This is a genomic window from Pseudomonas sp. SDO5215_S409 (assembly GCF_054071325.1).
On the sequence record NZ_JBSVWN010000049.1, the window covers coordinates 1 to 48369 of the forward strand.

The window sequence follows — 48369 nt, forward strand, 5'->3', positions numbered from 1 at the left end:
ATAGCACCAACCCGCTGGAGAGGCTGAATGCCGAGATCAAGCGCCGCACCGAGGTTGTGGGGATTTTCCCAAACGCCCCGGCAATCACCCGGCTGGTAGGAGCAATGCTGTTGGAGCAGAACGACGAGGTCGAGGTACACGACAGACTATCGTAAGATTCCTGACTTTCTCAGCACAAAAAGTAAGACCAACACGGCCAAAAGCATGATTGCACTCCACTTTATGGCTACCAGCTTTTGTTTCAGTGGTGCCGGAAAGTTGTTCAAATCTTCGATGTTAGCGCTGCCGTTTTTTAGATAACCCCTCGGAAACGTAACAACCCCGGCTATCCACCCCACCAGCAAAAGCTTTCCCCAAGGGCCACCATTTCTAAGCGGAATATGTACCCTCACAGCAGAGCAATTCTTCAGATGCTCCAACATTAAATCAATTTTGGTGTAGGCCATATGCAGCGCGACCCCAAGACAGATAAATATCCCGCTAAAACTTAATAATCCGACAGTAAGAAATATGCTGTCAGAGACGCTGATGGTCATTTAATGGCCTCATAAAGAATTTCGCCTATATCAGAAGGACTAGATAAGTCCGAGTTTAATTGCTGCTCCGAAGCTGCACATTACGAAAAAAAGACCTATTCCAACCCACTGTATTATCAATAATTTACGTTTGAGAGGAGCGGGGAGGTTTTCTAAATCTTCGACGCTCATGCCACCTCTTTTGAGGTAAAAACCGGGAAAAGTGACGATCCCTGAAATACCACCAATCAGCAACAGCTTGCCCCAAGGTCCACCGTGTCGCAGAGGCGCTCTAGACATGATCGCAGAGCAGTTTTTCAGGTGCGCAAGCATCAGATCCATCTGTGTATAAGCCAAATGCAAACAGACTCCGATCCAAATAAAAATGCCTGCGAAATCGACCAATACGATAGATAAAAATACTTTGTCGGCGATGTTTAAACTCATTTGGACGCCTCATGGAATTTTTCACCCGCTCATTGATTGCTCGCGCCGGACGCTCTCAATGACTACATAAGCCTGTATCTGCTCGCGAAAATGAGCAAGGTCGGCTGTTAGGGCATGTTCAGGCGTGCACAAAGCCAAGCTTGGCCACCGCTGCAAGTCCGACCATTGCTAATAAAAGGCCTAGCCCGATCCACTGCAATATCACCAGTTTGCGCTTAAGCAACACAGGGAAGTGATGCAGATCCTCCGCACTAACCAGGCCACGCTTTAGATAAAAACCGGAGAATGTGAGGACGCTGGCAATGCTGCCAACCAATACTAATTTTCCCCATGGGCCTCCATGCCTGAGCGGCGCCAGTGTGCTAAGCATCGAGCTATTCTTCAGGTGCCCCAACATCAGTTCCATCTTTGTGTAGGCCAAGCGTAAGCAAACTCCGATACAAACAAGCATGCCAACGATCACCGCGACGCATAACCAGCCGATAACGAACTCGGCGGTCGTCATTTAGCAACCTCGTAAACAACTTCACCCTCTAGCTCGCCCATTCATCCACCAATAACATTTCTGGCAACAGATCCAGTTCCAATTTATGTCAGGCGGCAGGATAACCGCACTGCAATCAAGAACCGATGGCGAAAGGTGTAGGAGTTGCCTGAAATAAGCGCAGGAAATGCCCCGAATAGCCGCAAATCGTTTCTGCCTGTAGGAAGGCGACGTCAATCCCGGTCACTGACCCCCCCTCACTCCCGAGCAAATATCTCCACCACCTGACGCCTCAGCCACACATGCCGCGGATCCTTCTGGTTACGCGCATGCCAGTGGTGTTTGAGGCTATAGGGCGGTATCTCCACCGGCGGTTCGATCATTCTCACCGCCGAGTCTTTCTCGTAGATGCGCGCCACCGAGCGTGGCATCACGGCGATCAGTTCCGAGCGTTCGATAATCGCCGACAGGCTCATGTAGTGAGACATCTGCACCACGATTTTCCGCTCGATCCCCTGGCCTGTCAGAAAGCTTTCGTACATCTCCTGGCTGCGGCTTCCGTCCCGCACCTGTACGTGTTCCAGGGTGCAGAACTCGTCCATCGTCAGCCGCTCGGCCTTGACCCGGTGGTGGCGGCCGATCAGGCACACCAGGTCGTGTGAAAACAGCCTTTGTTGGTAAATATTGGGCGCGTCCAGGTCGGGAAAATAGCCCAGTGCCGAATCCACCCGGCCTTCGCGCAATGCCTCCAAAAGGTCCTTGGGGCCCAGGCTCAGGCAGCGGATGTTGGCGTGGGGTGCGGCGCTGCGCAGGCGGTCGAAGAGGGCGGGCAGGAACACCACTTCGCCAATTTCACTCAGGCAAAAGGTAAACGTCTCACGGCTCTCGGTGGGTTCAAAGGTGGGGTTCGGCAAGATCTCCTGGTCGATGGTGGCGATCACTTCCCGGGTGCGCTCCACGATGCTGCGCGCCCGGGGCGTGGGCTCCATCGCGGTGCCGCTGCGCACAAACAGCGGGTCGCCCAGGGAATGGCGCAGGCGCGATAACGCAGCGCTGGCGGCCGGTTGGCTCATGCCCAGGCGCTTGGCCGCCGCCGTGACGTTGCCGCAATCGTGAATGGCCAATAAAACGCGGAGCAAGTTCAAATCGGTGCGCATGACTATAACCAGATCAAATAGTTTGAATAACCATAATTTGCTTCTGCTATTTGTGCCCCACGGCGAGGATTGTGTCCAGACAAGAATAAAACCAAGAGGCACCTCAATGATCAATCTGCATGACATCCGCTACGTGCGCCTTGGCACCGCAGACCTTGCCCAGGCCAAGACGTACGCCACGCAGGTGCTCGGCCTGCAAGTGGCGCGCGAGGCCAATGGGGCGATCTACTTTCGCTCCGACAGCCGCGACCACACCTTGTGCTACTACGAAGGCGACCCCCGGGAAACCACCACCGCTTTTGAAGTGACCGACTGGAAAGAACTCGACCACGCCGCCCAATTGCTCGAAGACCACGGGTTTGCCGTGCGTCACGCCAGCCGGGAAGACGCCGAGGTGCGTCACGTCAAGGAACTGATCCAGTTCCGCGACCCCAGCGGCAACAACATCGAGTTGGTGCTGCGCCCCCATGCCAGCGGCAGCCGTTACTTCGCCAGCCGCGACGCAGGCATCACCGGCTTCAGCCACATCGGCCTGCGCACCACCGACGCCAAGCGCGACGAAGCCTTCTGGACCACCCTGGCCAACGCCCGGGTGAGTGATCGCATCGGCGAGGCCCCGTTGCTGCGCATCGACGAGGTGCACCACAAGATCGCCCTGTTCCCCTCCAGCCATGCCGGCGTGCAGCACATCAACCACCAGGTAGAAAGCATCGATGACGTGATGCGCGCCTGGTACTTCCTCAAGGAACGCGGGATCAAGATTTTGTTCGGCCCCGGGCGCCATCCCACCTCGGGGGCGATGTTTTTGTACTTTGAAGGCCCGGACGGCATGACCTACGAATACTCCACGGGCGTGAGCCACATCGCGCCGCAAGACGAGGCCACCCACCAACCCCGGCAGTTCCCGCTGGCCACCGCCTCGTACTGCATGTGGGGCTCCAAGCCCGACATTCCGGAGTTCAAGTCATGAGCACCGCCAGCCAACAAGCCCAGGTACGGATTGCCGCCCGCGCCCTGGCCTACGCAGGTTTTGTGCACGCCTACGGGCATTGCAGCCAGCGCCTGGACGCCGAACATTTTCTGGTGTGCGCCGCTAAACCCATGGGCCTGATCCAGCCCGGCGAGCCCGGCACCGTGGTGCCGGTGCAGGGCCCGTTGCCCGAAGGGGTGTTGGGCGAAGTGCGCATCCACCAACAGATTTACCAGCGCCGCAGCGACGTCAACGCCGTGATCCGCAGCATGCCGATGCAGGTCATGAGCCTGTCGTGCGCAGGCCTGACGCCCCGGTTGCGCCACGGCATGGGCGCCTATTTCAAGGACGGCATCGCGCTGTGGGACGACCCGCAATTGCTGCGCAGCGATGCCCAGGCCGCAGCGCTGGCCGAACAGCTCGGTCGGGCCCAGGCCCTGGTGATGCGCGGCAATGGCGCGATCGTGGTCGCAGGGTCGTTGGTAGAAGCCCTGACCCTCAATTTTTACCTGGAAGACGCCGCCCGCATCGAGCTGCAACTGCTCGCCGCCGGCCTTGCCGACCGCGCGCCGCTGCTCAGCCTTGATGAAGCCACCCAGCGCGCCACCTCCAGCGGCCGCATTTTCGAGCGCATGTGGGACTACCTCACCGCGGGCGATGCCGAACTGCACCTGATAACAAGACAAGAGGCCTGATCCATGACCCAGCACTTTCGCAACTTCATCGATAACCAGTGGGTGGACGGTGTCCGCACCTTCGACAACCGCAACCCTGCCGACAACAGCGTGATTGGTCACATCCACGAAGCCGGTCGCGAGCAGGTCGACGCCGCCGTGCAGGCAGCCCGCGCCGCGCTCAAGGGCCCGTGGGGCAAGATGACCATCGCCCAGCGCACCGCCTTGCTGCACAAAGTGGCCGATGGCATCGAGCAGCGCGCCGAAGAATTTGTGGCCGCCGAAGTGGCCGACAGCGGCAAGCCCCACAGCCTGGCCAGCCACCTGGACATCCCGCGCGGCGCCGCCAACTTCAAGGTGTTCGCTGACCTGATCCGCAACGTGCCCACCGAAAGCTTCACCATGGACACCCCCGACGGCGGCAAGGCCGTCAACTACGCGGTGCGCAACCCGCGTGGCGTGATCGGCGTGATCTGCCCGTGGAACCTGCCGCTGCTGCTGATGACCTGGAAAGTCGGCCCGGCCCTGGCCTGCGGCAACACCGTGGTGGTCAAACCGTCGGAAGAAACCCCGGCCACCGCCACCTTGCTTGGCGAAGTGATGCGCGACGCCGGTGTGCCCGCTGGCGTGTACAACGTGGTGCACGGTTTTGGCGAGAACTCCGCGGGTGCGTTCCTCACTGAACACCCGGGCGTCGACGGCATCACCTTTACCGGCGAAACCGGCACCGGCGAGGCCATCATGAAGGCTGCAGCCAAGGGCGTACGCCCGGTGTCGCTGGAGCTGGGCGGCAAGAACGCCGGGGTGATTTTCGCCGATGCCGACCTCGACAAAGCCGTGGCCGGTATCGCCCGCGCCGTGTTCGAAAACAGCGGCCAGGTGTGCCTGGGCACCGAGCGTGTCTATGTGCAACGCCCGTTGTTTGATGCGTTCGTTGCCGCCCTCAAGGTGCGCGCCGAAGCGATCAAGGTCGGCCCACCGAATGAACCGGGCGTGACCATGGGCCCGCTGGTGTCGGTCGGCCACCGGCAAAAAGTGCTGGGCTACTACCAGCAGGCGGTCAAGGACGGCGCCACGGTGGTGACCGGCGGCGGCATCCCGGACATGCCGGCCCACCTCGCTGAAGGTGCCTGGGTGCAACCCACCATTTGGACCGGCCTGTCGGAAGACTCCGGCGTGATCCGCGAAGAAATCTTCGGCCCGTGCTGCCACATCGCGCCGTTCGACGATGAAGACGAAGTGGTCGCCCTGGTCAACAACACCCCCTACGGTTTGGCCGCCAGCGTGTGGACCCGCGACCTGCAAGTCGCCCACCGCATGGGCGCCGCGCTGGACGTGGGCATCTGCTGGATCAACTCGTGGTTCCTGCGTGATTTGCGCACTGCGTTTGGCGGCGCCAAACACTCGGGCATCGGCCGTGAAGGCGGGGTGCATTCCCTGGAGTTCTACACCGAACTTCGCAACGTGTGCGTTCGCCTGTGAGCCAGCCCATGACAAACCTCAACCACCTCGGCGCGCAATTGCACCAGGCGCTCACCGAGCAAAAACCGGTGGCCCCGCTGACCGAGCAGCACCCCGGCCTGAGCATCGCCGACGCCTATCAGATCCAGCTCGCCATGCTGCAACCGCGCCTGGACGCCGGGCAAACCGTGATCGGCAAGAAAATCGGCGTCACCAGCCAAGTGGTGATGGACATGCTCGGCGTGGACCAACCCGACTTCGGCCACTTGCTCAGCGGCATGCGGGTCAACGACGGCGCAGCCCTGGTGTGCGCGGATTTCATCGCGCCCAAGGCCGAAGGCGAAATCGCCTTTGTGCTCAAGCAAGACCTGGTGGGTCCCGGCGTGACCGCCGCCGATGTGATCCGCGCCACGGCGTATGTGATGCCGTGCTTCGAGATCGTCGACTCACGCATCAAGGACTGGAAGATCCGCATCCAGGACACCGTGGCCGACAACGCCTCGGCCGCCGCTTTCGTGCTGGGTGACGGTGCGGTGTCGCCGCTGGACGTGGACCTGGCCTGCGTCGGCATGACCCTGGAAAAGAACGGCGAAATCGTCGCCACCGGCGCCGGTGCGGCCGCCCTTGGCCACCCGGTGAATGCCGTGGTGTGGCTGGCCAACACCTTGGGCGCGCTGGGCATCGCACTGAAAAAAGGCGAAGTGATTTTGTCCGGCTCCCTGGCCGCCATGGTCCCGGTGCAACCCGGTGATCTGTTGCGCATGAGCCTGGGCGGTATCGGCTCGGCTTCCATCCGTTTTGTTTGAAGGACACCCCCATGAATCTGTCAGCAGCCACCATCGCCGAACTGGCCACCCACCTGGAAAACGCCGAGCTTAACGTTGAGGCGGTGGCCAAGATCACCGACACCTACCCCGACATGGACTGGGAGGACGCCTACGCGATCCAGAACACGATTCGCGCCAACAAAGAGGCGCGTGGCGTGCGCATCGTCGGCCTGAAAATGGGCCTCACCTCTTTTGCCAAGATGAAGCAGATGGGCGTCACCGAGCCGATCCACGGCTTTATCACCGACTACGGCGCGTGCGCCGATGGCTCGGTAATCGACGTCGATTCACTGATTCACCCCAAGGTCGAGGCCGAGATCGCCTTTGTGCTCAAGCACCCGCTCAAGGGCCCGGGCGTGCACGTGGGGGACGTGTTGGCCGCCACCGATTTCATCTTGCCTGCGGTGGAAGTCATCGACTCGCGCTATGAACACTTCCGCTTCGACCTCAAGAGCGTGATCGCCGACAACACCTCTTCGGCCCGCTTCGTCACCGGCGGCCAGGCCCGCAGCCCCTTGGGCATCGACCTCAAGTGCCTGGGTGTGGTCATGGAAAAAAACGGTGAAGTGGTGGCCACCGCAGCCGGTGCCGCCGTGCTCGGCCACCCGGCGCAAAGCGTGGCGATGCTCGCCAATATGCTCGCCAGCCAAGGCAAGGCGCTGCCTGCCGGCACCTTCATCATGACCGGCGGCGTGACCGAAGCCATCCCGGTAGAGGCGGGTGACCAGATCACCGTGCGCTACCAGCACCTGGGCAGCGTTTCCATGCGCTTTGCCTCCTCGTCCAAGTGAGAGAACTGCCATGCCTATCATGCAGGTGTACCTGATCGAAGGCCGCGACGACGCGCAAAAGGCGCGGCTGATCGAGGCGCTGACAAACGCCGCTGTCGAATCCATCCAGGCGCCGGTCGAGTCGGTGCGGGTGATCATCACCGAGGTGCCCAAGACCCAATTCGGCATCGCCGGTAAAACCGCCAAAGCGCTGGGGCGTTGAGATGAGTGAATCCAAGAAAAACGTCGCGATCATCGGCTCGGGCAATATCGGCACCGACCTGATGATCAAGATCCTGCGCCACGCCAAGCATCTGCAAATGGCGGTGATGGTCGGCATCGACGCGGCCTCCGACGGCCTGGAACGCGCCCGTCGGCTGGGCGTGGCCACCACCCATGAGGGCGTCGAGGGCCTGGTGAAGATGGCGGAGTTTGCCGACATCGACTTTGTGTTCGACGCCACCTCGGCCACTGCCCATGTGCAAAACGATGCACTGCTGCGCCAGCACAAACCCGGTATCCGCGTGATCGACCTCACGCCTGCGGCCATCGGCCCGTACTGCGTGCCGGTGGTGAACCTGGACGCACACCTGGCGGCGCCCAACGTCAACATGGTGACCTGCGGCGGGCAGGCGACCATCCCGATGGTGGCGGCGGTGTCTCGTGTGGCCAAGGTGCATTACGCGGAAATCATCGCGTCCATCAGCAGCAAGTCTGCCGGGCCCGGCACCCGCGCCAACATCGACGAGTTCACCGAAACCACCGCCCAGGCCATCGAGGCCGTGGGCGGGGCAGGCAAGGGCAAGGCGATCATCGTGCTCAACCCGGCCGAGCCACCGTTGATGATGCGCGACACGGTGTACGTGCTGTCGGAGGCGGCAGACACGGCCGAGATCGAGGCGTCCATCCAAGACATGGCCAACGCCGTGACCGCCTATGTACCGGGCTATCGCCTCAAGCAAAAGGTGCAATTTGAAGTGATCAGCGCCGACGCGCCGCTGAACATCCCGGGCCTGGGCCGGTTCAGCGGCCTCAAGACCACGGTGTTTCTTGAGGTCGAAGGCGCCGCCCATTACCTGCCAGCCTACGCCGGCAATCTCGACATCATGACCTGTGCCGCGCTGGCGACTGCCGAGCGCCTAGCGCAGGCCCTGTGAGGTAGACCCCATGACCTTCAACCCCGGCAAGAAGCTCTACATCAGCGACGTGACCCTGCGCGACGGCAGCCACGCGATCCGTCACCAATACTCCATCGACAACGTGCAAACCATCGCCCGCGCGCTGGACAAGGCCCGCGTGGACTCCATCGAAGTGGCCCACGGCGACGGCCTGCAAGGCTCCAGTTTCAACTATGGCTTTGGCGCCCACACCGACCTTGAATGGATCGAAGCGGTCAGCGACGTGATCAGCCATGCCCAGGTCGCCACGTTGCTACTGCCCGGCATCGGCACGGTGCACGACCTCAAGGCCGCCTACAACGCCGGTGCCCGCATCGTGCGCGTGGCCACCCATTGCACCGAAGCCGACTGCGCCCGCCAGCACATCGAATACGCCCGCACCCTGGGCATGGACACGGTGGGCTTCTTGATGATGAGCCACCTCACCAGCCCGCAGAACCTGGCGCGGGAGGCAAAAAAAATGGAGAGCTACGGCGCCACCTGCATCTACGTAGTGGACTCCGGCGGCGCCATGAGCATGCAAGACATTCGCGAACGGTTCCGGGCGGTGAAAGCCGTGCTCAACCCGCAGACGCAAACCGGCATGCACGCCCACCACAACCTGTCGCTGGGCGTGGCCAACTCCATCGTGGCGGTGGAGGAGGGCTGCGACCGCATCGACGCAAGCCTGGCTGGCATGGGCGCTGGCGCCGGTAACGCGCCGCTGGAAGTGTTCATCGCCGCCGCCGACCGGATGGGCTGGAACCACGGCACGGATTTGTACGCGCTGATGGACGCCGCCGACGACATCGTGCGCCCGCTGCAGGACCGCCCGGTGCGCGTCGATCGCGAGACGTTGGCGCTGGGCTATGCCGGGGTGTATTCAAGCTTTTTGCGCCACGCCGAAGTCGCCGCCAAACGCTACGACCTCAAGGCCGTGGACATTCTGGTGGAACTGGGCAAACGCCGCATGGTGGGCGGCCAGGAAGACATGATCGTCGACGTGGCCCTGGACCTGCTCAACCGCTAACCGACCGCGCCCACGCCCGGCGTGGGACACCTTTACGCTTTTGCAGTGCACTTGATTCACCCCAACGACAACTCCAAAAACAGGGGAACATTGATGAACAGCAAGACTGCCCACATAGGCGCAACAATCGATAACAACAGGATTTCCGGTTACCAGATCATGGTGCTGTTCCTGTGCTTTCTGGTGGTGCTGGTGGATGGCTTCGACACCGCCATCATCGGCTACATCGCCCCGGCCCTGCGCCAGGAATGGGGCCTGCAACCTGCGCAACTGTCGCCCGCCTTCGGGGCCGGCCTTATGGGCCTGATGGTCGGCGCCTTCCTGTTCGGCCCGGTGGCCGATGCCTACGGGCGCAAAAAAGTGCTGCTGGTGTCGGTGCTGATCTTTGGCCTGGGCACGCTGGCGTCGACCCAGTCCACGTCCATCGAGATGCTCACCGCCTTGCGCTTTCTCACCGGCATCGGCCTGGGTGGGGCGATGCCCACCTGCATCACGTTGAGCTCGGAGTTTTCCCCGGCACGGCGGCGCATGATCCTGGTCACGTTGAGCTACAGCGGCTTCACCACCGGCCTTGCGTTGGGCGGGGCGGTGGCCAGCCATATCATCCCGGCCTATGGCTGGCGCGGGGTGCTGATGATCGGCGGGGTCGTGCCGTTGCTGTTGCTGCCGTTGCTGGCCTGGCTGCTGCCGGAGTCGGTGCGCTTCATGGCCACCCACCCGCGCTATGCCGACGCGCTGCGCAAGGTCATGGGCAAGATCACCGGCCGCACCGACCTGCACGACGTCACGTTTATCGAACCGCAAAGCCCGGTGGCCGCCCGTTCGCCCATCTCGCAGCTGTTTATCGAAGGCCGCGCCGTGCGCACGTTGCTGTTGTGGGGCACGTTCTTCTGCTCGCTGTTCGTGTTTTACCTGCTGACCAGCTGGCTGCCGAGCATCCTTAAAGACGCCGGTTACGACATCGCCAGCGCCGCCCGCATCGGCGCGATGGTGCCGCTGGGAGGCACCCTGGGCGCTATTTTGATGGCGTTGCTGATGGACCGCGTCAGCCCGTATCGCGTGCTGGGCCTGGCCTACCTGGGCTCGGCGCTGGTCATCGCGCTGGTGGGGTTTGCCCTGGCAAATGCGTTCTGGCTTGGGGTGACGGTATTCCTGGTCGGTTTTGGCGTGGCCGGGGCACAGACCTGCCTGAACCTGCTGTCGGCCAGCATTTACCCCACGGCCGCGCGCGCCACGGGGGTGAGCTGGGCCATGGCCAACGGGCGGATAGGCTCCATCATCGGCTCGGTGCTGGGCGCCTGGCTGATGACGCAACTGGGGCAGTCGTCGGTGTTTTTCGTGGTACTGGCGATTCCGGCGCTGTTTGGCTCCATTGCCGTCTTCTCGCTGCAGCGCATGAGCGCAACCAGAAAAGCCGCCGAGGTCACGGTACTTCCCACCTGACCCCACATTGCCCATGCGGGGTGAGCGGCGTGCCGGCTCACCTCCAACACAATGGCTGCACCCCACAACAATAAAAAACCAAGGGTAACCCCATGAACCTCTCCGTCTTTCCAGCGGCGCCTGTGTGCGCCCGCGTTTTGCCGCTGTCGCTTGCTCTCATCGCCGCCGCCCAGGCCCATGCCGAAGGATTTATCGACGACGCCCACGCCAAGCTTGAGGCGCGCAACGTGTACTTCAACCAGGACAACCGCAGCGGCGCCGCCCAGCCATCCAAGTTGGAAGAGTGGGGCCAGGGCTTCATCCTCAATGTCAACTCCGGCTACACCCAGGGCCCGATAGGGTTGGGTGTGGATGCGCTGGGCATGCTGGGCATCCGCCTGGATTCCGGGCGCGGCACCCACGGCAATCCCAACAGCGTCACCCAGGGCGGCTTTGTGTTCCCCACCGACAGCGATGGTCGTGCGGTCAGCGACTTTTCAAGCCTGGGCCTGACCGGCAAAGTGCGCATCGCCAAGACCGAATTGAAAGTGGGCACCCTCATGCCCAGGCTGCCCGTGGTGGTCTACAACGATGGCCGCCTGTTGCCCGAAACCTTCCAGGGCTGGCAGGCCACCTCTAAAGACTTCGACCACTTCACCCTCATTGGCGGGCGCTTGAGCGGCGTCAAGAGCCGCAACTCCTCCAACAACGAAGACCTCGCCATCAGCGGCGCGGGCGGCCCGACGGGCAAGCGCAGCAACCAGTTCTACTACGCCGGGGTCGATTACACCCCGCGCCCGGACCTGTTATTGCAGTACTACTACGCCAACCTGGAAGACTTTTACCAGCAGCACTTTGTGGGCCTGGTGCACACGCAGGCGTTGCCAGTGGGCAGCTTCAAAAGCGATCTACGCTTTTTCGACAGTACCTCCGAGGGGCGTAACGGCAATGCGGCGGGCAGGGCAGAGGGTTATCGCAGCACCGGCTACCACAACAACGGCGAGGTCGATAACCGGGTGCTGGCGGGCCTGTTCACTTACAGCCTGGGTGGCCATGCGCTCAGCCTGGGTTACCAGCACCTCAACGGCGCCAGCGATTTTCCGTTTCTCAACCAGGGTGACGGCTCGGCCACTTACCTGATCACCGACCGCCAGACCGGCGCGCGTTTTCAGCGCGCCGGGGAAAACACCTGGGTGGCCCAACATGCCTTCAACTTTGCCACTGTGGGCATACCGGGGCTGACCTCCCAAGTGGTGTACCAGCGCGGCGGGGGCATCAAGTCGGACCAGGGCGACCAGCATGAGTGGGAGCGCGACCTGATGCTGACCTACGCCTTCCAGAGCCCGACCCTCTCGGGGTTTTCGGTGCAGTGGCGTAATGCGATGTTGCGCAGCAGTGTGGCCACACAGCGTGACCTGGATGAGAACCGGCTGTACTTGACTTACACCCGCGCGTTGTTTTGAGGTGTAGCGCCCTGTTGTGCTGCGCTGATGCACAGCACTTCAGGGTCGACGCTCAAGCGCATCGGTCGGAATAAACCACTGAGGCTCAAAACATCGCAACGCGTAGATAGTGTCAAATGGCCATTTTTTTGGTTGTGCGAGGCGCTTCTGGATCCTACCATCGGCACCTTTGAGCCAAAGTCCGCACCATGTCCGAAGCCTATATCCACTACAGCAGCGCCTATCTGGAACGTTTCCTGCCAACCGAAGACCGGGATGGCTATTTCATGACCCAGACGCAAGGGTTTTTGTATGTGACAAAAATGGGCAGCCGCATGGGCAGCGCGACCACGTTCGCCCGCCCAAACAGCGCGTTGTTGTTTGTCGGAGAGGCCGCCAGGCACTTCAAGCCGCACCCGCTGTTTGACCCGCTTTTTTTCAAGCGGCTATGGAGCCAATGCGTGAGTCGTGAGCGTTTTTATGACTGGTGCTGGAAGCTTGAGGACACGCGTCGCGTGGGGTCGGTTCTGGTCATTTCCAATATTCACCGGGTGCCGATGGACCAGCACTCACCCGTGGATGCGTTGTGCACGCGCAGTGCGCAGCAACGCTTGAAACGCATGAAGAACCTTTACCATCTTTTTTCCGGCATCGCGGCCTTGATGCTGGTCCTTGCGGTACTGGTTCTTTTCTATGTCCTGCATGCCAAGCTTTGCTCGTCAATGTCCTGGTCCATCGGGCCTGAGCTGCTTCTGTTTGGCATTACGATCCCATTGGGCGCGGTTTTCAAAGGTAGCCTTGGGGTCTTGGTCTCAGCCGGGTTGGCGGGCTTTGTGGTCAGTGCCCTGCGTAAAAACAGATTCATTGAACACACCCTCAAGCACCTCAAGCCATAAGGCCTGCGCCGCCGGCGTGAAGACCGGCGGCTTTATTGTCAGGCGGGTGAGAGGCGCCCGCTCAGCACTTCCTGCTCACGCTCGGCACTGTTGACGTTGACGGTGCGCGCCAGGCTCAGGTTGTGCCCGTCAAACACGCAGGTCACCCGGTCGCGAAAGGCGGTCTGGGGGTAGATCCAGGTCATCTCCAGGGTCTTTTCGTCCAGCCAGCGGGCCCCGGCGATGATCTGGGCGTCCTGGAATTCATACCCGTGGTGCAACGCCCGGCCCGGCAGGCTGGTGGTGCCCGCGATCCAGCATTCCAGGCCTACCTGCAAGGTATGTTGGGCCTGGCCGTCGGTCAGTTGGAAGGTCAGCGCTTTCCCGGCGAACGCGAACGACACGCGGCTCACGCCCAGGCCGTTGGGCGCCAGGTCGTAGGTGCGCGTGGCGTCTTGGGGGGCTGCGCACAACGACACCAGCGCCGGGCGTTCGGCCATGCTTGCCAGGCGGCGGGCCAGGCGTGCGTCGGCCTCGGTATTGACCGTGCAATCATTGCCAAACGCCCGCGGGAAATGGCGCTCGATATACGGGATCAACTCGGCCGAATTTTTCATCCCGCCCACCACCACCAGCGTGGCGCCATAGGCGCGGAACACCATGGCCATCTGCACGAACACACCGACGGCGGCGAAGGCCTGGCGCGGTTTCATCATCCAGTGGTAGCCGTAGCGGCTGTCTGCACCGCCCTGGGGGCGGGTGGCGGCGGCGACCCAGGCGGCCGGCAGCAGGCGGCGGCCTTCCCAGAGGCCGTCCTGGGCATGCAGCACCGCCAGTTTGAGCATCGCCGACACGGGGGCGGTCAGGCCATTGCCGCCCGGGTTGACGCCGTCGGGGCCGACGTCCCAGTGCTCGTTATGGATGCCCAGCGGCACGAACAGGCGCGGCTTGAGGTAGGCGTGCAGGGTGTGTCCGGTGACCTTGTTGATCAACGCCGACAACATATAGCTGGCCGCGCTGGTGTAGACGTACGTGGTGCCCGGCGCATACGCCAGCGGGATCTTGAAGAACTCGGCGATCCAGCTGGTTTCAATGGCGCGCCACACCGAGCCCGAGGTATTGGCCAGATGGCCGGTGCGCATGGTCAGCAGGTGCTCCACGGTCATGTCGGCCAGGCGTGGGTCTGCCTCTACGGGCACGTGTTCCGGGAAAAAATCCACCAGGCGGTCGTGCAGGCCCAGCAAACCTTCCTCGATGGCCAGGCCAATGGCGCACGCGGTAAAGCTCTTGGCCACCGAATGCAGCACGCGCGGCTCGTTGGGGTCGACCGGCCAGCTCCAGCCTTCGGCCACCACCTGGCCGTGGCGGTGCAGCATCAGGCCTTGCAGGTCGAGGCCGGCGGCCTTGACCTCGTCGAGAAAGGCGATCAGGTGCTCAGGGTCGACCCCCAGGCTGCTGGCACTGGCGCGGGACAAACCATCGTAGGACGTTGTAGACATGGGCAAGGCTCGTGGTGGGAGGGTTCAACGGCTGCGGTGGACCAGCCGCGAATAGGAAATCAGCATGGTGGTCAGCTCCTGGCTGACGCTGGTGAGCGGCGAGGAGCGGCGGCTGATCAGGCACACATCGCGCGAGGCCAGGGGCTCTTCGATGGCGATGGTGGTCAGTGCGCCCGAAAACAGCTTCAACCCCGGCAGCATGCGCGGCTCGATGGTCAGGTAATCGGTTTCGGACACGATGTGCAGGGTTTCCAGCAGCGAATCGGTGGTGATTGCGATCTTGGGCGGCGGCAAGCCCTGGCCGCGGAACAGTTCGATCAGGCGGTTCTCGGCGCCGCCCACTACGCCAGTGGGGCGCACGCTGATCCACTGACAGTCGGCGAGCGCGTGCACGGATTTGGCCTGCGCCTGTGGGTGGCCCTTGCGCGCAATGATCCCGGCGCTGGAGCTATAAAGGCGATCGATGGACAGGTCGATGTCGGTGACGTTGGGCGGCAGCGGGCACACCACGAAATCCAGGCGGCCGTCGCGCACTTTTTCGATCAGGCCCTTGGCCGAGCCGCTGGCCACGTGCACCTGCATGCGCGGAAAACGCTGGGTGAAGTTGCTGAGCACCGGCAGCAGTAGTTCGGCCAGGGGCTCGGAGGTCACACCCAGGGCGATATTGCCTTCGGGCTCGCCTTTCCAGGGTTGCAGGTCGAGCAGGGCGCGTTCGCAGTCCAGCGTGATGGCGCGGGCGCGCACCAGGAAGACCTCACCGGCAGGCGTCAGGTTGATGCCCTGGTTGGAGCGCTGCAGCAGCACCACGCCCAGCTCTTTCTCCAGGGTCTGGATCGATTGGGTCAGCGTGCTTTGGGCCACGTCCAACTGGCGGGCGGCGGAGCGGAAACTGCCTTTTTCAACCACGGAACAGAACGCTCGAAGATGGGTGAGGGTCATGAAAGTGGGCTCCGCACTTGTTATTAATCAAGCGCTTCCAGTTGAATTAACTGCGTGCACTTACCGCTAAATGAGAATGATTGGTAAGTGATGACGCGCGCTTATAAAAGTGTGCAGGGCGGTCAGCTTATCCGATCACTTGGGGAGCGCAAAGATCGGTATTGACGATCAGGTTCGGTATTTTTGATCGCCAAAAATGCAGATTTTCAAGCCACAGGCCCCGATTTATCGGTAGGCTCGGGGCAAGGTGTCGCACGCAGGGCGCGTGATCGGATTCTGTGAGCCCGATCACCCGGAGCGTTCTTCTCAAGTTCCACAGGGTACGAATAAGATCGGCGCAGATCATTCGCGAATCGATATAAGCGACTAAAACAACAACAACTATCCAGGTGTTCGGCCGTGCCTCTTTTTGGGTCCTGCCAACGTCCGAACCCAACTTAAGGATCATTTAAGGTGCATTTATCATGAACAAGACTTTACTCCTGGCGGGCGCCTTGTCCGCCACGCTCATGGGCACTGCCCACGCCGAGAATCTCTTGAAGGTCGCGTTGAACGCCGACATTCGCAGCACCGACCCGGGTGTGAACCGCGACACAAACTCCGACGCCGTCATCATGCATATCACCGAAGGGCTGGTGGCCTTTCGTGAAGACGCCACCGTCGGCCCGCTGCTGGCCAAGGACGTGCAGGTGTCCGACGACGGCCTGCGCTACACCTTCCACCTGCGCGACGGGGTGAAGTTCCAGAACGGCGCGCCGCTGACCTCCGCCGAAGTGCTGTGGACCTGGAAACGTTTCCTCGACCCCAAGACCCAATGGCGCTGCGCGCCTGAGTTCGATGGCCATGGCGGTGCGAAAATCGTCGACATGAGCGCCCCGGACCCGCTCACCGTGGTGTTCACCCTGGACAAGCCCAACGGCCTGTTCCTCACCAGCACCGCGCTGCCCGAGTGTGGCGGCAGCGGCATCCTGCACCCCGACTCGGTGGTGGAGGGCCAGTGGAAAGGCCCGATCGGCACCGGCCCGTTCCGCCTGGGCGACTGGAAGCCCGGCCAGTACGTTGAACTGCTGCGCAACCCCGACTTCACCCCGCGTGACGATAAAGAGCCGGACGGCTACACCGGCAACAAGTCCACCACCCTGGACCGCGTGCGCCTGATGGTGATCCCTGACCCGGCGGCGGCCAAGGCGGCCCTGCTGTCGAAAAACGTCGACATGCTGATCGACGTCACCCCGCTGGACGCCACGGAGCTGGCGGCCGACCGTGGTATCCGCGTGACTTCCAGCGGCACCATGTCGGTCAACGCGCTGTTGTTCCAGACCCGCGACCCGCTGCTCAAGGACGTGCGCCTGCGCCAGGCCATCGCCCATGCGCTGGACTCCGCGCAGATCGTCCAGGCCCTGACCGGCGGACGTTCCAAGGCCAACAATTCGATGGTCGCCAGCGGCAGCCATTATCACACCGCCGTGGAAGACAAAGGCTACGACTTCGACCCGGCCAAGACCGCGCAACTGCTGCGCGAGGCAGGCTACAAGGGCGAGCCGATCAAGTTGATCGTCAACAAGCGCTACGCCGCCATCTTTGACATGGGCGTGTTCGCCCAGGCCATGGCCACGGCCAGCGGGCTCAACCTGCAACTGGAAACCCTGGAGTGGGGCACGCAGTTGGAGCGCTACCAGACCGGCAATTACCAGATGATGGCCTTCCCGTACTCCGAACGCCTCGACCCGGCGCTGAGCTTCGACTCGGTCACTGGCGACAAGGACAAGGAGCCGCGCAAGGTCTGGGACAACCCCCAGGCCCAGCAACTGCTGCGTGAAGCCCAGCGCGAAGGCGATGTGAGCAAGCGCCAGGCGCTGTTCGACCAACTGCACCAGATGATGCTCAACGACGTGCCGCTGATCCCGATGTACAACGGCAACGCCATCGCTGCGTCCCGCGATTACGTGCAGGGCCTGCGGACCTGGCCGGTGTCCAAGCCTCGGCTGTGGACCGTCAGCGTCTCAGCTTCCGGGAGTAAATAAGGATGTTGCGTTTTGTTTTTCAACGGCTGGCGATGTCGATCCCGACCTTGCTGCTGATCTCGCTGATGGTCTTTTCGATCATCCGCCTGGTGCCAGGTGACCCGGCGCTGTTGATGCTCGGCGACATGGCCGACGCTCACAGCCTGGAGATGGCCCGCGCATCACTGGGCCTGGATCAACCCTTGCCGTTGCAGTTCGTGATCTGGCTCAAGGCGGTGCTCACCGGCGACCTGGGGCATTCGATCACCACTAACGAGGCGGTGTTGCCGCTGATTCTCGACCGTTTCCAGGTGAGTGCCGGGATCGTGCTGGTGTCGGTGTTCATGGCCGCGTTGATCGCAGTGCCAGGGGGCCTGCTGGCGGCCTGGAAACAGAACAGCGCGCTGGACTTTGGCGTGGTGTCGACGGCAACGCTGTTGCTGTCCATCCCAAACTTCTGGCTGGGCCTGCTGTTGCTCTACGCGTTTGGCATCAAGCTGGGCTGGTTGCCGGTGGTGGGTTACGTGTCGTTCGGCCAGTCGCCGTGGCAGGCCTTGAGTTTCATCGTGCTGCCGATTGTCACCCTGACCCTGGTGGAACTGGGCGCAATCACCCGCATGGCGCGGGCCAGTGCGATTGAAGTGTTGCGCCTGGAATACATCACCCACGCCCGGGCCAAAGGCCTGTCGGAGCGCGCGGTGCTGTGGCGCCATGCGCTGCGTAACTCGTTTGCCCCCACGCTGACCCTGATCGGGCTGATCCTGGGCAACCTGCTCAGCGGCATCGCGGTGCTCGAAACCGTGTTCACCCTGCCGGGCATCGGCCGCCTGATGGTCGACGCCATCTACGCCCGGGACTACCCGGTGCTGCAAGGCTGCCTGTTGCTGGTGACCTTTGTTTATGTGTTGGTCAACCTGTTGGTCGACCTCTTGTACCCGCTCTTCGACCCTAGGGTTAAGTTATGAATAAGCCTCAATCTGCGCAGGCCGGGGTGCTGTTGCCAGCCCCGGCGCAGGCCCCGAGGGCCTGGCGTGTGCCACCGTTGAACGCGCTGATCGGCGCGACCCTGCTGGCGTTGCTGTTGATCATGGCCTTGCTGGGCCTGGTGTGGACACCCCATGACCCGCTCGCCCTGAACCTGATGGCGCGCTTGCAGGCGCCGACCGCCGCGCACTGGCTGGGCACTGATGAATACGGTCGCGATGTGCTGAGCCGCCTGATGATCGGCGCGCACACCAGCCTGTGGGTGAGTGTGTTGACCGTGAGCATGGCGATTGTCGCCGGTACGTTTCTGGGCCTGTTGGCCGGGTTCCTGCGGGGCTGGGTCGACCGTGGCCTGATGATGATCAACGACGCCTTGCTGGCGTTCCCCGGCATCCTGTTGGCGCTGGGCCTGATGGCAATCATTGGCCCGAGCCTGTACGGCATCGTGTTTGCCCTGAGCCTGGCCTATACGCCGTCGGTGGTGCGGGTGGTGCGCGGCACGGTGCTGTCGCTGCGTGAAAAGGAGTTTGTGGAAGCCTCCCGGGTGATCGGCAACTCCGAGCTGTACACCATGCTGCGGCACATCGCGCCCAACTGTGTGGCACCGGTGTGTGTGCTGGCCACCAGCATGTTCGGGTGGGCGATCCTGGCCGAAAGCTCGCTGAGCTTCCTGGGCCTGGGCGTACCGCCGCCCGCCGCGACCTGGGGCAATATGCTGGCCGCGAGCCGTCCGTATATCGCCACGGCCAGTTGGCTGGGGCTGTTTCCCGGTGTCTGCATCGCCATGGCGTTGCTGGCGTTCAACCTGTGTGGTGACGCGTTGCGTGACCGTCTTGATCCACGGATGAGTAAATGAGCATGACTGACGTTTTGCTGGCAGTCGATCAGTTAAAAATCCGCGTGGGCAGCCACGGCCCCTTGGCGGTCAACGACCTGAGCTTCACCATCGCACCGGGCGAAATCGTCGCGCTGGTGGGGGAGTCGGGCAGCGGCAAGACCATGGCCGCGCGCGCCGCCATCGGCCTGTTGCCACCGCCGCTGGAGCATTGCGGCGGGCAGGTGCGCTTTCAGGGCCATGACCTGAACAGCCTCACTCCGGAGCAATTGCGCCACTTGCGCGGGGCCAAGATCGGCATGGTGTTCCAGGAACCCATGGTGTCGTTGAACCCCTCGATGACCATCGGCGAGCAAATGGCCGAGGGCCTGCGCCTGCACACTCAATTCACCGAGGCGCAGATCCGCGAGCGCAGCCTGGAGATGCTCGGGCACATCGGTATCAAGGACGGCGAGCGTTGCCTCTCGTCCTACCCGCACCAGTTCTCCGGTGGCATGCGCCAACGCATCATGCTGGCCTCGGTGATGCTGCTGCGCCCGGCGTTGCTGATTGCCGACGAGCCCACCACGGCGCTCGATTGCCTGGCGCAACTGGACGTGCTGAAACTGATGCTGGAGCTGACCCGTGAGCAGGGCACGGCTATTTTGTTCATCAGCCACGACCTGTCGTTGGTGGCCCGTTACGCCCACAAAGTGGTGGTCATGCGTGAAGGTCGCGCGGTGGAGCAGGGCAGCATCGAGCAGATTCTGCTGGCGCCCAAGGCCGAGTACACCCGCCAGTTGCTGGAGGCGCTGCCACGTCGCGGCACCTTGCCAGCGTTGCCGGCCGCCGACCGGCCACTGTTGACGGTCAAGGACGTGTGCATCGAACACCCCGGCCCGCGCAACCTGTGGGGGCGCACCGAACTCAAGCGGGTGGTGCACTCGGCTAACCTGAGCATCGCACCGGGTGAAACCCTGGCGCTGGTGGGCGGCAGCGGCTCGGGCAAAACCACCCTGGGCCGGGCGATTGTGGGCCTGAACACCCCGTGCAGCGGCGCCATCGAATTTGAAGGCGTGGACATTCTCAAGGCAGGCAACCGTGAGCATCGCCTGCAATGCCAGATGATTTTCCAGGACCCGTATTCGTCCCTCGACCCGCGCATGAAAATCGGTGAAATCCTCGCCGAACCCCTGCGCCATGTGCCCGGCATGAGCGCCGCGCAAAAACGTGAGCGGGTGGCCAAGACCCTGGTGGACATCGGCCTGGCCGAGCAGTTTGTCGATCGCTTCCCGCACCAGTTGTCCGGTGGCCAGCGCCAGCGTGTCGCCATTGGCCGTGCGTTGGTGCGCCACCCGCGCCTGGTGATCGCCGACGAGCCGATCTCGGCCTTGGACATGACCATCCAGAAGCAAATCCTGGAGCTGTTCGAGCGCCTGCAGGCGCAGTACGGCTTTGCCTGCCTGTTCATCTCCCACGACTTGGCGGCGGTGGAGCGCATCGCCCACCGGGTGGCGGTGATGAGCGAGGGCAAGGTGGTGGAAATGGGCCCCCGCGAGGCCATCTTCGACCAGCCGCAACACCCTTACACCCGCAAGTTGCTGGCCGCCGCCAGCCCGTTGGAGAAGCTTGAAAACGGTGGTTACCGCATCCGCCAGGGCCCCGTACCGCTAGCGCTGTAAACCAGGGCTGAGTTCACCGCCGCGCAAATCCAGGATTTGCGCGAACGGCGAAGCCATGCCCGAAGCACAACAAAAAAACCAAAAACCCCCACACTGCCAGGAGCCAAAAAAATGAAAAAATCCCTGACTCAACTCATCACCGGCGTCGGCGTTGTCAGCAGCGGGATCCTCCCGTCGCTGGCCCACGCCGATTTCATCAAGGACAGCAGCGGTACGCTGGACTTGAAGAACTACTACTTCAACCGCGATTACCGCGAGAACGCCTCGCAGTCGATGCGGGCGGAGTGGGCCCAGGGCTTTATCCTGGGGATCAAGTCCGGTTTTACCGAAGGCACCGTGGGTTTCGGGCTGGACTTGACCGGCATGCTCGGCGTGAAACTGGACTCCAGCCCGGGCCTCTCCGGCACCGGTCTGTTGCAGCGTGACAGCGACAAGCGCGCCTCCGACGACTATTCCAAACTGGGCGTGACCGCCAAGGCGCGGTTCGGCAAGAGCGAGCTGCGGGTGGGCTACCTGGTGCCGGACCTGCCGGTGCTGCAACCCAACACCAGCCGTTTGTTCCCGCAGTCGTTCAGCGGTACGCAACTGGTGTCCAACGACATCAGTAACCTCAAGATCAGCCTCGGCCAGCTCGACCAGGCCAAGGACCGCGACTCCACCAACTACGAAGACATGAAGCTCACCACCGTGAGCAAGGTCTACAAAAGCACAGCCCTGAGTGACAAGTTCCGCTTTGCCGGGGGCGACTATTCGCTGACCCCCAACACCCTGGTCAGCTACCACTTTGCGGCGCTGGACAGCATTTACCAGCAGCAATTTGCCGGCCTCAAAAACAGCTTCGGCCTGGGCCCGGGCACGTTGAAAACCGACCTGCGCTACTTCACCTCCGACAAGGACGGTGCGGGCCTGGCAGGCAAGGTGGACAACAGCGCGCTCAGCACCCGTTTCACCTACGTCTATGGCGGCCACAGCATCGGCGGCGGCTATCAGCGCCAGTACGGCACCACGCCGTTCACTTACCTGGACGGGTCCATCACGTACCTGTTTACCGAGTATCAGTTCAGCAACTTCACCCAGACCCGCGAGCGTGCCTGGCATGCGCGCTACGACTACAACTTTGCCGACATGGGCCTGCCGGGCCTGTTGTTTGGCATCAAGTACGCCAAGGGTGATTCGGCCGAAGTGCTCGGTTTCAACCGCGAGGGCCGCGAGTGGGAGCGCGACCTGGACATCGGCTACGTGGTGCAGAACGGCCCGTTCAAGGGGGTGTCGATGCGCTGGCGCAACGCGATGAGCAAAGGCAACTACTTCAACGACGTTAACGAGAACCGCGTGTTGCTGGGCTACACCCTGGCGCTCTGGTAGTGGTGTGAGGGGGAGGGGGCTGATCGGATTTCAAGATCGAGATAGCCCCTTCCGCCCTTACAGGCGATCACGCAGTCTCGTTACTATTTTCCCCAAGGTTTTTCACTCGAATATCGAGACTTTCGTTTTATGAAACTTAATCAACACCCCTTGCTGCAAGCGACACAAGGCACTCACCGGCACGTGGACAGCGAGCATTACGGCGTCGTGGCTTGTGGTCGGAAAATTTATATCCAGGCGGCGCTGCATGCCGACGAAACCCCGGCCATGCTGGTGGCCGCGCAACTGCGCCAACAGCTGGTGACGCTGGAAAATGCCGGGCGCCTCAATGTCGAGGTGGTGCTGGTGGCAGTGGCCAACCCGGCGGGCCTTGGGCAATACATCATGGGCGCGCCCAGCGGGCGTTTCGAGTTGGGCAGCGGGCGCAACTACAACCGGGGGTTCCCGGTGCCGGTCCAGGACATCGCCCGCAAGGTGGAGCACCTGCTGGGTCAGGACATCAACGCCAACCGCGAACTGATCCGCCAGGCCTGGGGCGAATGCCTGCGAGCCGCGCAGCCGATGGACGAGTACCAGTCGCTGCAACAGACCCTGATGCTGTTGGCCCACGATGCCGACATCGTGCTGGACCTGCACTGCTCGCGCGAAGCGGCGATGCACATCTACACCGGCGAAGCGGTATGGCCCACGGTCGAACCGTTGGCGCGCTACATCGGCGCCGAGGCCTCGTTGCTGGCCACCGACTCCCAGGCCAACTCGTTCGACGAGGCGCTGTACCTGCTGTGGGTCAACCTGCGCGAACATTTCGGCGAGCGTTTCCCGATTCCCGACAGCAGCGTGTCCGTGACCGTCGAGCACCGGGGCCAGCGCGACGTGTCGTATGAGTTGGCCAACCATGACGCCACCGCGATCATCGACTACCTCACCTACCTGGGCGCCGTCGAAGGCCTGCCAAGGTCCTTGCCGCCCCTGCGCAGCCCGGCGACGCCGTTGGCGGGCAGCGAGCAATTTTATGCGCCCAGCGCCGGGGTGTTGGTGCACCGCGCAGCGGTGGGCAGCCGGATCGAACCCGGGCAGGCGCTGTTCGACATCGTCGACCCGCACAGCGGCAAGACCACCACGGTCAGCAGCACCAACAGCGGGGTGTTCTACATGCGCCGCGATGTGCGTTTCGTAAAACCTGGCGACCCCCTCGGGCGGGTCAGTGGCGCGACACCGATTCGCAGCGGCAAGTTGCTCAGCGCTTGAGTTCACGGCGTTGAAACCCGCTTTCACCTTTGCATCTTTGTTTTCTTGAATTTATCTGGCAGGTCATCCCATGCATTCCAACCCGGCAATCACCCTTGAACACCAATTTTGCGCCCACAACTATTCGCCGCTGCCGGTGGTGATCGTCAAGGGCGAGGGCGCCTGGGCCATTGGCGATGACGGCAAGCGTTACCTGGACATGATGTCGGCCTACTCGGCGGTCAGCCATGGCCATGTGCACCCGCGCCTCCGCACCGCCGCCGTGGCGCAGATCGACAAGATCAGCGTGATTTCCCGCGCGTTTTACAGCGAGCCGCTGGGCAATTTCCTCAAGGCCCTCTGCCGCATCAGCGGCTTCGATTCGGCGCTGCCGATGAATAGCGGCGCTGAAGCCGTGGAAACCGCGATCAAGGCCGCCCGCCGCTGGGGTTACCGGGTCAAGGGCATTGCGGCTGACCAGGCCAAAATCGTGGTGGCCGACAACAACTTCCACGGCCGTACCTCGACCATCGTCGGCTTCTCGTCCGAGCCGTCCTACCGCGCCGATTTCGGCCCGTTCTGCAACGGCTTCACCGAAGCGCGTTTTGGCGACATCGAGAGTTTTCGCCAGGCGATCACCGCCGACACCTGCGCGGTGCTGATCGAACCGATCCAGGGCGAGGCCGGGATTCGCGTACCGCCGGCCGGTTTCCTGCGCGAGTTGCGCCAGCTGTGCGATGAAACCAACACCTTGCTGATTCTTGATGAGATCCAGTCGGGCCTTGGCCGCACCGGCAAGTGGTTCGCCTTCCAGCACGAGGGCATCCGCCCCGATGCGGTGATTCTGGGCAAGGCACTGGGCGGCGGGATCATGCCGGTGTCGGCGTTCGTGGCCGACCACACGGTCATGGACCTGTTCGACGCAGGCAGCCACGGCTCGACGTTTGGCGGCAACCCGCTGGCCGCGGCGGTCGGCCTGGAAGCCTTGCTGGTGCTGGAAGAAGAAGGGTTGATCGACAACAGCGCGACGCTTGGGCACTACCTGGTAGAGCGCCTGCACGCGCTGAACTCACCGGCCATCCGCGAGATTCGCGGGCGGGGTTTGTGGGTGGGCGTGGAGCTGGACCGCGATGCCCGCCCGATCTGCGAAGCCCTGATGGCCGAAGGCTTGCTGACCAAGGAAACCCACGAAAACGTGCTGCGCATCGCACCGCCGCTGTCCATCACCCGTGAGGAGCTGGACTGGGGCCTTGAGCGCATCGAGCGGGTGTTCAAGCAGCTATGAGCGACCTGATCAGCCACCTGGACATCGACGGGCAGCGCTTCGCCTATATCGACCTGCACAAACTGCTGGCCCCGGCGCAGTTGCAACGCTTGCCGTACTCGGTGCGTATCCTCCTGGAAAACATCGCCCGCTGCGCCCCGGCGTCCTTGCCGACGGTGTTGGCGCGGGCGCTCGGCGAGGGCCTGGACTGCGAGGTGCCGTTCCAGCCCAACCGGCTGATGTTCCATGACACCACCTGCCTGCCAGCCCTGGCCGATTTTGCTGGCATGCGTGATGTGGTGGCGGAGCTGGGCGGTGACCCGCGCGCGGTCAACCCGGCGATCCCGGCGGTGCTCACCATCGACCATTCGGTGATCGTCGAGCACTACGCCGAGGCGGGCGCGGTGGAAGCCAACCTGGACATCGACTTTCGCCGCAACAGCGAGCGCTATCGCTTTATCAAGTGGGCCCAGGCCAGCCTCGACAACTTCAAGGTGATCCCGCCGGGCACCGGCATCATCCACCAGATGAACATGGAAGCGGTGGCGCAGGTGGTGTGGGAAAGCCCGGCGCGTGACGGCCATGTGCTGTTGCACCCCGACTGCATGGTCGCCACCGACAGCCACACGCCGATGATCAACGCCATTGGTGTGTTGGGCTGGGGCGTGGGCGGCCTGGAAGGGCAGGCCGCGATGCTGGGCGAGCCGGTGCCGATCCCGTTCCCGCAGGTGGTGGGGATTCGGGTGACCAACGCCCTGCGTGACGGCGTGACCGCCACCGACCTGGCGCTGACAGTAACCGAGGTGCTGCGCCAGCGCAGCATGGTCGGCAAGTTCGTCGAGTTTACCGGGCCGGGGCTGGCGTCCTTGAGTTGGGCGGCGCGCGGTACGGTGGCAAACATGGCGCCGGAGTACGGGGCCACGGTGGTGTTTTTCCCGTTTGACGACGAAACCCAGGCGTACCTGCACTTGAGTGCGCGCCCCGCCGCGTTGATCGCCAAGGCCTCGGCCTACATGAGCGCGCAGTCGCTGTGGCGCCAGCCGCACGACCCGCAGCCGCAGTTTGATGAGCTGATCGAACTGGACCTGGCGGCCATCGAACCCAGTGTGGCCGGGCCGCATCAGCCGCATCAGCGCCAGTCGCTGGCGCAGGCGGGCGCCTCGTTCCAGCAGCAGATCACCCAGGAGCGGGAGGCGTTTTTCGAGCCCTCGTTCGGGGTGCCGATCAGCCACGGCGCGGTGGTGATGTCCGCCATTACCAGTTGCACCAACACCGCCAACCCCGCGCAAATGATCCAGGCCGGGCTGTTTGCCCGCAACGCCCGCGCCCGAGGCGTGACGCGCAAGCCGTGGGTCAAGACGTCGTTGTCTCCCGGCTCGCGCGTGGTGGCGGACTACCTGGCTGAGGCCAACCTGCTGGATGATTTTGCCGCCCTGGGGTTTGACCTGGCAGGGTTTGGCTGCATGACCTGCATCGGCAACTCCGGCAGCCTGGAACGCCATGTGGAGGCCTTTGCCGAACAGGGGCTCAAGGGCGTGGTGGTGTTGTCGGGCAACCGCAATTTTGAAGGCCGCGTCAACCCCAAGGTGCCCGCCGGTTACCTGGCGTCGCCCGCGCTGTGCGTGGCGTATGCGATTGCCGGCAGCATCGACATCGACCTGTCCAGCCAGCCACTGGCGATCGACGCCCACGGCTTGCCGGTGTACCTGCATGAACTGATGCCCAGCGAAGCCGACGTGGCCGCGCAGGTGGCGCAGGTGGTGCGCCCGCCGTTGTTCCGCGCGCGCCAGGACAGCCTCTGGCAAGGCACGCATCACTGGCAGGCGCTGGACGCCGACGCCAGCGTGCAGTTCCCGTGGCTGGCGCACTCCACGTACCTGCGCCGTCCGCAGTACCTGGCCGGGATCGCGCCCGAGCCCGCCGGTGCGCTGTCGCTGCGCGACGCCCGTGCCCTGGTGGTGCTGGGTGACAACGTGACCACCGACCACATCTCGCCCGCTGGCACCATCCCCGCCGAAAGCCTGGCCGGGCACTGGTTGCGCGAGCGTGGTGAGGCGCTGGCCGACCTCAACCAGTACTCGACACGGCGCAGTAACCACGAAGTGATGGTGCGCGGCGCCTTTACCAACCCGCGCCTGAACAACCTGCTGACGCCCGACCAGCCGCCGCGCCAGGGCGTGTGGGCCTGGACCGCCGACCGTCGCGACTACCAGCCGCTGTACGTGGCGGCGCAGACCTATGCTGGCACGCCCACGGTGCTGTTTGCCGGGATCAACTACGGCGCAGGCTCCAGCCGCGACTGGGCGGCCAAAGTGCTGAGCCTGTTAGGCATCAAGGCGGTGGTGGCGCGCAGTATCGAGCGTATCCACCGCAGCAACCTGATCGGCATGGGGGTGTTGCCGCTGGTGTTCACGGCGGGCGGGACGGTGCAAGACCTGGCGCTGGACGGTCACGAGACACTGACGTTCCTGGGCCTGGACCGGCTCAAGGTCGGCGAAAACCCGATCACCCTGCACATCGACCGCGCCAACGGTGACACCTCTAGCACGGTCTTGAGCTTGCGGCTCGACTCTGAACAAGAGCTTGGCTACCTTGTGCACGGCGGCGTCTTGCCCTTTGTCGTGCGCAAGACCGTGCACCGGACCCGTCCAGGAGCGATTGATGATTGACCCTCAGGTACTTGAACAACTGGCCCCCGGCGGCGTACTGCGCGCCGCGATCAACTTCGGCAACCCGGTACTCGCGCAGAAGGGTGACGACGGCGCGCCGCAAGGCGTGTCGGTGGTGTTGGCCAGGGCCTTGGCCGAGGCCCTGGGCGCAGACCTCGAACTGGTCACGTATGAGGCGGCGGGCAAGGTGTTCGCCGCCTTGCCCGACGACGCCTGGCGCGTGGCGTTTTTGGCCATCGAGCCGGTGCGCGAGCGGGAGATTGCGTTCAGCGCCCCCTACGTGATCATCAAGGGCACCTGCCTGGTGCCAGCGGCTTCGGCCCTGACCCAGGTCGAGCAACTGGACGCCCCCGGCCTGCGCATTGGCGTGGGGCAGGGCGCGGCCTACGACCTGTACCTGAGCCGCACGCTGCAGCACGCTGAACTGGTGCGCGCATCGACATCGGCGGGGGCGGTGGACCTGTTTATCGAACAGGGCCTGGACGCGGCGGCAGGCGTGCGCGATTACCTGCACACCCGGCTCGATGCGCGCTGGCGCCTCTTGGAGGATGACTTCATGACCATCCGCCAGGCCGTGGCGGTGCCGGTGGCGCACGCAGCCGCTGCCGCGTTCGTCAAATCCTTTGTCGAACGGTGCAAGGCAGAGGGCTTGGTCAAACAGGCGCTGGTGGCCGGTGGGCAAAGCGCGGAACTGGCGGCGCCTTAGAGGCGGCGTACAAACGAGCTGACGATTTGCCGGGTGGCCTGGGTGGTGTCCAGGCTTTCCATGCTGCGGTAGGGGTGCCATTGGCACGCCACGATTTCGTTGCGGGGGCGGGCCTGCTCAATATCCACCACCGAGGCCTCGAAGACGTGGTGCACGGTGTCGCCGCTCTTCAATTCCTGTAAGTACAGCAAACCGTCCACATTCAACCCGGTTTCTTCCTCCAGTTCCCGCGCCGCCGCCCCGACGGCGCGTTCGTGTTGTTCGACCTTGCCACCCGGCAATACCCATTTTGATCTGGCCTTGCGCACGAACAGCAAGTGCCCGTTCCGTTCGCAAATGACCGTTGCCCGTATTTTCATGCTGGTTGCCCTTGGGAATTGGTCGTCATAAAACTGTAATGCAATTGTCATGCGCAGTCTCTAGCGGGCAGGGTGGAGGGCCTCCCGGAAAACGTCGATACTGCCCGCTTGGCAAACCACACGGGTCAGGAGAGGCAGATGAGCACGGTACGTTGGGGCATGATCGGCTGTGGCGATGTGACGGAACGCAAGAGCGGGCCAGCCTTTTACAAGGTGCCGGGTTCGGCGCTGGTGGCCGTGATGGGGCGGCGCGAGGCGGCCGTGCGCGATTATGCGGCGCGTCACGGTATTGCGCGTTACTACACCGACGCCCAGGCGCTGATCGATGACCCGGAGGTGGACGCGGTCTACATCGCCACACCGCCCGACAGCCACTTGGCCTACAGCCTGTTGGTGGCCGCGGCGGGCAAGCATTGCTGCGTCGAGAAGCCCATGGCGCTCAATGCCGAGCAAAGCGCGTTGATGCAACGTACCTTTGAACAGGCCGGGCTGCACCTGTTTGTCGCGTATTACCGGCGTTCCCTGCCGCGCTTCCAGGCCGTGCGCGACTGGTTGCAGGCGGGGCGTATCGGGGAGTTACGCCAGTTGACCTGGCACTTGTGCAAACCCGCCTCGGTGAATGACGAGCGCAGCGGTAACTGGCGTACCGACCCGCAGGTGGCCGGTGGCGGCTATTTTGCCGACCTGGCCAGCCACGGCTTTGACCTGTTCCAGTACCTGGCCGGGGACATCGTGGACGTGGCCGGTTTCACCGCACGCCAGGCCGGGCGTTATGCCGCCGAGGACGCCGTGACCGCCAGTTGGCGCTTTACCTCGGGCGCGCTGGGCACGGGCTGCTGGAATTTTGTTGCCGACCGGCGTGAAGACCGTGTCTGCCTGATCGGCAGTGAGGGCCGCATCACGTTTTCGGTGTTCGACGAGGCGCCGTTGCAGCTTGAAGGGGTCTTTAATGAAACGCGGGAGGTGGCCAACCCGGACCCTATCCAGTGGCACCACGTGGCGGCGATGAATGCGCACATTCGCGGCGAGCGCGAGCACCCGGCGCTGGCGAGCGAGGCGCTGAAAACCGACCGCATTCTGGACCGGATACTACAGCGCACCCCAGGCCACACAGGCAACGCCTGTTGAGCTTTCGCCCGGGCAGCGCTGCTTTATAGGCTTTGAGCCGCGCCGGTGTGGGCCAACACTGAGCACTCACTTTTTTCAAGGAACTGACGGATGAAACGTAAAGCAACCGGACTTGCACTGTGGCTGCTGCTTGCGGCCACCAACGTTGCCACGGCGGCCCCCAGGGCGCAGGGGCAGGCGGGGGAATTTGATTTTTATGTGCTGTCGTTATCCTGGTCGCCCACGTATTGCCTGACCAACCCCGGCGACCAACAGTGCTCGGGCAAGGGCTACGGCTTTGTGCTGCACGGGCTCTGGCCGCAATACGCCCGGGGCGGCTGGCCGGCCTCCTGTGCGCCGCAGTCGCGGTTGACCCCGGCCGAGGTGGCCAAGGGCATGACGCTGTTTGTCACCGAAAAACTGCTGCGCCACGAGTGGGCCAAACACGGCACTTGCAGCGGGCTTGCGGCGTCGGTGTACCTGGACAAGACCGATGCGGCGCTGGGCCAAGTCAAACTGCCGGAGCAACTGCAGCCGCTGAATGCGCCGACGTATTTGCAGGCGCGGGAGATCGAGGACTTGTTTCGCCAGAGCAACCCGGGCATGGGCGATCATGGGATGGCGGTGGTGTGCAAGGGGCCGCAGTTGTCGGAGGTCAGGGTATGTTTGACTAAGGACCTGCAGTTTGCTGGCTGCCCGCGCAGTGTGAAGACCCAGTGCCGTGGTGCCGAGGTGCGCATCCCGACTCAGCGGTAAAGGGCCTCCGACTAGCGGCCATTGTCAGAAATTTCCCACAGGAGTACAAATGTACTCCATGACTATTCTGACGCCCCGCCGTACCGCCATCCTGACCTTCATCCGTGATCGAATCGCGCAGCAAGGTCAGTCTCCCAGCCTCGCCGAGATCGCCGAGGCGTTTGGCTTTGCCTCGCGCAGCGTGGCCCGCAAGCATGTGGTGGCGCTGACCGAAGGCGGTTTTATCGAGGTCAACCCCCACCAGGCGCGGGGCATTCGTTTGCTCAACCAACCCGCCCGGCCGCAATGGCTCGACATTCCGGTGCTGGGCCGGGTGGCGGCCGGGGCGCCGATCGGGGCCGATGCCGAGGTGCACAACCGCTTGATGCTTGACCCGGCGATGTTTGCCCGGGTGCCGGACTATTTGCTGCGGGTGCAGGGCGACTCGATGATCGAGGACGGCATCCTCGACGGCGACCTCGTCGGGGTGCGCCGCAGCGCCGAGGCCCTCAATGGCCAGATCGTGGTGGCGCGCCTGGACGGTGAGGTCACCATCAAGCGTTTCGAGCGCACGGGCGAGCGTGTGCGCCTGTTGCCGCGCAACCCTGCGTATCAACCCATCGAGGTGCGGGCCGACCAGGACCTGGCCATCGAAGGGGTGTTCTGTGGCCTGGTGAGGCAAGGGTGATGGGGGCCGTGGTAGCACTGGACTCGCTGTTCAACGGCGGCCGCGTGTGGAAGGGTCGGCCCGCCGCGCCGCCGTCCAGCCCTCACCCGACGGGCCTCAAGGCACTGGACGCGGTGTTGCCCACGGGCGGCTGGCCATCAGCGGCCTTGAGCGAGATCCTCATGGCAAAGGAGGGGGTGGGCGAGTTGCAACTGGTGTGGCCGACGCTGGCGCGCTTGTCGGCCGCCGGGGAGCGGATCGTGCTGGTGGCGCCGCCCTACACGCCATACCCCCACGCCTGGCACAACGCCGGGGTGGATATGCGCCAGCTCTCGATCATCCAGGCCGGTGAGCGCGACGCCCTGTGGGCGGTAGAGCAATGCCTGCGTTCAGGCAGTTGCGGGGCGGTGCTGTGCTGGCCGCACAAGGCCGATGACCGGGCCTTGCGCCGCTTGCAGGTGGCGGCCGAAACCGGCCAGACCCTGGCGTTTGCCTGGCGCGCCTTGAGCGAAGCGATCAACCCGTCGCCCGCCGCATTGCGCCTGAGTGTAGAGGCCAATCCGGCCCGGGTGCAGGTGCTCAAGTGCCGGGGCGGCCTGGCCCATCCGACGCCGATTGCCCTGGCGAACGGGCACTGAGGTTGCGATGCGCTGGGCTTGTATCGTGTTTCCGCAATTGGCGCTGGACGGCGTGCTGCGCCTGCGCGCCGAGCCTGCGCAGCCGCTGGCCCTGCTGACGGGCACCCCGCAGCGGCGTGTGCTGCAAACCGTCAATGAAGCGGCGCGCCAACTCGGCCTGCGCCCGGGGCAATCGCTGACGGCCGCCCATGCCCTGACCAAAGCGTTTGCCTGCGCCGAATACGACCCGGCACAGATCGAGCGCTGGCAGCAGTTTCTGGCGGCCTGGGCATACCGCTTCAGTTCCCAGGTCAGCGTGTTTTACCCACGGGCCTTGCTCTTTGAGATCGAGTCCAGCCTAAGCCTGTTCGGGCCCTGGCCGCAGTTCGAGGCGCGCTTGCGCCAGGAACTGACAGACCTGGGCTTTCGTCATCGCCTGGTGGCTGCGCCCAACCCGGCGGCGGCGCGGGTGCTGGCCAATGTCTACGATGGCCTGGCCGTGGCCGACGAGCAAAGCCTGGCGCGAGCCCTGGCCTCACTCCCCATCGACCGCATCGGCCTGGACCCGCAGGCCGCGACCGCCTTGTCACGCATGGGCCTGCGCACCCTGGACCAGGTGCAGGCGTTGCCCCGGCACACCCTGGCCCGGCGTTTCGACGCGGCGTTGCTCAAGCAGTTGGATGCGCTGAGCGGCCAGCGCCCCCTGGCCCTGGCCTTTTACCAGCCGCCGGACCGTTTCGATACACGCATCGAATTGAATTTTGACGTGCAGTCCCACCAGGCCCTGCTGTTTCCATTGCGCCGCCTCACCGCCGACCTGGCCGCCTTTTTGTGTGGCCGCGACAGTGGCGTGCAGCGCTTTGACCTGCACCTGGAACACGCCACCGAACCGCACACGCTGATCAAGGTCGGCCTGCTCAGTGCCGAGCGCGACCCGGCCATGCTGTTTGAATTGGCCCGTGGCCGCCTGGAGCAGGTGCAGGTCACCTCGCCCGTGCGTGGCGTTCGCCTGGTGGCCCAGGACCTGCCGGTGTTCGTGCCCCAGCGCCAGGACCTGTTCGACGAGCGCCCGCACCAAAGCCTGCCGTGGGAGCAACTGCGCGAACGCTTGCGCGCCCGCCTGGGGGACGAGGCCGTGCAGGGCCTGCGCTTTCACGCCGACCACCGCCCTGAATGTGCCTGGCAACCCGGCAGCGACGTGCGCGGCGCACAGCCCTTGAGCCCGGTGCAGCGCCCGGGCTGGCTGCTCAAGGCGCCCACGCTGTTGCCCGAGCACGGCATTGAGGTGCTGAGGGGGCCGGAGCGCATCGAGTCGGGCTGGTGGGACGGCGCCGACATCCGCCGCGATTACTACCTGATCCGCACCCGCACCGGCCAGCAGGGCTGGGCCTACCGCCGCGTGGGCGAGGGCAGCGGCCTGTGGTTGCAAGGCTGGTTCGCATGAGCAGCGGGTATGCCGAGTTGCACTGCCTGTCCAACTTCAGTTTCCAGCGCGGTGCCTCCAGTGCCCGCGAGCTGTTCGAGCGGGCGCGCCAGCAGGGCTACCAGGCGCTGGCGATCACGGACGAGTGCACCCTGGCCGGTATCGTGCGGGCCTGGCAGGCGGCCAAGGCGGTGGAGCTGGCGTTGATTATCGGCAGCGAAATGCACCTCGAAAACGGCCTCAAGCTGGTGCTGCTGGTGGAGAACCTGGAGGGCTACCAGCACCTGTGCCGCCTGATCACCGTGGCGCGTCGCCGTGCAGAAAAAGGCCGCTATCGCTTGTTGCAAGAAGACTTCAGCGCGCCATTGCCGGGGTTGCTGGCGCTCTGGGTGGCGCAGGCGTCGGACACCCAGGCCTCTATCCAGTGGTTGCGCCACATCTTTGCCGGGCGCCTGTGGCTGGCGGTGCAGTTGCATTGTGGCCAGGACGACGCCCGTACGCTCGAGCAGTGCCTGAGCCTGGCCGCCCGCCTGGACATCCCGGCGGTGGCCTGCGGCGATGTGCACATGCATGTGCGGGGGCGGCGCGCCCTGCAAGACACCATGACCGCCATCCGCCACCACGTGCCGGTGGCCGAAGCCGGTGAGCGCCTGCACCCCAATGGCGAGCGCCACTTGCGCAGCCTCGAGGCCTTGCAGGCCCTGTACCCGCCCGCGTTGCTCGAACAAAGCCTGGTGATCGCCCGGCGCTGCACCTTCGACCTTGGCCAGCTCAATTACCAATACCCGCGAGAACTGGTGCCCTCAGGGCAAACCCCCGAGTCCTGGCTGCGCACCCTCACCGAACAGGGCATCGCCCGGCGTTGGCCCCAAGGGATCGACGCCAAGACCTTGGCGCAGATCAACCACGAGCTGAAGCTGATCAGCGAGCTGGGTTACGAAAGCTACTTTCTCACCGTGCATGACATCGTGAACTTTGCCCGCAGCCGCTCGATCCTGTGTCAGGGCCGGGGCTCGGCGGCCAACTCGGCAGTGTGTTTTGCACTGGGCATCACCGAGATCAACCCCAGCCTGATGAACACGCTGTTCGAGCGCTTCCTGTCCAAAGAGCGCAACGAGCCGCCGGACATCGACGTGGACTTTGAGCACGAACGCCGCGAAGAGGTGATCCAATACGTGTTCCAGCGCTACGGGCGCACCCGCGCGGCCCTCACGGCGGTGGTCAGCAGTTACCACGGCGCCGGGGCGATACGTGACGTGGCCAAGGCCTTGGGCCTGCCGCCCGACCAGGTCAACGCGCTGGCCGACTGTTGCGGGCGCTGGAGCGATGAGGCGCCGCCCCTGGAGCGGTTGCGCGAAGGGGGCTTTGACCCCGACAGCCCGGTGCTGCGCCGGGTGCTGTGGCTCACCCGGCAACTGATCGGTTTTCCGCGGCACCTGTCCCAGCACCCCGGCGGCTTCGTGATGTCTGAACAACCGCTGGACACCCTGGTGCCGGTGGAAAACGCCGCCATGGCCGAGCGCACCATTATCCAGTGGGACAAGGATGACCTCGACGCCGTGGGCCTGCTCAAAGTGGACGTGCTGGCGCTGGGCATGCTCAGCGCCATCCGCCGCTGCTTTGATCTGCTACGCCGTCACCGTGGGCGGGACCTGAGCCTGGCCACGGTGCCCCAGGAGGATGCGGCCACCTACGCAATGATCAGCAAGGCCGACACCGTGGGTGTGTTCCAGATCGAGTCGCGGGCGCAGATGTCGATGTTGCCCAGGCTCAGGCCGCGCACGTTTTACGACTTGGTGATCGAAGTGGCCATTGTGCGCCCGGGGCCGATTCAGGGCGGCATGGTGCACCCGTACCTGCGACGGCGTAACAACGAAGAAGCCGCCACTTACCCGTCGCCCGAGTTGCACAGCGTGCTCGAGCGCACCCTGGGCATCCCGCTGTTCCAGGAGCAAGTCATGCAGATCGCCATGGTGGCGGCCGACTACAGCCCAGGCGAGGCCGACCAGTTACGCCGCTCCATGGCCGCGTGGAAACGCCACGGTGGCCTGGAGCCGCATCAGGAGCGCCTGCGCAGCGGCATGCTGAAAAACGGCTACACCGAAGCCTTTGCGGCGCAGATTTTTGAGCAGATCAAAGGCTTTGGCAGCTACGGGTTTCCCGAGTCCCACGCCGCCAGTTTCGCGTTGTTGACCTACGCCAGTTGCTGGCTCAAATGCCATGAACCGGCGGCGTTCGCCTGCGCCCTGATCAACAGCTGGCCCATGGGCTTCTACAGCCCCGACCAGATCCTGCAGGATGCCCGCCGGCATCATGTGCAGGTGCGTGCGGTGGACGTACAGGCCAGCGACTGGGATTGCAGCCTGGAGCCTGTCAGCGGCCAGCAGCTGGCCATTCGCCTGGGGCTGCGCATGATCGCAGGCTTTCGCGAAGAAGACGCCCGGCGCATCGAAGCGGCCCGCCAGCGGCGAGCCTTTGTCGACATCGCCGACCTGAGTGAGCGCGCCGCGCTCGATACCCGCGCCCAGGAACTGCTGGCGGACGCCGGTGCCTTGCGCGCCCTGGCTGGCAACCGGCATCGGGCGCGCTGGGCTGTGGCCGGGGTGCAGCGGCAACTGGGGCTGTTCGCCGGGCACGCGGCCCCCGATGAAGCGCCCGTGGCGTTGCCCACACCCAGCGTGGGCGAAGACCTGCACGCCGACTACGCCAGTGTCGGCACCACCCTGGGCCCGCATCCGCTGGCGTTGTTGCGTGATGCCCTGCGCGCCCGGCGCTGTCGCAGCTCCCGCGAACTGCTGGCGGTGGAGCACGGGCGCAATGTGAGCGTGGCGGGGCTGGTGACCGGGCGACAACGGCCGGGCACGGCCAGCGGGGTGACGTTTGTCACGCTGGAGGATGAGTTTGGCAACATCAATGTGGTGGTCTGGCGCGACCTGGCCGAACGCCAGCGTGCGGTGCTGGTGGGGTCGCAACTGCTCAAGGTGGACGGGCGCTGGGAGGCGGTGGGCGAGGTGCGGCACCTGATTGCCGGTCGTCTCAGCGACCTGACCCCGTTGTTATCCGGCATCAGTGTGCGCAGCCGCGACTTTCGCTGAACGGGCCCTTGCTCAAGCGCGTCTGCCTGGGCTATACGCAATGAAACGATCTATGGTTGGTGTGCTCCAAGTTTTTGTCATTGAAAGCGCAAGGCTTTTTCATGCTTCTTCGCACAGAGCTGACTGATGCAATTTTTATCCAATAGCCATGGCTGTGACGGCTGGGGCGGCGACATGGCCCGCAGGATCCGGGCATTCGACTGGGCCGGCACCGAGCTGGGCCCGATCGACCATTGGCCGGTGAGCCTCACCAGCGCGGTGCAGATGCTGCTGGCCTCCCCCCTGCCCATCGTGATGCTGTGGGGCCCGGCGGGCTACATGATCTACAACGATGCCTACTCGGTGTTTGCGGGCGGGCGCCACCCGTACCTGCTGGGCAAGCCGGTGGAACTGGGCTGGCCGGAAGTGGCCGATTTCAACCGCAACGTGGTGGACACCTGCCTGGCGGGGGGCACCTTGTCGTACCGCAACAAAGCCCTGGTACTGCTGCGCAACGGCCAGCCGGAAGACGTGTGGATGGACCTCTTCTACAGCCCCGTGTCCGGCGACGACCAGCGCCCGGCCGGGGTGTTGGCGATTGTGGTGGAAACCACCGAGCTGGTGCAGTCCGAGCGACTGCGCCGCGAATTGACCCACAACCTGGAGCAACGCGTGGCCGCCGAGGTGCAGGCCCGCTCGGCTGCCGAGGAGCAATTGCGCCAATCGCAAAAACTGGAAGCCATCGGCGGCCTCACCGGCGGCGTGGCCCATGACTTCAACAACCTGCTGCAAGTGATCGCGGGCAACCTGCACCTGCTGGCCCGCCACGAACCGGACAACGCACAGGTGCAGCGCCGGGTCAGCGCGGCCATTGCAGCGGTGGAGCGGGGCGCCAAATTGTCATCGCAACTGTTGGCATTTGCCCGGCGCCAGACGCTGTCGCCCGCGGTGTACAACCCGCGGCAAATCTATGACGGCCTGGGGGAGTTGCTGCAACGGGCGTTGGGCGAAACCATCCACATCGATGTGCAACTGGACCAGGACCCCTGGTGCATCCGCGTCGACCGCAACCAGTTGGAAAATGCCGTGCTCAACCTGGCGATCAACGCCCGTGATGCCATGAGGGGCGAGGGCGTGATCCGCATCACGGGCGAAAACATCCTCCTGGGCCCGGATGCGTGCGCCGGTAAAAGTATCAGCCCCGGGGAGTACGTACGCCTGGCGGTGGCCGACACGGGCGCCGGCATGTCACCGCAGGTTCTGGCGCGGGCGTTCGAGCCGTTTTTCACCACTAAGCCCGATGGCCACGGCACCGGCCTTGGGCTGAGCATGGTGTTCGGGTTTGCGCGGCAAAGCGGCGGCCATGTGGAGGTGCACAGCGAGGTGGGCCGCGGCACCGTGGTGCAGCTGTATTTTCCACGCAGCCTGGAGCCGCAAAGCCAGGGCGCGCCGGTCAACCTTGCGTATGAGCCCGGCGGCCAGGAAACCATTCTGGTAGTTGAAGACAACGAAGGCGTGCGAGCGGCCACCGTCGAGTTGCTGGAGCAGTCGGGCTACACGGTGCTGACCGCCGAAGACGGTGACATGGCCATGCTGATGCTGCAAGCGGGCCTGCGCCCCGAGCTGATTTTCACCGACGTGGTCATGCCCGGGCGCGTCAAGAGCACCGGCCTTGCCGAATGGGCCCGCGAGCAGGTGCCGCCGGTGGCGGTGCTGTTCACCTCCGGGCACACCCGCGACATTCTTTCCAGCAACCATTTGCTGAGCCCCGATATTCATTTGCTGAGCAAGCCCTACAGCCCTGAAGCCCTGGCACACCGGGTGCGTCAGGTGCTGACGGCCCGTTGAGCCACTTTCAAGGTTGATCATGACGTTACCCCGCGACACCTCGCCAACACCTTCACGCCCGGGGTTCGTCCGGGTACGCGGCGCCCGGGAACACAACCTGCGCAACGTCGATGTGGACATCCCGCGCGATGCGCTGGTGGTGTTTACCGGCGTGTCAGGGTCGGGCAAGTCTTCACTGGCGTTTTCCACGGTGTACGCCGAGGCCCAGCGGCGCTATTTCGAGTCGGTGGCGCCGTATGCACGGCGGTTGATCGACCAGGTGGGCGTGCCGGATGTGGACGCCATCGAAGGACTGCCGCCCGCCGTGGCCCTGCAACAGCAACGGGGCACGCCCAGCACGCGCTCGTCGGTGGGTAGCGTGACCACCTTGTCGAGCCTGATCCGCATGCTGTATTCACGCGCCGGGCATTATCCGTCGGGCCAGGCGATGCTCTACGCCGAGGACTTTTCGCCCAACCTGCCCCAGGGCGCCTGCCCGCAATGTCATGGCCTGGGCCGGGTGTATGAAGTGACCGAGGCGCTGATGGTGCCCGACCCTTCGTTGACCATTCGCCAGCGCGCGGTGGCGTCCTGGCCGCTGGCCTGGCAGGGGCAAAACCTGCGGGACATCCTGGTGACGCTGGGGTACGACGTGGACATCCCGTGGCGCGACCTGCCCAAAAAGCAGCGCGACTGGATCCTGTTCACCGAAGACACCCCGACCGTGCCGGTGTATGCAGGGTTCACCCCACAACAGACCCGCGAGGCCCTCAAGCGCAAGCAGGAACCCAGTTACCAGGGCACGTTCAGCGGCGCACGGCGCTACATCTTGCACACCTTCAGCCATACCCAGAGTGCGCTGATGAAAAAGCGCGTCTCGCAGTTTATGCAAGGCAGTCCATGCCCGCTGTGCGAAGGCAAGCGGCTGAACCGGGCGGCGTTGTCGGTGACATTTGCCGGGGTCGATATTGGCGAGCTGTCGCAGTTGCCGCTGTTGCAACTGGCCGAGTTACTGCGGCCCGTGGCCGAGGGCCGGGACGACGGGACGCTCTCGGTGGAAAAACGCCTGGCCGCGCAGCGCATCGCCCAGGACTTGCTGGAGCGGGTGAGTGCCCTGACGGCGTTGGGGTTGGGCTACTTGTCGCTGGAGCGCAGCACGCCGACTTTGTCATCGGGCGAGCTGCAGCGCCTGCGCCTGGCCACGCAATTGGGCTCACAGTTGTTTGGCGTGATCTATGTGCTGGACGAGCCGTCGGCAGGGCTGCACCCGGCGGACGGCGAAGCCTTGTACGCCGCCCTCGACCAGCTCAAGGCCGCGGGCAATTCCTTGTTTGTGGTGGAGCACGACCTGGAAAGCATGCGCCGCGCCGACTGGCTGATCGATGTGGGCCCGGCAGCCGGAGAGCAGGGCGGGCAGGTGTTGTACAGCGGGCCGCCGGCCGGGTTGGCCCAGGTCGAGGCGTCCCAAACCCGCACATATTTGTTCGCCGAACAGCGCTCGGCCGCCCGCGAACCACGCCCGGCCAACGGCTGGCTGCGCCTGGAAGGGGTGACGCGTAACAACCTCGACAACCTGAGCGTGGAGTTTCCGTTGGGCTGCTTTAGCGCGGTCACCGGGGTGTCGGGTTCGGGCAAGTCGAGCCTGGTCAGCCAGGCCTTGCTGGAGCTGGTGGGCGCGGCGCTGGGGCGGGTGCCCGAGCAGGAGGACGCGCCTAGCCTTGAAGACGAGGCGCCGCTCACCAGCGGTGGGTGCATCAGCGCCGGGCTGGAGCAGATCCGCCGCCTGGTGCAGGTGGACCAGAAACCGATCGGCCGCACGCCACGCTCCAACCTGGCGACCTACACGGGGCTGTTTGACCACGTACGCAAGCTGTTCGCGGCCACGCCCGCGGCGAAAAAGCGCGGCTACGATGCCGGGCAGTTTTCTTTCAACGTGGCCAAGGGGCGCTGTGCCCAGTGCGAAGGCGAGGGGTTTGTCAGCGTCGAGTTGCTGTTCATGCCCAGCGTGTATGCGCCGTGCCCCACCTGCCATGGCGCGCGGTATAACCCCGAGACCTTGGCGGTGACTTGGCAGGGGTTGACCATCGCCCAGGTGCTGGGGCTGACCGTGGAACAGGCGGTGGCGGTGTTTGCCGAGCAAACGGGTGTGCTGCGCTCGTTGCACGTGCTGCGGGACATCGGCCTGGGTTACCTGCGCCTGGGCCAGCCTGCCACCGAGTTGTCCGGCGGCGAGGCGCAGCGGATCAAATTGGCCACCGAACTGCAACGCACTGCGCGGGGCGCAACCTTGTATGTGCTGGATGAACCGACCACCGGGCTACACCCACAGGACGTGGACCGCCTGTTGAACCAACTGGACCAGTTGGTGGCGGCAGGGCATACGGTGGTCGTGGTGGAACATGACATGCGCGTGGTGGCGCAAAGCGACTGGGTCATCGACATCGGCCCGGGGGCGGGCGACCGGGGCGGCAAGGTGGTCGCCAGCGGAACCCCGCAGGCCGTGGCCAACAGCAAGCACAGCCGCACGGCTGCGTTTCTCTCGCGGGAACTGGCTAGCCAGCATTCACGAGGCTAAGGCCGCTCAGTTGCGCCGACCCAGCAACAAGCCCACCACCAGCCCGAAACCTGCCGAGATGGCCACGGTCTGCCAGGGATGGCCGCCGATATAGGTTTCGGTGGCGTCCACCACGGGTTTGCTGCGCTCGCGTACGTTGGACACCGAATCCAGCGCTTGCTTGAGCTTGAGCGCCACCTGTTCACGCAGGGTTTCGCCTTCTTCGCCCACCAGCGAGGCGCTGCTTTTGAGCAGTTTGTCGGACTCTTCGATCAGCGCCTGAAGCTCGCTGAAGGCCTGGTCCTTGATTTGTTCTTCGACAGCTTGCACGGCAGATTTACGGGCCATTGGGTAACTCCTTGTGGGTGAATGTGACGATGAACAATGGAGTGTCGGGCGGGGGCAAAAGTTGCAGCTTTTTTTATGGGGGCGTAGGCCCCAGCGAAATCCACGTCAAGAAAACACGGCCTACAGTGTAAGATGTCACCCATTTTGTGCAGCAGGTACGTCACCATGAGCTTCAATCTGGCCAACAAGACTCTTGCCGAGCGCGCGGCGGTGGAAGATGAAAAGTCCCGTCTCTACGAGTTGTGGCAGACCAACCTGGGCAAGGCCAAGGGCGAGGCCGCCCGGCTGTTCGGCGAGCGTGCCAAGCGCAAGGGCAAATGGGCCGAATGGGTGCGTGCGGAACTGGACGGCATGTCGCCGCCGGAGTTCTCCAACATGGTGCGCAGCGAGGTCAATAAATTGATGGCGGCGGCGAAGTAACCCCGCGCTCATCCACGGCTGTTCAGCCATTCTTCGCGGGTAATTTCCCAGATGTCCTGCGGGAACTTGCCCCCCACGAACGTGCCTTCATCGCTGCGAATCAGGCGCATCCCGGTCCGTTCGGAAAGCCGCCGCGAGGCCACATTCGGCGCAGCCTTCGGCACGCGCAGCAGGGGCCGCTCGAGCACCATGAACCAATACTCGGTCACCGCCGCGCTGGCTTGCGCCATCAGCCCTCGGCCTTGCCATTGCGGGCCCAGCCAGAAACCCCGGTTGTTGTCGACTTCATCCATCAGGCTGACGTTGCCGATCAACTGCTGCGGCGCACTTTTAAGACGGATCGACCAGTGCCATTCCTCACCCCGGGCGATGGCCGGCAAGGCGACGGTTTCCAGGTAGTGGCGTGCGCCGTCCGCCGGGTACGGCCAGGGCACTTGCGCGTTCAGGTAACGCACCACTTCCCAGTGAGGAAACTGCTGCTGGATGGCGTCGGCGTCGTCCAGGCTCAAGGGCTGCAAAATCAGCAGCTCGGTGTACAGCGTCGGTAGCGGGTCCATCCGTAGTCCTCTGCGTGTTTACCAGGTGTTGCCGGGGTTGGGCAGGTTCAGCGTGCCGTGCTCCACGAACCGTTGGGTGCCGAACACGCCGCCCGCCAGTTTGCCCCGCAGCACGTAGGGCAGGTTGTCGAACGATTGTGTCTGGCTCAGGCCCAGGGTCTGGCGCAGCACGGAAAAGGCCGACACGCTCACCGGCACCGTCAGCAAGGTTTCCGAGAAGCGTGGGATGCTGCCTCCCTGGTCACTGACGCCCGAGGCCAGCGGCCGGCCATTGACGTCCAGGTCCAGGGCCACGCCGCTGTAATCGATGGTGCTGTCGTTGGGGTTTTGCACCCGCAGTTTCACCGCAAAGCGCACTTCCAGGTCCTGGCTCGGTAGCGGCTCGATGCCCACCACGTTGATGTTCACCGGGTCACGGTCCGGGAACAGCGCGCAGCCGCCCAGGGTGAGAAGCAGTGCCGACAAAACCAGGAACTTACGCATCAAAGGACCTCTATGGGTGGGGGACGTCCGGATCCTGCATGACTTTGAGGGTAGAGGATTCCGGATCGAATTCATCTTCTTGCAGTTCTATGAACTCTTCAGGCAGGAAAATGTTCAGCAGGATCGCGCAAAAAGCCCCCACGGTAATCGGCGACTCGAAGATGTTGTGCAGCGCCTCTGGCAGTTCGCGCAGCACCTGCGGCACCGCCGCCACGCCCAGGCCCATGCCCAGGGAAATGGCCACGATCAGCACATTGCGCCGATGCAGGCCCGCCTCGGCCAGAATCTTGATCCCCGCCACGGCCACGGTGCCGAACATGATCAGGGTGGCGCCGCCCAGCACCGGCTTGGGCATCAGTTGCAACACCGCGCCAATCACCGGGAACAGGCCCAGCAGCACCAACAGGCCCGCGATAAAGTACGCCACGTAACGGCTGGCCACGCCGGTCAACTGGATCACGCCGTTGTTCTGCGCGAAGGTCACCATGGGCAGGCTGTTGAAGGTGGCGGCCATTACCGAGTTCAGGCCGTCGGCCAGCAGGCCTGACTTGATGCGCTTGATGTACAGCGGGCCCTTGACCGGCTGTTGGGAAATCATCGAGTTGGCCGTGAGGTCACCGGCGGCCTCCAGCGGTGAAATCAGGAAGATCACCGCCACTGGGATAAACGCCACCCAGTCAAAAGAGAACCCGTACTTGAACGGCACCGGCACGCTGACCAGCGGCACCTGGGGCAAAGCCGCCAGGTCTACGCGGCCAAGCAGCCAGGCGACCACAAACCCCAGGGCCAGGCCGATCACGATCGAACCCAGGCGCAGGAACGGGTTGTTGAAGCGGTTCAGCACCACGATGGTCACCAGCACCAGGGCGGCCAGCCCCATGTTGCCGGCCGCACCCAAATCGCTGGCGCCAAAGCCGCCGGCCATGTCGGTGACCGCCACTTTGATCAGCGACAGGCCCATCAAGGTGATGATGGTGCCGGTCACCACCGGGGTGATCAGCTTGCGCAATTTGCCGATGAACTGGCTCAGTGCCACTTCAATAAACGCCGCGAAAAAGCAGATGCCAAAGATCGTCGACAGGATCTCGTCCGTGCCGCCGCCCCGGGCCTTGACCATGAAACCGGCACTGAGAATCACGCTGATAAAAGAAAAACTGGTGCCTTGCAGGCACAGCAGCCCCGAGCCGATGGGGCCAAAGCGGCGCGCCTGGACAAAGGTGCCCAGCCCCGACACGAACAGCGCCATGCTCACCAGGTAAGGCACTTCGCTTTCAAGGCCCAGCACACCGCCCACGATCAGGTCGGATTTATAGCGGGGGCGAGGGGTTTGAGCGTCAGACACGATGCAGGCCCGGGTAGGAAATGGAGGCGCAGGATGCCAGAAACTACCGATCGTCAGAAGTCTGAAAAATTATTAAACCTGCCCCTGCATAAAATCGCCGCGCGGGCGATATCTCCAATAGGCCCACAGACCAATTAAAACAGTGGTGCCCCACGGTGTGTCGCGCACCGTCATGTGGCAGGGACGCCGGCAGCCATCATTCTTCGAGAGCTTTCTATGTCCCTTCGTAATCTGAATATTGCACCTCGAGCTTTTCTCGGCTTTGCGTTCATTGCGTTGCTTGTCGTTGTATTGGGGATGTTCGCGGTCAACCGCATGGCGCTTATACGTGAGGCGTCGGTGGACATGACCACCAACCAGCTGCCCAGCGTTGCGTACCTGGGCAACCTCACCGAAAACGTATTGCGCCTGCGGATTCTGTCGTTTCGTGTGCTGGTCAATCGCGAGTCGGCGGGCCTTCAGGAAGCCCAGACGCGCATGGGCGTGCTGACCGACAACATTCGCAAGGCCCAGGCCAATTACGCGGTGTTGCCGGAGGGCAACGAGGAAGCGGCCCTGTACAAGGCGTTTTGCGAAACGCTGGACAACTACCTCAAGGCCCAGGACGAAATGCTCGCCCTGTCCCAGCAAAACAAGATCGAAGAGATGCGTGCCTTGATCAACACGCGCGTCAAGGACGGCACCGACAAGATGGGTGAGCAGTTGAACAAACTCATCGCCATCAACGCCGCCGACGCCCGCAAGGCCGGAGACGAGGCCGGGCAGAGCTATAAAGACGCCATCACCGGCATCATTGCCGTCTCGGTGATCGCCGCCTTGCTCACCGTTTTGCTCGCCTGGCTGCTGACGCGCAGCATTGTCAGCCCCCTGCAAAAGGCCGTGGCGGCGGCGCAGACCATTGCCGACGGCAACTTGAGCCAGGCCATCGATGTCGACGGCAAGGACGAACCGGCCCGCCTGCTCGGCGCCCTGGCCACCATGCAAAGCAACCTGCGCCAGACCATCCAGCACATCGCCGGGTCGGCCACGCAACTGGCTTCGGCCGCCGAAGAACTCAGCGCAGTCACCGAAGAAGCGTCCAAAGGCTTGCAGCAACAGAACAACGAAATCGACCAGGCGGCCACGGCGGTCAACGAAATGACCGCGGCGGTGGAAGAGGTGGCGCGCAACGCGGTGTCCACCTCCGAGGCCTCGGGCCAGTCCAACCAGGCCGCCCAGGAAGGGCGCGACCGGGTGGTGGAAACCGTGGGCGCGATCCAGACCATGACCCGCGATGTGCAAGACACCGCGCAACTGATCGAGGGCCTGGCCACCCAAGGCCGTGACATTGGCAAGGTGCTGGACGTGATCCGTGCGATTGCCGAGCAGACCAACCTGCTGGCCCTCAACGCGGCCATCGAAGCGGCGCGGGCCGGTGAGGCCGGGCGCGGTTTTGCGGTGGTGGCCGATGAAGTGCGCGCCCTGGCGCACCGCACGGCGCAGTCGACCCAGGAGATCGAAAAAATGGTCGCCGGCATTCAGAGCGGCACCGGCGAAGCGGTGCTGTCGATGCAGCAGAGCAACCAGCGCACGCAAACCACACTGGAACTGGCCCGTGCCGCCGGGGTGGCGCTGGAGCAGATTACCCAGTCCATCAGCCTGATCAACGAGCGCAACCTGGTGATCGCCAGCGCGTCGGAGGAACAGGCGCAGGTGTCCCGCGAAGTGGACCGCAACCTGGTCAATATCCGCGACCTGGCCACGCAGTCCGCCGCAGGGGCCAACCAGACCAGCGCGGCCAGCCATGAGCTGTCGCGCCTGGCGGTGGATTTGAATGCGATGGTGGCCAAGTTTGTGATCTGACGGCTGCCCGGCGTGTGGGTGGACCAGGTTCGCCGGTCGCCCACCCGCCAGTGCTGCCAGCGGTGCGTTCGCGAGGTATTGATGAACGTCGTCGCGCCAGGTGTGGGTAGGCGCAACCTGGCCGATCAGCTTCCCGGTTGCGCCGATGCGTTCACTGCTCTGCTTTCAACTTTTCCAGCGACGCGAGCTGTTGACGGACGCGTTCCTGCATCATCAGGTGCTTACCCTCCGCCATCAACGACGGTGCTGTCGGGACGGTGCCTTCGTGGTTGAGGAAGGTATCAGGACTTTGCAGCTTGCCCTTTTCGAGTAGCGTCTTGAGGGTATGAAGACATGCCTGAGCGATGTGAACATCACCGGCGTTAAGCCGATTTTGAATAAACAACACCCGCGTTTGGCTGTCCATCGGCAGAAAGAGTTTGTCAATCAGTTGCCGCCGGGTGTGCGGCGTTTGCTGTTGAAAAACCGCATCGGGAATGCGGCTCAGGTTGGTAATGCGAAGTAGCATCCCGCTGGTGGTTTTATCCGCCATATTGAGAATGCGCTGGATCCCCTGATTGATGTTTTGCTCGCCGCCGCGCTTGATAGTTTCCAGCGCAAGAAACTGATTGAGCTGCAGAATGCCCTCACGCGCGCGGGGAGAAACCCCCGGCAGATCGTTTTTCAGAAAAGCGTCCAGCAGGTCACCGAGCAATTTCATGTCGTTGTCACCCAGCTTCGCTTGCGCACTATAGCTGGCGTTATCAACCAGCCAATTAAGCTGATTGACAACCGACGCCAGTTTGTTCAGCACAAACGCGCCACCCTGATTTTTTGTTTGCGCAGACAAGCGTTTTTGTAAAACGCTGTCGCCGGTTGCTAACGCCGGGCGCTGCTGGCTGGCCACTTTGGCGATTTTTTGCGTCAGTGAGAGCGAGGCCATTTCTTCAGGCGAGGTAAACACGCCGCTGTCTCGCAGGATTTTCTCGATTTCCTGGCTTGCGTCTTTGCAACACCAGGACTTTTCAGAAGAGGCCATGAGCCGTGAAGCCATGTAAAAACGCTCAACCAACTCCGCTTTACTCTCCATTCCGAAGGTCAAGCGCATAATGTTGCCGGTTTCTTCATCGGGCTTGTAAGAAGATTGCGTGCTTTCCAGATAAGCAAAGCTACTGCGCGCCCGTACGTCCATTGTGCTTAATAACTCACCTTGCGAGTGACTGTAAACTGTCGCATCGGCACTGCCGCCCATAGTGAACTGATGTGATTTATCCGTGGCGCAATCTAATACGATAAAAGGCAGGCCGGGTTGCCAGGCTTTTACTGGGGAGAGCCCGTCTTTGCCATTAAAAAGTTCATCGCGGACAAACTGTGCGTTTTGTGCCGCTTTCTCCAACAAATTGAATTCACCGGTGCTGTGTTTTAACAGGTGAATTAAAAGTTGTGAATCGTCGTTGTTGGCCCAGCCCAGTTGTTGCTCCTGACTGCCAAGGGCGGCTTGCAACTTATTATTATCCTGCGTGTTAGCCGCCAGCAGGGCGACTGAACCGGATTGGGTTTTCGTGAGCCCAAGGTTGCTGTATTTCTGATAGCTTTTGCACAGCAAAATACGCAGCTTGTCGCTGGCTATATCCGAGGCGAATGTGGTGGCGATTTTCGATAAATCGCCTCGTTTTTCAAGGGTTGAATCCAGTATCAGCGTGAGCGGCGTTGTTGCTCCGGCGCGCTGCTGTAGCTGCGTCTTTAAACTGGCCACCAGGTTTTCTACGCCCCAGCCGTGCCCGTCTTGCAGGGGGGTACTGTGATTGAGCGTGGCGTAGGTCGTCGCGTCGGCAACATAGTGGTTACCGGTCTTTTTAAGCAGCTCGGCGACCTCAAAATAGGTCGGCGTTTCCACGTTGCCAGCCCGATCGCTTGCTAAGGTAAACGGCTGGTTCGCATCGCGCTGCTCGGCCATTTCCAGCCCGACTGACAGTGCCTGCATACCCGATGAGAACAGAAAGGTTGGCGGCACATTGGGCATTTTGGCCAGGTACTCCGGGCCAAGACGCTCTTTCATCTGTTGCTCAGTCGCCTGCTTAAAGTCCTTATGGGTGTAGGGCTTGCACAGTGTCATGATCACCATCAGTTCTTCGGCGATCGCCCGGTAGCAGTCGGCAAAGCTGATGCTGTCATGGGTGAGGGATGGCATGGCCTGCGTCATCGCTGAAAGCGTGTTTAGCGCATCAGCCAAAATATTCGGATTAAAACGTTGCGTCGGTTTCGATCCGCCAGTCTCTTGGGCAAGCAGTTGCGGGTTTGCCAACAAATGATTGACCAGACTATCGACCAGGGTTGCCGTGGTTTGCGCTAGCGCGTGGCAGGGATGCTGCACCGGTATTTGCCTTAACAGCGCGGTGCCGGAGCCTGCAGGTTGACCGAACAGCGCTTTAAGCTGGGGCACGCAGTTGCGGTAGTCAAAGTGCTGGGTTTTGTCTACGTCGAGGGTGGAGCGTATTACCTGATAGGCTGACGGGCGGGCGCCCAAGTATTGTAAAAGTTCGGGGTTAGTCTCGAAATCGTTGGTCGGCGAGGCGTCGTCACTAGGTGCGGGCGCATTAGGGAAATCCTGAAGAAGACTTCCAAATATGGTGAAATACGCCGATCCCGTTG

At 63.3% G+C, this 48369-nt stretch carries 42 protein-coding genes and 1 pseudogene; 31 read left to right on the plus strand and 12 right to left on the minus strand.

From position 1 onward, the window contains the following. A pseudogene (locus tag ACW9H9_RS21810) lies at positions 1 to 128 on the plus strand (transposase); the annotation flags it as partial. An 18-nt stretch (positions 129 to 146) separates the two neighbouring features. Here ACW9H9_RS21810 and ACW9H9_RS21815 read toward each other — a convergent pair. The 4 genes from ACW9H9_RS21815 to ACW9H9_RS21830 form a co-directional block, all read right to left on the minus strand. Then, positions 147 to 536 (minus strand): hypothetical protein, encoded by a 390-nt coding sequence (locus ACW9H9_RS21815; RefSeq protein ID WP_457345229.1) that lies wholly within the window; start codon positions 534 to 536, stop codon positions 147 to 149. A gap of 39 nt (positions 537 to 575) precedes the next feature. Next, positions 576 to 962 carry a hypothetical protein gene (locus tag ACW9H9_RS21820; RefSeq protein WP_457345228.1) on the minus strand — a complete coding sequence of 129 codons (387 nt, stop codon included), beginning with the start codon at positions 960 to 962 and terminating at the stop codon, positions 576 to 578. A 118-nt stretch (positions 963 to 1080) separates the two neighbouring features. Further along, on the minus strand, positions 1081 to 1467 hold the full coding sequence (locus tag ACW9H9_RS21825; RefSeq protein ID WP_457345227.1) for a hypothetical protein: 387 nt from the start codon (positions 1465 to 1467) through the stop codon (positions 1081 to 1083). Positions 1468 to 1703: 236 nt separating this feature from the next. Continuing rightward, positions 1704 to 2603 carry a LysR family transcriptional regulator gene (locus tag ACW9H9_RS21830; protein WP_457345226.1) on the minus strand — a complete coding sequence of 300 codons (900 nt, stop codon included), beginning with the start codon at positions 2601 to 2603 and terminating at the stop codon, positions 1704 to 1706. Positions 2604 to 2709: 106 nt separating this feature from the next. Between ACW9H9_RS21830 and ACW9H9_RS21835 the strand changes: the two genes are divergently transcribed. The 11 genes from ACW9H9_RS21835 (at position 2710) to ACW9H9_RS21885 (ending at position 13252) form a co-directional block, all read left to right on the plus strand. Continuing rightward, the gene (locus ACW9H9_RS21835; RefSeq protein WP_457345225.1) at positions 2710 to 3573 is read left to right on the plus strand and encodes a VOC family protein; all 864 of its coding nucleotides are present in this window, start codon (positions 2710 to 2712) and stop codon (positions 3571 to 3573) included. Then, positions 3570 to 4268: a class II aldolase/adducin family protein gene (locus tag ACW9H9_RS21840; protein WP_457345224.1), complete on the plus strand. Its 699-nt coding sequence runs from the start codon at positions 3570 to 3572 to the stop codon at positions 4266 to 4268. Before ACW9H9_RS21835 ends, ACW9H9_RS21840 begins: the two co-directional genes overlap by 4 nt. Positions 4269 to 4271: 3 nt before the next feature. Next, positions 4272 to 5729: a 2-hydroxymuconic semialdehyde dehydrogenase gene (locus ACW9H9_RS21845; protein WP_457345223.1), complete on the plus strand. Its 1458-nt coding sequence runs from the start codon at positions 4272 to 4274 to the stop codon at positions 5727 to 5729. 8 nt (positions 5730 to 5737) lie between these two features. Next, complete coding sequence (gene dmpE, locus ACW9H9_RS21850) at positions 5738 to 6514, plus strand: 2-oxopent-4-enoate hydratase (protein ID WP_457345221.1); 777 nt, start codon at positions 5738 to 5740, stop codon at positions 6512 to 6514. 11 nt (positions 6515 to 6525) lie between these two features. After that, on the plus strand, positions 6526 to 7326 hold the full coding sequence (gene dmpH, locus ACW9H9_RS21855; RefSeq protein ID WP_457345219.1) for a 2-oxo-3-hexenedioate decarboxylase: 801 nt from the start codon (positions 6526 to 6528) through the stop codon (positions 7324 to 7326). 10 nt (positions 7327 to 7336) lie between these two features. After that, positions 7337 to 7528 carry a 2-hydroxymuconate tautomerase family protein gene (locus ACW9H9_RS21860; protein ID WP_457345218.1) on the plus strand — a complete coding sequence of 64 codons (192 nt, stop codon included), beginning with the start codon at positions 7337 to 7339 and terminating at the stop codon, positions 7526 to 7528. 1 nt (position 7529) lies between these two features. Beyond that, entirely contained in the window at positions 7530 to 8462 is a 933-nt protein-coding gene (locus ACW9H9_RS21865; RefSeq protein WP_457345217.1) for an acetaldehyde dehydrogenase (acetylating), read from the plus strand. 10 nt (positions 8463 to 8472) lie between these two features. Further along, positions 8473 to 9492, plus strand: coding sequence for a 4-hydroxy-2-oxovalerate aldolase (dmpG, locus tag ACW9H9_RS21870; protein ID WP_457345216.1), 1020 nt, complete (start codon positions 8473 to 8475; stop codon positions 9490 to 9492). Positions 9493 to 9585: 93 nt separating this feature from the next. Beyond that, positions 9586 to 10935 carry an MFS transporter gene (locus tag ACW9H9_RS21875; RefSeq protein WP_457345214.1) on the plus strand — a complete coding sequence of 450 codons (1350 nt, stop codon included), beginning with the start codon at positions 9586 to 9588 and terminating at the stop codon, positions 10933 to 10935. A gap of 92 nt (positions 10936 to 11027) precedes the next feature. After that, a complete protein-coding gene (locus tag ACW9H9_RS21880; RefSeq protein WP_457345212.1) occupies positions 11028 to 12377 on the plus strand; it encodes an OprD family porin in 1350 nt (449 codons plus the stop codon). Positions 12378 to 12565: 188 nt separating this feature from the next. Next, positions 12566 to 13252 carry a hypothetical protein gene (locus ACW9H9_RS21885; protein WP_457345211.1) on the plus strand — a complete coding sequence of 229 codons (687 nt, stop codon included), beginning with the start codon at positions 12566 to 12568 and terminating at the stop codon, positions 13250 to 13252. A gap of 38 nt (positions 13253 to 13290) precedes the next feature. On the opposite strand, the gene ACW9H9_RS21890 is transcribed toward ACW9H9_RS21885, so the two are convergent. Both ACW9H9_RS21890 and ACW9H9_RS21895 read right to left on the minus strand, forming a co-directional pair. Further along, a complete protein-coding gene (locus ACW9H9_RS21890) occupies positions 13291 to 14730 on the minus strand; it encodes a serine hydrolase domain-containing protein (RefSeq protein ID WP_457345210.1) in 1440 nt (479 codons plus the stop codon). Positions 14731 to 14754: 24 nt separating this feature from the next. Beyond that, entirely contained in the window at positions 14755 to 15669 is a 915-nt protein-coding gene (locus ACW9H9_RS21895) for a LysR substrate-binding domain-containing protein (RefSeq protein ID WP_457345208.1), read from the minus strand. A 464-nt stretch (positions 15670 to 16133) separates the two neighbouring features. Here ACW9H9_RS21895 and ACW9H9_RS21900 point away from each other — a divergent pair, with 464 nt between their 5' ends. The 9 genes from ACW9H9_RS21900 to ACW9H9_RS21940 all read left to right on the plus strand — a co-directional run bounded on the left by ACW9H9_RS21900 (position 16134) and on the right by ACW9H9_RS21940 (position 28383). Next, entirely contained in the window at positions 16134 to 17693 is a 1560-nt protein-coding gene (locus ACW9H9_RS21900) for an ABC transporter substrate-binding protein (RefSeq protein ID WP_457345206.1), read from the plus strand. Positions 17694 to 17695: 2 nt separating this feature from the next. Beyond that, a complete protein-coding gene (locus ACW9H9_RS21905) occupies positions 17696 to 18637 on the plus strand; it encodes an ABC transporter permease (RefSeq protein WP_457345205.1) in 942 nt (313 codons plus the stop codon). Further along, positions 18634 to 19512, plus strand: a complete 879-nt coding sequence (locus ACW9H9_RS21910) for an ABC transporter permease (RefSeq protein ID WP_457345204.1) — start codon at positions 18634 to 18636, stop codon at positions 19510 to 19512. Before ACW9H9_RS21905 ends, ACW9H9_RS21910 begins: the two co-directional genes overlap by 4 nt. After that, positions 19509 to 21152, plus strand: a complete 1644-nt coding sequence (locus ACW9H9_RS21915; RefSeq protein ID WP_457345202.1) for an ABC transporter ATP-binding protein — start codon at positions 19509 to 19511, stop codon at positions 21150 to 21152. The genes ACW9H9_RS21910 and ACW9H9_RS21915 overlap by 4 nt, the downstream gene beginning before the upstream one ends. Positions 21153 to 21263: 111 nt before the next feature. After that, on the plus strand, positions 21264 to 22517 hold the full coding sequence (locus tag ACW9H9_RS21920) for an OprD family porin (RefSeq protein ID WP_457345201.1): 1254 nt from the start codon (positions 21264 to 21266) through the stop codon (positions 22515 to 22517). A 129-nt stretch (positions 22518 to 22646) separates the two neighbouring features. Continuing rightward, positions 22647 to 23765 carry a succinylglutamate desuccinylase/aspartoacylase family protein gene (locus tag ACW9H9_RS21925; RefSeq protein ID WP_457345199.1) on the plus strand — a complete coding sequence of 373 codons (1119 nt, stop codon included), beginning with the start codon at positions 22647 to 22649 and terminating at the stop codon, positions 23763 to 23765. Positions 23766 to 23835: 70 nt separating this feature from the next. Beyond that, positions 23836 to 25029 carry an ornithine--oxo-acid transaminase gene (gene rocD / locus ACW9H9_RS21930; protein ID WP_457345198.1) on the plus strand — a complete coding sequence of 398 codons (1194 nt, stop codon included), beginning with the start codon at positions 23836 to 23838 and terminating at the stop codon, positions 25027 to 25029. Next, positions 25026 to 27677, plus strand: coding sequence for an aconitate hydratase AcnA (gene acnA, locus ACW9H9_RS21935; RefSeq protein WP_457345197.1), 2652 nt, complete (start codon positions 25026 to 25028; stop codon positions 27675 to 27677). The genes rocD and acnA overlap by 4 nt, the downstream gene beginning before the upstream one ends. Then, positions 27670 to 28383, plus strand: a complete 714-nt coding sequence (locus tag ACW9H9_RS21940) for a transporter substrate-binding domain-containing protein (RefSeq protein WP_457345196.1) — start codon at positions 27670 to 27672, stop codon at positions 28381 to 28383. Before acnA ends, ACW9H9_RS21940 begins: the two co-directional genes overlap by 8 nt. On the opposite strand, the gene ACW9H9_RS21945 is transcribed toward ACW9H9_RS21940, so the two are convergent. Beyond that, entirely contained in the window at positions 28380 to 28742 is a 363-nt protein-coding gene (locus ACW9H9_RS21945; RefSeq protein ID WP_457345230.1) for an NUDIX hydrolase, read from the minus strand. The genes ACW9H9_RS21940 and ACW9H9_RS21945 overlap by 4 nt on opposite strands. Positions 28743 to 28880: 138 nt before the next feature. Here ACW9H9_RS21945 and ACW9H9_RS21950 point away from each other — a divergent pair, with 138 nt between their 5' ends. From ACW9H9_RS21950 to ACW9H9_RS21985, 8 genes are all read left to right on the plus strand, one after another. Further along, positions 28881 to 29870 carry a Gfo/Idh/MocA family protein gene (locus tag ACW9H9_RS21950; protein ID WP_457345195.1) on the plus strand — a complete coding sequence of 330 codons (990 nt, stop codon included), beginning with the start codon at positions 28881 to 28883 and terminating at the stop codon, positions 29868 to 29870. A gap of 90 nt (positions 29871 to 29960) precedes the next feature. Next, positions 29961 to 30605 carry a ribonuclease T2 family protein gene (locus ACW9H9_RS21955; RefSeq protein ID WP_457345194.1) on the plus strand — a complete coding sequence of 215 codons (645 nt, stop codon included), beginning with the start codon at positions 29961 to 29963 and terminating at the stop codon, positions 30603 to 30605. Positions 30606 to 30654: 49 nt separating this feature from the next. Further along, positions 30655 to 31272, plus strand: a complete 618-nt coding sequence (gene lexA, locus ACW9H9_RS21960) for a transcriptional repressor LexA (protein WP_457345193.1) — start codon at positions 30655 to 30657, stop codon at positions 31270 to 31272. Next, complete coding sequence (gene imuA / locus ACW9H9_RS21965; protein WP_457345192.1) at positions 31272 to 31889, plus strand: translesion DNA synthesis-associated protein ImuA; 618 nt, start codon at positions 31272 to 31274, stop codon at positions 31887 to 31889. The genes lexA and imuA overlap by 1 nt, the downstream gene beginning before the upstream one ends. A 7-nt stretch (positions 31890 to 31896) precedes the next feature. After that, entirely contained in the window at positions 31897 to 33312 is a 1416-nt protein-coding gene (locus ACW9H9_RS21970) for a Y-family DNA polymerase (RefSeq protein ID WP_457345191.1), read from the plus strand. Continuing rightward, positions 33288 to 36386 (plus strand): error-prone DNA polymerase, encoded by a 3099-nt coding sequence (locus ACW9H9_RS21975; RefSeq protein ID WP_457345190.1) that lies wholly within the window; start codon positions 33288 to 33290, stop codon positions 36384 to 36386. Before ACW9H9_RS21970 ends, ACW9H9_RS21975 begins: the two co-directional genes overlap by 25 nt. A gap of 126 nt (positions 36387 to 36512) precedes the next feature. Then, positions 36513 to 38213, plus strand: coding sequence for an ATP-binding protein (locus ACW9H9_RS21980; protein ID WP_457345189.1), 1701 nt, complete (start codon positions 36513 to 36515; stop codon positions 38211 to 38213). Between the two features lie 19 nt (positions 38214 to 38232). Beyond that, positions 38233 to 40767, plus strand: a complete 2535-nt coding sequence (locus ACW9H9_RS21985) for an excinuclease ABC subunit A (RefSeq protein ID WP_457345188.1) — start codon at positions 38233 to 38235, stop codon at positions 40765 to 40767. A 6-nt stretch (positions 40768 to 40773) separates the two neighbouring features. Here ACW9H9_RS21985 and ACW9H9_RS21990 read toward each other — a convergent pair whose 3' ends face one another. Beyond that, positions 40774 to 41094, minus strand: a complete 321-nt coding sequence (locus ACW9H9_RS21990) for a DUF883 family protein (RefSeq protein ID WP_457345187.1) — start codon at positions 41092 to 41094, stop codon at positions 40774 to 40776. A gap of 165 nt (positions 41095 to 41259) precedes the next feature. Here ACW9H9_RS21990 and ACW9H9_RS21995 point away from each other — a divergent pair, with 165 nt between their 5' ends. Next, a complete protein-coding gene (locus ACW9H9_RS21995; RefSeq protein WP_457345186.1) occupies positions 41260 to 41514 on the plus strand; it encodes a hypothetical protein in 255 nt (84 codons plus the stop codon). 8 nt (positions 41515 to 41522) lie between these two features. Here the strand turns inward: ACW9H9_RS21995 and ACW9H9_RS22000 are convergent, their stop codons facing one another. From ACW9H9_RS22000 to ACW9H9_RS22010, 3 genes are read right to left on the minus strand one after another with little or no spacing between them, the layout of a single operon-like run. After that, positions 41523 to 42071, minus strand: a complete 549-nt coding sequence (locus tag ACW9H9_RS22000; RefSeq protein ID WP_457345185.1) for a GNAT family N-acetyltransferase — start codon at positions 42069 to 42071, stop codon at positions 41523 to 41525. Between the two features lie 18 nt (positions 42072 to 42089). Continuing rightward, positions 42090 to 42554, minus strand: coding sequence for an LEA type 2 family protein (locus tag ACW9H9_RS22005; protein ID WP_457345184.1), 465 nt, complete (start codon positions 42552 to 42554; stop codon positions 42090 to 42092). 10 nt (positions 42555 to 42564) lie between these two features. Next, on the minus strand, positions 42565 to 43896 hold the full coding sequence (locus tag ACW9H9_RS22010) for a nucleobase:cation symporter-2 family protein (RefSeq protein ID WP_457345183.1): 1332 nt from the start codon (positions 43894 to 43896) through the stop codon (positions 42565 to 42567). 216 nt (positions 43897 to 44112) lie between these two features. Here ACW9H9_RS22010 and ACW9H9_RS22015 point away from each other — a divergent pair, with 216 nt between their 5' ends. Then, positions 44113 to 45738: a methyl-accepting chemotaxis protein gene (locus ACW9H9_RS22015; RefSeq protein WP_457345182.1), complete on the plus strand. Its 1626-nt coding sequence runs from the start codon at positions 44113 to 44115 to the stop codon at positions 45736 to 45738. A gap of 151 nt (positions 45739 to 45889) precedes the next feature. On the opposite strand, the gene ACW9H9_RS22020 is transcribed toward ACW9H9_RS22015, so the two are convergent. After that, the coding region (locus ACW9H9_RS22020) for a hypothetical protein (RefSeq protein WP_457345180.1) at positions 45890 to 48369 on the minus strand (2480 nt) is incomplete at its 5' end.

Excerpts from the sequence above, each read along its gene's own strand:
- ACW9H9_RS21815 (WP_457345229.1), bottom strand. The coding sequence starts at position 536 with ATGACCATCAGCGTCTCTGACAGCATATTTCTTACTGTCGGATTATTA.
- ACW9H9_RS21820 (WP_457345228.1), bottom strand. The coding sequence starts at position 962 with ATGAGTTTAAACATCGCCGACAAAGTATTTTTATCTATCGTATTGGTC.
- ACW9H9_RS21825 (WP_457345227.1), bottom strand. The coding sequence starts at position 1,467 with ATGACGACCGCCGAGTTCGTTATCGGCTGGTTATGCGTCGCGGTGATC.
- ACW9H9_RS21830 (WP_457345226.1), bottom strand. The coding sequence starts at position 2,603 with ATGCGCACCGATTTGAACTTGCTCCGCGTTTTATTGGCCATTCACGAT.
- ACW9H9_RS21835 (WP_457345225.1), top strand. The coding sequence starts at position 2,710 with ATGATCAATCTGCATGACATCCGCTACGTGCGCCTTGGCACCGCAGAC.
- ACW9H9_RS21840 (WP_457345224.1), top strand. The coding sequence starts at position 3,570 with ATGAGCACCGCCAGCCAACAAGCCCAGGTACGGATTGCCGCCCGCGCC.
- ACW9H9_RS21845 (WP_457345223.1), top strand. The coding sequence starts at position 4,272 with ATGACCCAGCACTTTCGCAACTTCATCGATAACCAGTGGGTGGACGGT.
- dmpE (WP_457345221.1), top strand. The coding sequence starts at position 5,738 with ATGACAAACCTCAACCACCTCGGCGCGCAATTGCACCAGGCGCTCACC.
- dmpH (WP_457345219.1), top strand. The coding sequence starts at position 6,526 with ATGAATCTGTCAGCAGCCACCATCGCCGAACTGGCCACCCACCTGGAA.
- ACW9H9_RS21860 (WP_457345218.1), top strand. The coding sequence starts at position 7,337 with ATGCCTATCATGCAGGTGTACCTGATCGAAGGCCGCGACGACGCGCAA.
- ACW9H9_RS21865 (WP_457345217.1), top strand. The coding sequence starts at position 7,530 with ATGAGTGAATCCAAGAAAAACGTCGCGATCATCGGCTCGGGCAATATC.
- dmpG (WP_457345216.1), top strand. The coding sequence starts at position 8,473 with ATGACCTTCAACCCCGGCAAGAAGCTCTACATCAGCGACGTGACCCTG.
- ACW9H9_RS21875 (WP_457345214.1), top strand. The coding sequence starts at position 9,586 with ATGAACAGCAAGACTGCCCACATAGGCGCAACAATCGATAACAACAGG.
- ACW9H9_RS21880 (WP_457345212.1), top strand. The coding sequence starts at position 11,028 with ATGAACCTCTCCGTCTTTCCAGCGGCGCCTGTGTGCGCCCGCGTTTTG.
- ACW9H9_RS21885 (WP_457345211.1), top strand. The coding sequence starts at position 12,566 with ATGTCCGAAGCCTATATCCACTACAGCAGCGCCTATCTGGAACGTTTC.
- ACW9H9_RS21890 (WP_457345210.1), bottom strand. The coding sequence starts at position 14,730 with ATGTCTACAACGTCCTACGATGGTTTGTCCCGCGCCAGTGCCAGCAGC.
- ACW9H9_RS21895 (WP_457345208.1), bottom strand. The coding sequence starts at position 15,669 with ATGACCCTCACCCATCTTCGAGCGTTCTGTTCCGTGGTTGAAAAAGGC.
- ACW9H9_RS21900 (WP_457345206.1), top strand. The coding sequence starts at position 16,134 with ATGAACAAGACTTTACTCCTGGCGGGCGCCTTGTCCGCCACGCTCATG.
- ACW9H9_RS21905 (WP_457345205.1), top strand. The coding sequence starts at position 17,696 with ATGTTGCGTTTTGTTTTTCAACGGCTGGCGATGTCGATCCCGACCTTG.
- ACW9H9_RS21910 (WP_457345204.1), top strand. The coding sequence starts at position 18,634 with ATGAATAAGCCTCAATCTGCGCAGGCCGGGGTGCTGTTGCCAGCCCCG.
- ACW9H9_RS21915 (WP_457345202.1), top strand. The coding sequence starts at position 19,509 with ATGAGCATGACTGACGTTTTGCTGGCAGTCGATCAGTTAAAAATCCGC.
- ACW9H9_RS21920 (WP_457345201.1), top strand. The coding sequence starts at position 21,264 with ATGAAAAAATCCCTGACTCAACTCATCACCGGCGTCGGCGTTGTCAGC.
- ACW9H9_RS21925 (WP_457345199.1), top strand. The coding sequence starts at position 22,647 with ATGAAACTTAATCAACACCCCTTGCTGCAAGCGACACAAGGCACTCAC.
- rocD (WP_457345198.1), top strand. The coding sequence starts at position 23,836 with ATGCATTCCAACCCGGCAATCACCCTTGAACACCAATTTTGCGCCCAC.
- acnA (WP_457345197.1), top strand. The coding sequence starts at position 25,026 with ATGAGCGACCTGATCAGCCACCTGGACATCGACGGGCAGCGCTTCGCC.
- ACW9H9_RS21940 (WP_457345196.1), top strand. The coding sequence starts at position 27,670 with ATGATTGACCCTCAGGTACTTGAACAACTGGCCCCCGGCGGCGTACTG.
- ACW9H9_RS21945 (WP_457345230.1), bottom strand. The coding sequence starts at position 28,742 with ATGAAAATACGGGCAACGGTCATTTGCGAACGGAACGGGCACTTGCTG.
- ACW9H9_RS21950 (WP_457345195.1), top strand. The coding sequence starts at position 28,881 with ATGAGCACGGTACGTTGGGGCATGATCGGCTGTGGCGATGTGACGGAA.
- ACW9H9_RS21955 (WP_457345194.1), top strand. The coding sequence starts at position 29,961 with ATGAAACGTAAAGCAACCGGACTTGCACTGTGGCTGCTGCTTGCGGCC.
- lexA (WP_457345193.1), top strand. The coding sequence starts at position 30,655 with ATGTACTCCATGACTATTCTGACGCCCCGCCGTACCGCCATCCTGACC.
- imuA (WP_457345192.1), top strand. The coding sequence starts at position 31,272 with ATGGGGGCCGTGGTAGCACTGGACTCGCTGTTCAACGGCGGCCGCGTG.
- ACW9H9_RS21970 (WP_457345191.1), top strand. The coding sequence starts at position 31,897 with ATGCGCTGGGCTTGTATCGTGTTTCCGCAATTGGCGCTGGACGGCGTG.
- ACW9H9_RS21980 (WP_457345189.1), top strand. The coding sequence starts at position 36,513 with ATGCAATTTTTATCCAATAGCCATGGCTGTGACGGCTGGGGCGGCGAC.
- ACW9H9_RS21985 (WP_457345188.1), top strand. The coding sequence starts at position 38,233 with ATGACGTTACCCCGCGACACCTCGCCAACACCTTCACGCCCGGGGTTC.
- ACW9H9_RS21990 (WP_457345187.1), bottom strand. The coding sequence starts at position 41,094 with ATGGCCCGTAAATCTGCCGTGCAAGCTGTCGAAGAACAAATCAAGGAC.
- ACW9H9_RS21995 (WP_457345186.1), top strand. The coding sequence starts at position 41,260 with ATGAGCTTCAATCTGGCCAACAAGACTCTTGCCGAGCGCGCGGCGGTG.
- ACW9H9_RS22000 (WP_457345185.1), bottom strand. The coding sequence starts at position 42,071 with ATGGACCCGCTACCGACGCTGTACACCGAGCTGCTGATTTTGCAGCCC.
- ACW9H9_RS22005 (WP_457345184.1), bottom strand. The coding sequence starts at position 42,554 with ATGCGTAAGTTCCTGGTTTTGTCGGCACTGCTTCTCACCCTGGGCGGC.
- ACW9H9_RS22015 (WP_457345182.1), top strand. The coding sequence starts at position 44,113 with ATGTCCCTTCGTAATCTGAATATTGCACCTCGAGCTTTTCTCGGCTTT.